This is a genomic window from Microbispora siamensis, from assembly GCF_016863095.1.
Lineage (GTDB): Bacteria > Actinomycetota > Actinomycetes > Streptosporangiales > Streptosporangiaceae > Microbispora > Microbispora siamensis.
Genome location: NZ_BOOF01000035.1, coordinates 54,662 through 111,378, shown reverse-complemented (window position 1 = coordinate 111,378; position 56,717 = coordinate 54,662). Strand labels below are relative to the sequence as shown.

The window sequence follows — 56,717 nt, the reverse complement described above, 5'->3', positions numbered from 1 at the left end:
TGTGACGAGTACGCACAGGGCGTCCCCAGCTCGTCCACGGGTATTCCCCAAGCCATCCCCAGCTTCTCCCCAAAGTTTTCCCCAAGTGGGGACGGCGCGTTGGCGGGCCGGAGAGGGTGGGGGTAACGCACGGAGTCGCCGCCGAGGGCGGCATTTTTGATCCACAGAGTTATCCACAGCTGTGTACTAAGCGTTGCGTGCGCGCTGCTTGATCCGTGTCGTCAGCTCGTTGACCTGGTTGTACATCGAGCGCCGCTCGGCCATGAGCGACCGGATCTTACGCTCCGCGTGCATCACCGTGGTGTGGTCGCGCCCGCCGAACTGCTGGCCGATCTTCGGCAGGGACAGGTCGGTCAGCTCGCGGGCCAGGTACATGGCGATCTGGCGGGCGGTGACCAGGGCGCGCGAGCGTGAGCTTCCACACAGGTCGTCGAGCGAGACGCCGAAGTACTCGGCGGTTGTGGACATGATGAGGGAGATGGTGATCTCCGGGCTCGCGTCCTCGCTGATGAGGTCCTTGAGGACGATCTCGGCGAGCTGGATGTCCACAGACTGCCGGTTGAGGCTGGCGAACGCGGTGACCCGGATCAGCGCGCCCTCGAGCTCGCGGATGTTGGTCGCGATGCGGCTGGCGATGTACTCCAGCACGTCGGGCGGCGCGGCCAGGCCCTCCTGGATCGCCTTCTTGCGCAGGATCGCGATGCGGGTCTCCAGCTCGGGCGGCTGGACGTCGGTGATCAGCCCCCACTCGAACCGGTTGCGCAGCCGGTCCTCCAGCGTCACGAGCTGCTTGGGCGCCCGGTCGCTGGAGATGACGATCTGCTTGCTGGCGTTGTGGAGGGTGTTGAAGGTGTGGAAGAACTCCTCCTGCGTCTGCTCCTTGCCCTCGAGGAACTGGATGTCGTCCACGAGGAGGATGTCCACAGCGCGGAAGCGGGAACGGAACCCGTCGGCCTTGTGGTCGCGGATGGAGTTGATGAAGTCGTTGGTGAACTCCTCGGAGCTCACGTACCGCACCCGGGCGCCGTCGTACAGGCTCTGCGCGTAGTGGCCGATCGCGTGCAGCAGGTGGGTCTTCCCCAGCCCCGAGTCGCCGTAGATGAACAGCGGGTTGTACGCCTTGGCGGGGGCCTCGGCGACCGCGACGGCGGCGGCGTGCGCGAAGCGGTTGCTCGCGCCGATGACGAACGTCTCGAACGTGTACTTGGCGTTCAGCCGGGCCGGCTCGCCCGAGGTGCGGCCGCCGCGGGCGTCCCAGCGGTTCTGCCCCGCGCCGGGCACGGGACCCGGCACAGGCGGGCCGGGCACAGGACCGGGCAACGGGCCCGCGACCGGCTCGGGCTTGGGCGCGGCGGGCGGCTCGGGGGAGTAGCCGCCGGGCCGCTGCGGGTGGTCCGGCGGGGACATGTGCTGCGGAGGCTGTGGATACTGCTGGCCCTGTGGATAGTGCGGCTCGGCGTCGCGCCGGATCGGGCCGTCCTCGCCTAAGGGGAAGCGCGGAGCCTGGGGACGGGCCTGTGGATAATCTGTGGACGGCACCTGTGGACGATGGTCGGCCGGCGGCGCCGCGGCGGGGTCGGAGGCGGCGGACAGGCCGGCGCCGGGATCCACCATCACGGCGATCCGCACGGGCCGGCCGAGCTCCTGCGACAACGCGTGCACGATCAGCGGGCGCAGCCGTACCTCGATGACCTCCTTGGCGAAGTCGTTGGGGGCCGCCAGGAGAATCGTGTCGTTGATCAGGCCGGAGGGCTGCGTCATCTGGAGGAACGCGCGCTGCTGCCCCGAGACGCCCTCGTCGAGCAGGGTCCTGAGCGCCCGAGCCCATACAGCGTTGAGATCGACGCCTTCCATGGCTCGGCCCCTCCTCTCGTTACGCGGCCCCGCTCGCCCGCCGCGATCCGTGTCGTTTTCTCAGTCCCGTACGCCTCGCCGCACCGGCCCTCGTCCGGCTGCCATCCACATATGATCCACATGATGTGCACAGCCCGTGCATCCTCCCCGGGCACATTCACGCTGATGGGGGGAAGGGCCGGACGGCCGACGGTAGCGGTGTGCGCAACCTGCGTTCAAGGCGTTGTCCACAGCCTAACGGGCCATGGTCGCTCGCCGTACTCGCTTGCCGTCACGGGTGCCGGTTTGACCTGACGTACCGTGGGCCCGTAACGTGTCCCGGTCGGCTAATCACGCGACGGCTTTTTCGCATGCCCGCGCATCTGACGAGCCGTGACCTTGGAATGTACCGCGCCCGCGGAACGCCGCGGACGTACCTGAAGCCTGGAGCCCACCCGTGAGCAAGCGTACTTACCAGCCGAACAACCGTCGCCGCGCGAAGACCCACGGCTTCCGGCTGCGCATGCGCACCCGGGCCGGCCGCGCCATCCTGGCCGCGCGCCGCCGCAAGGGCCGCGCCGAGCTGACGGTCTGACGATCAGACGCCGCCCGCCCGTGCCGAGCGGAGCGGGCGGCCGTACGTCGAGGAAGGCCCGGTGCTGCCGTCCGCGTCCCGCATGCGGCGGGGTGACGAGTTCGCCGACGCGATTCGCCGTGGGCGGCGCGCCGGGCGTCCCACCCTGGTCGCACACCTGAACCTGCGTGACGCCGACGAGCCACCGCTGGTCGGCTTCGTCGTGAGCAAGGCGGTCGGTGGCGCCGTGGTGCGGAACCAGGTCAGGCGCAGGTTGAGACACCTCGTGCGGAGCCGTCTGCCGCTGCTGCCGAGAGGTAGCCTTCTGGTGGTACGCGCCAATCCACCGGCCGCGTCCGCGCGCAGCGAGCACCTGGCCGCCGAACTCGACGTCGCGCTGAGTCGTTTACTCCGGCGGCGCGGGTCCGATTCCCGGACCCCGACGGATGGACGGTCATGACAGCGCAGCAACCGACCCCGGCCGTGGTGCCCGGGGAGGCCGATCGACCCGCGACCGGGCCGGTCGCCCGTGTGCTGCTCGCGATCATCCGGTTCTACCGCGCCTTCATCAGCCCGATGCTGGGGCCGAGGTGCCGGTTCGAACCGTCCTGCAGCGCCTATGGTCTGGAAGCCGTCGCCGTTCATGGAGCGGCGCGCGGGGTATGGCTGACCGTCAGGCGTATCGGACGGTGTCACCCGTTCCATCCTGGAGGTTTCGACCCGGTGCCCCCACGCCGAGTCCGGTCTCACGACGAAACGCAAGGGAGCTAGCTCGGTGGAGCTGCCATTCCTGAACTGGCTGTATACGGCGGTGGCCTGGGTGATCACCCAGATCCACGCCGGCTACAGCACTTTCATCCCCTCGAGCAGCGGTCTCAACTGGGCGCTGACCATCATCACGCTGACCGTGCTGATGCGTCTGCTGATCTTCCCGCTCTTCATGAAGCAGATGCGCTCGTCGCGCAAGATGCAGGAGCTGGCGCCCAAGGTCCAGGAGCTGCGCAAGAAGTACAAGAACGACAAGCAGCGCATGAACCAGGAGGTCATGCGGCTGTACCAGGAGGCCGGCGCCAACCCGCTCGGGGGCTGCCTCCCGATCGTCGCGCAGTTCCCGATCTTCATCTCGATGTTCACCGTGCTGCGGGCTATCGCCGAGGACCGAGCCGTTTTCGGTATGACCAAGGAGCTGGTGAACAGCGCGCGTGCCGCGCACGTCATCGGCGCACCGCTGGCGGCGAAGTTCTTCGACAGCGCCGAGGTCATCAGGAGTCTCGGCGCCCAGCCGGTGATGACGAAGATCGTTCTCGCCTGCTTCGTGGCCGTCAGCTCGTGCACCACGTTCCTCACCGTCCGGCAGAGCGTGAAGCGCTCGATGGCGCAGATGCCGGACAACCCCATGGCGCAGCAGCAGAAGATCCTCATGTACATCTCGCCGCTGTTCGCCGTCTTCAGCCTGAACTTCCAGCTCGGTCTGATCCTGTACTGGGTGACCACCAACCTGTGGACGCTCGGCCAGCAGCACTGGTTCTACAGCCGTCATCCCATGCCGGTCGTGGACGAGAAGGGCAACGTCACCACTCCCGAGCCGACGAACGGCATCTTCACCAAGCTGGTGGGAAAGCCCAAGGCGCCGGCGCAGCCTGAGCCGGAACCGGCCCCCAAGATCGTCCGTCAGCAGCCGACGCGCCAGCCTCGCAGCAAGCGCACCGGCAGCAAGAAGTCGTAGGAGAAGGAGAGTCCGGACGTGACCGAAGCTGAGGAGACCCTCAAGCCTGCTCCCGACATCGAAGCCCTGGAACAGGAGGGCGAGATCGCGGCGGACTACCTGGAGGGCCTGCTCGACATCGCCGACCTGGACGGCGACATCGACATGGACGTCGAGGGAGACCGCGCGGTGGTCTCGATCGTGGGCATCAAGGGCGACGAGCTCGTGGGTCCCGGCGGGGAGGTGCTGGAGGCGCTGCAGGAGCTGACGCGCCTGGCCGTGCACCGCCAGACGGGGGAACGTTCGCGGCTCATGCTCGACGTGGGCGGTTACCGGGAGCGGCGCCGCGCCGAGCTCACCAAGGTGGGCGCCGCGGCGGCCGACGACGTCAAGCGCACCGGTGAGCCGAAGGCGCTCAAGCCGATGACGCCGTTCGAGCGCAAGATCGTTCACGACGCGGTGGCCGCGGCGGGCTTGCGCAGTGAGTCCGAGGGCGAGGAGCCCCGCCGCTTCGTGGTGGTCCTGCCCGCCTGACCGCTTTTCACAGTTCCGACGCGGGGAAGCCGCCGGTCCCGACCTCCGGGACCGGCGGCTTTTCCGTCCTGTACGTCCCTTCCTCGCCCTGCTCCTCAGGCCGGGTCCGCACGGCCGGCCGTCGCCGAGGGGGAAGGACGGTTACCCTTGGCCGAGAGCGTTCCTGGATGAGTGAGTGATGACGGAGAGCAACGAGCTGCCCGAGGCGCCCCCGGTGGCGCGGGAAATCTTCACCGGTGAGGCGTTGGAGCGGGCCCGGGTGTTCGCCGAGTTGCTCGCCGGGCCGGGCGTGGTGCGGGGACTGCTGGGGCCACGCGAGGTGCCCCGCATCTGGGACCGGCACCTGCTGAACTGCGCGGTCGTGGAGGAGGCGGTCCCGCCGGACGCGACTTTGGTCGACATCGGTTCGGGCGCGGGCCTGCCCGGCCTCGTGCTCGCGATCGTCCGCCCCGATGTGACGGTGACGCTGCTGGAGCCGCTGCTGCGCCGCACCGTGTTCCTGTCCGAGTGCGTCGAGGCGCTCAAGCTCGACAACGTGGAGGTGCTGCGCGGGCGGGCCGAGGAGCTCGCCCACAAGCGCGTCTTCGACGTGGCGACGGCGCGGGCGGTCGCGCCGCTCGACCGTCTGCTGTCGTGGTCGATGCCGCTGCTGCACGAGGGCGGGGAGTTGCTCGCGATGAAGGGGGAGCGGGCACAGGAGGAACTGGACGCCGCCCGCCCCCAGTTGGAGTCGTTCGGCGTGAGGCACGTCGAACTGGTCACAGTGGGGCGCGGTAGGGTCGAGCCGCCCGCGACCCTCGTTCGCGTCGTCGCCGGACGGTCTCCGCGAACGGACGCGCGGAGGCGACGAAAGAGGTGAGCCGGTGGCGGACGCCGGATCAGGCGGTGTGACAGCGGGCCTGGGTTGGCCGGAGACTCGGCTCCCCCTACGCTGGGAGATCGCGACAGCAGGCCGGTCCTCCGGGGTGGGCTGGCCTCGTCCCCCTGTCTCGCCGGTCGAAAGGACGACGACCGTGTCCCAGACCCCCCTTAACTCTGGCGATTCGCCGCTGGTACGAGAGGCACTGAGTTCTGTGGTTTCACGTGAAACAGCCGCCGCGCCCCCGCAGGCGGCTGCGCCTTCCGTCGGTTACTCGACGCGCGACGAGGGGGCCTGGCCCCGGCCTTCCCGGTGTCGCGTGATGACGGTGGCCAACCAGAAGGGCGGCGTGGGGAAGACCACCACGGCCGTCAACCTCGCGGCGGCGCTGTCCATGCACGATCAGCGCGTTCTCGTGGTCGATCTCGACCCGCAGGGCAACGCGTCCACGGCGCTGGCGACGGAACACCGGTCGGGGATGCCGTCGGTGTACCAGGTCCTCGTCGACGACATGCCGCTGTCGCAGATCGTGAAGCCGGTCCCCGACATGCCGAACCTGTACTGCGCTCCCGCGACCCTCGACCTCGCGGGCGCGGAGATCGAGCTGGTTCCGATGGTCGGCCGGGAGACTCGTCTGCGGCGGGCGCTCGCCTCGTTCGACGCGATGGAGTTCGACTACATCCTCATCGACTGCCCGCCGTCGCTGGGCCTGCTGACCGTGAATGCCATGGCGGCGGCCCAGGAGGTGCTGATTCCCATCCAGTGCGAGTACTACGCCCTGGAGGGGCTCACCCAGCTTCTGCAGAACGTGGAACTGGTGCGGGCGCACCTCAACCAGACGCTGTCGGTCTCGACCATCCTGCTCACGATGTACGACGGCCGGACCCGCCTCGCCTCTCAGGTGGCCGAGGAGGTGCGCTCCCACTTCGGCGACACCGTGCTCGACGCCGTCATCCCCAGGAGCGTCCGCGTTTCCGAGGCGCCCAGCTACGGCCAGTCGGTCATGACGTACGACCCGGGATCGAGCGGCGCGCTGGCGTACATGGGCGCCGCTCGCGAGATCGCCTACCGCGCGGCGGCCCTCACCGGCGCCTGACCAGGTAACAGCGGCACCCCGGACGGTGCCGCACGGGAGACAGCGGGTGTGCGGCGAGACGTCGCACATGGCGCTGCCTGTGATGGCACCGGGACCGGTGGGAATGGCTTAGGGAGGCCATTGCGCCGGAGCGTGGCCGGCTTCCGCAGGTGCCGGCTTGTGGATGCCACGGCTTTGGGGCGTCACGGCATTCGGACGTCACTGCGCCGGGCAGAAGCTCCGGTCCTCGCGAAGCCCGCTCCGCTGGGCCTTCGCTGCGGTCCTCGCTCCCGCCCGCTCCGCTCCTTACGCCCGGCCCCGTGCCGGGGTCTGGGGGTGGGGCGTGCACGGCTGAAAGCGCGGAGACTCATGGCGGGGCTTCGCAGCGGTACTCTCTCCTGGTGTGCGTGCCGGTGCCCAGTGACCCCGAGTCGCTGGGCACCGCCTTCTGTGCGGGTGCGGGTATGAGGGAGCAGCGGTGAGCCAGCAGCGTCGGGGACTGGGCAAGGGTCTTGGGGCTCTGATCCCCACAGGACCGATCGTCGATCCGGCGTCCGTGGCGAGCGCTCCGCCCGCCGGTCCGCTGTCGTCCGCGCCGGGGACGGACGTGGCGGGCCTGCGTCCGGTCGAGGGCGCCTACTTCCAGGAGATCGAGGTCGACTCCATCTCCCCGAACCCACGGCAGCCGCGGGAGGTGTTCGACGAAGACCGGCTCGACGAGCTCGCAGCCTCCATCAAGGAGGTCGGCCTGCTGCAGCCGGTCGTCGTCCGCGCCGTGGAGGACGGCCGCTTCGAGCTCATCATGGGGGAGCGGAGGTGGCGCGCCTCGCAGATCGCCGGGCTTGAGCGCATCCCCGCGATCGTCCGGAGCACCCAGGACGACGAGATGCTCCGCGAGGCGCTGATCGAAAACCTTCAGCGGGAGCAGCTGAACGCGCTGGAGGAGGCGGCGGCCTACCAGCAGCTTCTGGACGACTTCGGCGCCACCCACGAGGTGCTCGCCAGGAAGGTCGGACGGTCGCGCTCGCACATCAGCAACACCCTGCGATTGCTGAACCTTCCTCCCGAGGTGCAGCGCCGGCTGGCGGCCGGGGTCATCAGCGCCGGGCACGCGCGGGCGCTGCTTACCCTGAACGACCCCGCCGCCCAGGAGCGGCTGGCGACCCGGATCGTGGCCGAGGGGCTGTCGGTCCGGACCGTCGAGGAGATCGTGGCTCTGGGCGAGGCGACCGCAGGGCCGGCTCCACGCAAGCCTCGGGCGAAGAAGCCGACCGCCCCGGCGCTTCGCGACCTGGCCGATCGACTCTCCGACCACTTCGAGACGAAGGTGAAGGTCGATCTCGGCAGCCGGAAGGGGCGCATCGTCGTGGAGTTCTCCACGATCGACGACCTGGAGCGCATCATCGACACGATGGCCCCCGACGCGGCCCACGCGATGCGCACCAGGGGCATCACGGCGGAGTAACCGCAGAGCCTGCGGTAGCACAGGCGGTCAGCCACCGGTTTCACGTGAAACATCGCGCGCCGACGGCCTACTTGCCGGCTATCACATCGCCGCGCGGCCCCCGCTCGCTGCATCCGAGTTCGGTATCTGTCCCTTCGGCGGCAGCCGCGTGAACGCCTCGTCTCGGCAGGCGGCGATCGGGAGGGGACCTTCTGGGGCGGCCGTGTCGTGGTGGCGGGGGCATGTCATGCCCGTCTGGCGTCCCCGGTGTGCTGTGACCAACGATCGCCGTGGAGGAGGGAGCGGAGCGGGCTTCGCGAGGACCGGAGGTTCCTTCCGGCGCAGTGACCGGACCCGGCCAAAGTCCTGGACACCCCACTGACAGCGCTCGCTGTAGGCCCCCAGGGGAGCGCGCGGTCGCCGACCAACTGGCGTCTGAGCGTCCTCGCCGCTCGGGTGCTTGCTGGTCGGAGCAACCCCTCCAGGCGAGCCTGGAGGGGAGTGTTTCACGTGAAACCGAGGGCGGGATCAGCCTCGGGTGGCGGCGAGCTCCAGGAGTCCCTTGCACAGCGTGCCGAGGTCCCGGCCCGCTGCCTCCGTCGCCATCGGCAGCAGAGAGGTCTCCGTCATGCCGGGCGCCACGTTCACCTCGAGGAAGTACGGCTTGCCGTCGGCGTCGACGATGAGGTCGGTGCGGGAGATGTCGCGCAGGCCGAGCGCGGTGTGGGCGGCGACCGCCATACCCGCACACGCCTCGGTGGCCTCGGGGGAGAGCCGGGCCGGCGCGAAGAACTCCGTCTGCCCGGCCGTGTACCGGGCCGCGTAGTCGTACACGCCTCGGTCGGGCACGATCTCCACCGGTGGCAGGGCGACCGGTCCGTCGCCGAGATCCACCACGGAGACGGCGACCTCCACGCCCTGGACGTACCGCTCGATGAGCGCGGTGTCGCCGTAGGCGAAGCAACCGACCATCGCGGCGGGCAACTCCTCCGCCGTGCGCACGATGGAGGCGCCCAGCGCGGAACCGCCGCGCGAGGGCTTGACGAAGAGCGGCAGGCCGAGCCGGTCGATGATGCGTGCGAGCACGGCCGTGGCGCCGAGATCGTGGAACGTCTCCTTGGGCAGCGCCACCGAGTCGGGCGTGTTCAGCCCCCAGGAGCGGACGACCGCCTTCGCCGTGGGCTTGTCGAAGGCGACCCGGCAGGCGTCCGGCGTCGCCCCGACGTAGGGCACGTCGAGGAGTTCGAGCACCGAGCGGATGGCGCCGTCCTCTCCAGCGCCGCCGTGCAGGGTGACGAAGACCGCGTCCGGCGGGTCCGCCAGTACGGCGGGCACGAGGGTGGCGTCGGCGTCGCGCGTCTCCACGTCCACACCGGCCGCGCGCAGGACCTCCGCGACGCGGCGTCCCGACCGGATGGAGACCTCACGCTCGTAGGAGAGCCCTCCCGCGAGGATGAGCACGTGGCCCAGATCGCTCATGGCGCCTCACCGCCGATGCGCTCCGCCGCGGCGCCGGTTCCGGGCCGGCGGTGATCTGTCTCGCCTGGCCCGGGTCGCGTCCCCCTCCACGGACGCGCGGGGGGCGATCCTTGGGTCATCGTTCGCTCGCTCACGAAGAGGGCCTTTCTCGCCTCGAGAAGTCAGTACGGCCAGCCTGAACAGGCTAGTGCCCCGCCCGCGCCGCCGCGTCGCCGCGTCACGTCTCAGACAAGGTCGTACTTGCGCCGGAGCCGCCCATGAGCGGTGCCATGGGCGGCTCCTCCGTCACGTGGGGGCAGCGGCCGTACGTGTCTAGGCGAGATCCGGGCCTGGGGTGTCGACGCCGGCGCGCCCCGGAGTGGAGCCCGTGCCGAACGTGTCCCGCAGCCTGAGCTCCTGCTCGATCACACCGGCCAGGCGACGCACGCCCTCCTTGATGCGCTCGGGCTCGGGGTAGCAGAACGACAGCCGCATGTTCCGCGAGCCGCCGCCGTCGGAGTAGAAGCCGGTGCCCGGCACGAACGCGACCCGCTCGGCGACCGCACGGGGGAGGATCGCCTTGGAGTTGAGCCCTTCGGGGAGCGTCACCCAGACGAAGAACCCGCCGGCGGGGCGGGTCCACGTGCAACCGGGCGGCATGAGCACGTCGAGCGCGCCCAGGAGCGCGTCACGCCGCTCGCGGTACAGCTCACGGAACGACTTGATCTGCTCGCGCCACGGCTGGGTGGCGAGATACTGGCCGACGGCGAGCTGGGTGAAGGACGAGTGCGACAGCACCGCCGACTCCATCGCCAGGACCAGCTTGTCGCGTACGGCGTGCGGGGCGAGGGCCCAGCCGACACGGAAGCCGGGGGCGAGGGTCTTGGAGAACGAGCCGAGGTAGACGACGCCCTCGGGGTCGTCGGCCCGCAGCGCCCGCATCGGCTCCCCGTCGAAGCCGAGCAGACCGTAGGGGTTGTCCTCCACCACGAGGACGCCAGCGCGGCGGCAGATCTCCAGCACCTGGCGGCGGCGCACCTCGTTCAGCGTCACGCCGGCCGGGTTCTGGAAGTTGGGGATCGTGTAGAGGAACTTGATCCGGTTGCCGGCCGCCTGGAGCGCGTAGATGGTCTGCGCGAGGGCCTCGGGGATGAGGCCCTGGTCGTCCATGGCGATGTGCACGACCTTGGCCTGGTAGGCGCTGAACGTTCCGAGCGCCCCGACGTACGAGGGTCCCTCGGCGAGCACGACGTCGCCGGGGTCGATGAAGATCCGGGTGATCAGGTCGAGCGCCTGCTGCGAGCCCACCGTGACGACCACGTCGTCGGCGTTCGCCTCGATGCCCTCCATGCGCATGACCTCGCAGATCTGCTCGCGCAGGGCGGGGTCGCCCTGCCCGGAGCCGTACTGCAGGGCCACCGAGCCGCGCGAGGTGACCAGGTCGGCGACGAGCTCGCTGACGAGGTCGAGGGGGAGCGCGTTGACGTACGGCATGCCGCCGGCGAGCGAGACCACCTCGGGCCTCGATGCGACGGCGAAGAGAGCTCGGATCTCGGAGGCGACCATCCCGGCGGCGCGGGCGGCGTACCTGTCGACGTAGGCGTCAATGCGCGACCCATGGGTCACGTTCGTCCGACCGTGATCAAGCTCTTGTGCCACGGTCCACCTCCGATCACGTAGCCGAGAAATCCAGGGTACGGTAACGCGCCACTCCGATCACAACAGGGTATTGACCATCAAGGGCCCCTTTTCTTGCATTCCCGCACCACTGGTTTCGGCCCGGCCAACCCCTTTAATGGTCGCTCGCGACCGTTGTGGCGCACCCGCTCCCGCCCTTCCGCTGAGTTACGATGCGAGCTGGAGACGCCGTATTCGCGCGCTTTTCTGGCAGGACTCCTGACGGGGATTGGGGCATCACGTGTCGCGTCGGCTGGTCAATGTCACCCTCGACAATCTCGATGACCTGCCGCGTCGGTGCCGGCGGTGCGTGTTCTGGGAGCTCGACCCCGTGAGCGGCGAGCGCGCCGTGGAGGCGGGCGACCCGGCTCTGGAGAAGGAGGCGTGGATCTCGGCGACCCTTCTCGAATGGGGCAGCTGCGGGAAGATCGCCTACGTCGACGGCGTGGCGGCCGGGTTCGTGCTCTACGCCCCGCCGCTGTACGTCCCGCGCTCGGTGGCGTTCCCCACGTCCCCGGTCAGCTCGGACGCCGTGCTGCTGATGACCGCGCACATCGTGCCGGAGTTCACCGGCGGCGGGCTGGGCCGGATGCTCGTGCAGGGCGTCGCCAAGGACCTGACCCGCCGCGGCGTACGGGCGATCGAGGCGTTCGGCGACCTGAAGTGGGAGCAGCCGGGCGGCTGCGTGCTGCCCGCGGACTACCTGCTGTCGGTCGGGTTCAAGACCGTGCGCCCGCATCTGCGCTTCCCCCGGCTCCGGCTGGAGCTCAAGACGGCCGTGTCGTGGCGTGAGGACGTCGAGGTGGCGCTGGAGCGCCTGCTGGGGTCCATGTCCCCGGAGCGGGCCCTGCGGCCCGTCTGAGGGGCTTCCAGGAGTCCCAGGAGCACCGGAGAACGCGGGAGCCCCCCGCGCCGCACGCACGGGGGGCTCTTCGGGTGGTGCCGGCGGAAACGGCGTCAGATGACGCCGTCGAGCTCGCGCAGCAGCATGGCCTTCGGCTTGGCGCCGATGATCTGCTTGACGACCTCGCCACCCTTGTAGACGTTCATCGTCGGAATCTGGAGCACACCGTAGTCCCGCGGCGTGACCGGGTTCTCGTCGATGTTCAGCTTGACGATGGTCAGCTTGTCGGCGTTCTCGGCGGCGATCTCCTCGAGGATCGGCCCGACCTGACGGCACGGACCGCACCACTCGGCCCAGAAGTCGACCAGAACCGGCTTGTCGCTCTTGAGGACCTCGGCCTCGAAGCTCGCGTCCGTCACGCTCTTGATCGCGCCCACGGTATCTCTCCCCTTGCGTGAGTGGTGTGGCGGTGCAGACAACCGCGGGGACGGTCCCCGCATTCCCGATGTCGGGACTCAGGCGTTCAGCGTCAGCCAGCGCTCGGCGTCCAGCGCCGCCGCACATCCGGTCCCGGCCGCCGTGATCGCCTGACGATAGATGTGGTCGACGACGTCCCCGGCCGCGAACACCCCGTCGATGTTCGTCCGCGTCGACGGCGAATCGACCACGATGTACCCCTGCTCGTCCAGATCGACCTGGCCCTTGAGCAGCTCGGTGCGCGGCTCGTGTCCGATCGCGACGAACACGCCGCCCACCGGCAGGTCGGACTCCTCGCCGGTCTTGACGTTGCGTACCCGCACCCCCGAGACCCGCTCCTCGCCGAGCACGTCGGCGACCTCGCTGTCCCAGATGAAGCGGATCTTCTCGTTCGCGAACGCCCGATCCTGCATGATCTTGCTGGCACGCAGCGAGTCGCGGCGGTGGATCACCGTCACCGACTTCGCGAACCGGGTCAGGAAGATCGCCTCCTCCATCGCCGTGTCGCCGCCGCCGACGACCACGATGTCCTGGTCGCGGAAGAAGAACCCGTCACAAGTGGCGCACCACGACACGCCCCGCCCCGACAGCCGCTTCTCGTTCTCCAGCCCGAGCTCGCGGTAGCGCGACCCGGTGGCCAGGATCACCGCCTTGGCGTAGTAGGTGTCGGTGTAGGTCTTGACGACCTTCGGGTTCGCCTCGAGGTCCACCTCGACCACGTCGTCGGCCACCAGCTCGGCGCCGAACCGTTCGGCCTGCTTGCGGAAGTTGTCCATCAGGTCCGGGCCCATGATGCCGTCGGGGAACCCGGGGAAGTTCTCCACATCGGTCGTGTTCATCAACGCCCCGCCGGCGGTGACCGACCCCTCGAAGACGAGCGGCTTGAGGTCCGCGCGCGCGGTGTAGACGGCCGCTGTGTAGCCGGCCGGCCCCGACCCGATGATGATCACGTTACGAACGTCGCTCAACGGACCCGCCTTCTTCGCTCCCGGTTGATGTGCAGTGCCGACAACAGATCCTAGGCCCCGGTCATTCCCGGGCCGGTCCCCGATACGGCGAAGCCCCCCGGAGGTCGCGGGGGGCTTCGTCACTGCTGATGGTACGGCTCGCGCCGCGTGGTCACTTCCAGGAGGCCAGGACCTCGGGCCGCAGCTTGTGGCACTGCGAGTCCACCACGACCACCCGGACGGCGTTGCTGCTCTTGTCCTCCCAGAACGCCATCACCGTGGCCTCGTTGCCGTTGTAGAGGGCCTTGTCGACGCCGATCGGCGTGCGGTCGAGCTCGGTCGAGAACCGCTTGACGCAGGTGTCGAGGTCCTCGTCGTCGTTGGTGCCCGAGCCGGGCGCCACGCCGAAGTAACCGAGCAGCGGCCCGCGCAGCTCGCGGCTGGTGTAGTTGTGGCCGCTCGCGTAGGTCGAGTAGGTCAGCGCCTGCGCCTTGGCCGGGCTCTGGCCGGGTTGGGCCTGGCTCACCACCGGCTGGGACGGCGAGTCGCCGAACGAGAGCAGGCCGGTGGCGAGACCGCCGCTCCCGATCACGACGGCCGCCGCCGCGGCGACCGCGGCCGGCAGCGCCCACGTGCGCCGCCTGGACGCCTTGCGGCCCGCCGTACGCGTTCCGGAGCGGCGCCTGGCCGGCACGATCGTCCCGTCGTCGGCGACGACACCCAGGGGAGCCGCGGTCGCGGCGACCGGCACCGGCTCGCGCTCCGGCTCCACGTGCGTCTCCACATCGGTTTCCGCGGTGGTTCCCACCGGGGTCGCGACCGGAGGCTCGACCGTCTCCCACGGGACGTTCTCCCATGGAGCGCTGTCCCATGGGGCGTCCCGCAGGACGCGGTCCCAGTCCGGAGCCTCGGCGGCCAGCGCCTGGTCGATGCGCCTGGCGACGCCCAGTGGCATCGCCGGCACCGGCAGCGCCGCCAGGACCTCGCGGACCGCGGCCAGGTCGGCGAGGCTCTCCCCGCAGGGGTCGCAGACCGCGAGATGCTCGCGGACCCGCCGGGCCGTGGTGTCGTCGAGGAGACCCTCCGCCAGTTCGGCGAGAACCTCCAGGTCGTAGTGCGTGTCACCCGTCACGAAGTTCTGCTCCCTTCCCGGATGAGACGCGAGTGAGGTCAGATCGGTTCCGCAGATGCGAAAGAATCGGGGCAAGTTTGGCGCGTCCCCGCGCGCAGCGGCTCTTCACGGTGCCCGGCGGGACACCCAGCACCGCCGCCGCGTCGTCCACCGCGTACCCCATCATGTCGACGAGCACGAGGGCCGCCCTCTGGTCGGCCGGCAGCAGCTTGAGCGCCGCCGTGACCTCCAGGGAGACCTCGCGCTCGCCCGCCTGGTCCGTGGCCGGGATCTCGCGCTCCGCGGCCTCGATGAGCTCGTCGTCGGCGACCGGGCGCACCGACTTGCGGCGCATGCGGTCGAGGCAGGCGTTGACCACGATGCGGTGGAGCCACGTCGTGACCGCCGCCTCGCCGCGGAAGCTGTCCGCCTTCCGGTACGCCGAGACGAACGCGTCCTGGACCGCGTCGGCGGCCTCGTCGGGATCGCCGAGCGTACGCAGGGCGACCGCCCACATCCGGTCGCGGTGCCGCCTGACGATCTCGCTGAACGCGTGAGGGTCGCCGCCGAGATGGCGGGCCAGCAGATCGGCATCGGGCATCGCGCGTCGCGCGTGCTCAGCCGTCGGGGGATTGTCTGGTGGGGAATTCACAAGTCCCTGCTATGCCGATCCTGGGGAATGCACCGTTACTTCGTAGATAGTGCCACGATACTGCCCGTTGTAGGAGGGAAGCCGGGTGAACCAGATCAAAACGTACTGACCCGTAGTGGCCTTTTCCGGAGTGAGCGTCACTGAACCCGATGCGCCCTTCTTCTCCGCCACGGTCTTCAACGAGGACAGCTCCGCCGCGTCGCCCACCTTGAGCTGCACCGTCGAGCCGCCCGCGTCGCCCAGGGAGACGACCACGTCGGCGACGGAGACCGGCTTGCCCATGTCGAGGATGAGCCCGACGCCGTCCTTGAGCCGTCCCAGGTCGGCGCTGCTGTAGCTGTCGGTGTGCCAGTCGGTGGACGGCTTGCCGTCGATGGCGAGCGGGGCGATCTCCGGCTTCTCGGCGCGGTCGGAGCCGAGGGGGTCGAACCCGGTCGCGCTCACCGGCTTGACGGTGACCGGCTTGCGGGAGGGGGAGGGAGAGGCGGCGGAGTCCGACTGCGCCACGCCCCTCGGGGTGTTGCCGAGGTTCTTGCCCACGGTCCAGGCGCCCACGCCGACGGCCGCCATCACGAGCAGGACGATGACCGTCAGCAGGATCTTGCTCGCGGTGCCGGTCTGCGGGCGCGGCGGAGGGACCATCGTCATCTGCGGCCCCATATGCGACGGCATGTGGGGCGGCATGGTGGACACGCCCAGCCCGTCCGGCGCCTCGCTGCGCAGGTTCAGCGCGGGCGGCGCGGTGGTGACGGGGGCCGGCGCGGGGCGGGGCACCTCGGCGAGCGCCTCGGCCACGTCGGCCGGAGTGGCCAGCGGCGGCTGCCCCCGTCGCGGCTCCTGGAGCAGAGCGCGGCAGGTGATGGCGTCCAGGTAGCCGGGGACCCCGGCGGTGACCTGCCGGGGCGTGCAGATCCTGCCGTCGTCCAGGGGCGCGGAGGGCAGCCCGCAGTCGAAGTCGCCGGGCCAGTGGCCGGTCAGCGCCGCGTAGAGCAGGCGGCCCAGCCCCTCGGCGTCCTCCCTGGCGGGCTCGTCGCTGCTGAGGTCGAGGATCGCGGCGTCGACGGCGAGCCCGAGGAGCTTGACCGTGCCGCCGCTCGTCCAGACCAGGCGGCCGGGAGTCAGGTGCAGGTGGGTGAGCCCGGCCGCGTGCGCGTGCGCCAGGGCCTCGGCGGCCTCGGCGACCAGGGCCGCGCCGCGCTCGGGCTCGATGGGCCCGCTCTCCAGCAGGTCGAGAAGCGAGTCTCCGCTGACCCACTCGCTCACGACGTACGCCGTGCCGTCCTCGTCGGCCGCGTCGAAGACCTGGGTGAGGCGGGGGTCGGTCAGGCGGCTCGCCAGGCGGGCGGCGGTGACCACCTCCTGCACCCGGGGGAAATCGGGCGCGAACGTGTGGACCGCGACCGGGCGGGCGAGGATCTCGTCCAGGGCCTTCCACAGGGTCGCGCCGCCGGACTCGTGGACCCTGTCCTCCAGGCGGAACCGATCCGCCAGCCGGGTCCCCGGTTCGACCGTGGACATGCTCATGCGGCCGCCCCGCTCCGCGGCCCGTCGGCATGCATCAGCCGATGCCGGGTGGTTCCGCCCACGCCTTCCCGCTTCCGCTCGCCGGTCCGAAACTCCAGATCGCGCCCCTAAGACCTCCTGCCTGCCGCGGTCGCCGAGCGGAGCACCGCCGGGTCGGCGAGACCCCGGAGACGAGCATTCGCGGGGCCGGAATCGGCCCGCGCGGCGCCGCCGCCCGGTCCTCCTCCGCCTCGCGTCGCCCGCCCGGCCGAATCCATCGGTAGGGCAAGATCTACGGGACGTTCCCTGGGTGTGTCTCAACACTCCCTGGCGCACCATGCTAGTGCCGTGCCGCTTGTGCCCGCCTTCCCGATCGAAGACGTCCGAATCGGACTTTCGGGTTACCTTCCAGTTGCCGGTCGTTCTTGAGGACTCTTACCGTCCTACCCGGCCTGCGACAAGTCCAATGATGGAACGGACCTCGGGCACCCGCAGCCGGTGCGCGGCCAGCATGTACAGCATCAGCCCCGCGCCGCCGCCCACCACGAGCACCACGGCCGAGGTGACCGGAGTGATCGAGGTGACCTCCCTGGCCAGCCACAGGACCGCCAGCGCCAGCGCGGCCGCGGGGATGGCCGCCGCGTACATCCGGCCCAGGCCGGCGGTGATCTCCCGGCCGCCGAGCCCGCCGATCTTCCGGCTCGCCAGCACCCACGCGACCCCGGTCAGCGCGACGTACGTGATCAGGTAGGCGAACGCCAGTCCGATGACGATGTACCGGTCGGGGAGCGTGAAGTAGGCGACGAGACTGAGCGACGCGTTGATGACCACGTTCACCGCCGCCATGATCGCGGGGGTGCGGGTGTCGCCGAAGCTGTAGAAGACCCGCAGCAGGAGCTGGAAGATCGAGAACGGCACGAGCGCGACGCCGAACACCTGCAGGACATGGCCGATGTAGATGGCGTTGGCCGTCGTCATGTGGCCCCACGAGAAGATCAGCGTGGTGACCGCCGGGCCGAGCACCATCAGCAGCAGGCCCGCCGGGACGATGACGGAGGAGACGAGCCGAACCCCGGAGGAGAACTCCTCGCGGGCCGTGGCGAAGTCCCCGTCCGCCACGAGCCTGCTCATCCTGGGCAGCATCGCCGTGATCACCGACACCGCGATGATCCCGTACGGGAGCTGGAAGAGCTGGAACGCGTACGCCCACGCGCTGTTGCCGGCGCCCGGCGCCCGGTCGCCCGCGCCGGTGGCGAGCTTGGTGGTGACCCAGAACCCGATCTGGTTGATGCCGACGAAGGCGAACGTCCACACGGCGGTCCTGGCCGCCTCCCCGAGCCCGGTGTTGCGCACCCCGAACCGCGGACGGAACCGGAACCCGGCCCGGTGCAGCGAGACGATCAGCACCAGCGCCTGGGCCACGATGCCCGCGGTGGTGCCGAGCCCGAGCAGCATGAGGTCGCGCTCGCTCACCTTCTCGATGTCGGACGTCCCGACGGCGTAGTAGGCGGCCAGGACTCCCATGACCACGATGTTGTTGAGCACCGGCGCCCACATGGGCGCGGCGAACCTGTCCCGCGTGTTCAGGATCGCACCGGCCAGCGACCCGATCCCGAAGAACGCGATCTGCGGGAGCAGGAACCTGGCCAGTGTGGTGGCCACCGCCACCTTTTCGTCGGACCAGTTCGAGGCGGTGTAGAGCTCCATGATCGGCCGGGCCAGCAGCACGCCGATCACCGCGACGGCCGTCAGCACCACCACGGCCAGCGTCATCAGCCGCTGCTCGAACGCCTGCCCTCCGTCGGGATCCCGCTTCTGCGCCCGTACGATCACCGGTACGACCACGGCGCTGAGGACGCCCTGGAGCAGCAGGTCGAGCAGGATGTAGGGGATCTGGTAGGCCGCGTTGTAGGCGTCGCCGAGGGCGACGGTGCCGATGGCCGCGGCGAGCATCGCCGTACGGACGAAGCCGGTGAGCCGCGAGACCATCGTCCCGGCCGCCATGATCGCGCTGGCCCGCAGCATCCTGCTCATGGTTGTCCTTCGGTTCACGGCGGCCGGAATCGGGTGGCCGCCTTCCTCCAGTGGTCCCAGACTTCAGGGTGGTCCAGAGTACGGCGACCCAGACTACGGCGACTGGGTGCGGTCGGCCGGGACGGCTCCCTGCCGGTCGCCGGGCGGGCTCTCCTCGTCGTTCGGCCCGTCGAACGGGAACGCCTTGCGCGACCTGCGGCGCAGGATGCGCATCACCACGGCGGCCAGCATGATGACCACGGCCGCCCCCACGATGACGAGGGCGATGCCGGTGTAGCCCGTCGCGCGCACGACGACGCGGACCGCGCTGCCGTACTTCTCGTCCCCGTCGGTCAGCAGCTGTACCGAGATGCTCGCATCGCCGCCCTCGTTGCGTACGATCACCGGCACGTTCACGAGCTGGCTGCGCCCCGAGAGGATCCTGGTGGTGGGGGTCACGTAGACCCCTCCGGGGGCGTCGATCGTGAGCCGCGACTTGCTGGCCGAGGTGACCCGGATCTTGATCTGGATGTCCTTGTCCAGGTTGTTGGCCACGCTGACCGGGACCTGGCCGTTGCTTCCCGCGACCGCGCGCGGGGTGTCGAGCACGGACACGTCGTCGATGCGCCCGTCGATCGCCTTCTGCACCTGTCCGGCGAAGGACAGCGCCCGCTTGCCGTCGTCCCGCCAGGAGGCCGAGGCCAGCCGGAGTATGGCCGTGTGGAAGACGTCCGTGTGCTCCTCGGTGACGGTGGCCACGGCGTCGGCCTTGCGCTCCAGCTTGCGTACGGTGGCGAGGTAGGAGCGGCTCAGTTCGGCCTGGCGGTCGTGCTCGGTGTACGTCAGGTCGCCGCGCGGCACCCCGGCCCGGCCGGGCTTGACCGATTCGAGCGAGGTCATGCGCAGCCAGGGGGCGCTGGAGGCGGCCTGCAGGAGGCTGGAGACGAACGCCGGGTCGGGAGTCCACAGATGTGACTCGGGAGCCGCGATCACCGTGCGCGTGGCCGTCTTCGCGGTCGTGCCCTGGCCGGTCTGGCCGGTCTGCCCGAACTGACCCGTCTGCTGGGTCTGCTGCTCGAAGGCGATCATCGCGGTCTCGGCGAGGAACCGCTGCCGCGCGAGCATCGCGGCGCCGGGGGCGGACACGTTCCCGCCGAGGACCTCGCTGAGCGTGGGGTCGGCCAGCAGCGCCGTCAGCGGGTTGTCCGCGACGGTGTCGAGCCTGGCCGCCGCGTCGGGAGTGGTCTGCGCGGGCGGGGGAGCAACGGGCTGTCCGTTCTGCGGCACGTCCTGCCCCGTGTCCTGCCCAGTGGCCCGCGGCGGCAGCGCGTCGCCCGACAGCAGCACGGACGTCACACCCGACATCGCCAGTTCGTCCACCGCGTCGCGGTCGATCTTGCCGCCGGCCGGCCACGCGGTGGTGCCGTGGATCTGCCGGCCGAGCAGTTCGCTCGCGAGCGACGCCCCGCGCTGGATGGACGCCGCGGCCTGCTTGTCGAGGCCGTGGTGGACCAGCGCGGCCACGTCCGGGTCGGCGTACGGCGTGGCGACGACGGTCTTGTCCGTCAGCGCGCTGCGCAGGCCGTTCAGCCACTGGCCCGCGGCCGGGTCGGCGTTCTTGCGCGTGCCGCGCACGCTCCTGGTGCCGGAGGACAGGACGCGGACGTCGTCGAGCAGGGCGGGGTCGACGAACCAGGTCACCCCGTCGCCGGTGTCCTGCGCGGTCTGGAGCAGCGACGCCAGGCGGCCGGAGGCGAGCGAGGCGGACAGGTCGTCGTCCATGAACGTCGCGTCGTCGGCGCGGTGGGGCCGGTCCACGATCGGCAGGGCGACGGCCAGCTTGACCTTGGGGATCTGCTCGCCCTTGGGGGCGTACGTCAGGAAGGTTCGCTCGATTCCGAGCCGCTGCCCGGTCGCCGCGTCGGTCACCTCGATCTCGAAGGGATAGACCCCGGGCCGGGGCATCCCCAGCTCCCCGGGGGTCACGGTGAACCGGAAGGGCAGCTTGCCCGACTGGTCGAGCGGCGTGGCCTGGACCCTGGTGCTCCAGTTGGTGGTGGCGTACCCCTGCTCCGACAGGTAGGCCGCCATCTCGGCGCGGGAGGCGAACGGCCGGCCGCGGGAGTAACGGACGGCGACCCGCACGGAGGACCCCGGCGTGCCCGAGAAGGACCCCGAGACCGTTATGGGGGCGGTGGCGACGCGCACGACCTCCGGCGTGATCTCGCTGACGAGGAGCGGATCGGCCGGAGCCGCGGCCGCGGCACGACCCGGAGGAGGAGCCGCGACAGCCGTACCGGCCATGCCCGCGGGGGAGGCGAGCAGGGCGGTCAGCAATGTCAGCAGCGCGGCCTTACGGATCATGTGCCGGCCGGCGGTGAGGTACGGCGCACGTCCAGAATGCTATTGGCTACGCGGTCCGCATAGGACTCACGAGGCTCGCGAGACCCCTCCGCTGGGTGGCGGTCAGGTCGACGGGCTTGGCCGCCACCAGGTCGAACAGGTGGATGGCGCGCACTCGCAACGCGGTGCGGCGCTCGCCGGTCGCGGTGTGGACGACCTCGTCGGGATCGACGCGCTCCATCAGGCGCTGGTCCACCAGGACGGTCAGATCGTCGGGCAGCAGCAGCGGGCAGACCAGGCCGTGCGCGTAGTCGGTGGCGGAGTTGACGGTGAAGGCGGACGCGGGGGTTACCCTGTGGGCGCGCAGGACGGCGCCCACCGCCGCCGGCCCGGGACAGGAGTTCACCGCGCTCACCACGGCCACCTCGTGTGTCCGCCCGCGCGCCGACACCTCGAACAGCGACACGCACAGGCACGTCTCGGGAGTGACCCCCAGCACCTCGGGAAGCTCGTCCGAGCATGTCAACGGGCGCGGAAGACGTACGATCTCATGGTGGATCTGGTGGGCGAGGAGCCAGCGGTGAATCGCGAGAGCGTCTTTCATCTCGTGTGCTCCTTGCGTCGTCCAGCGCCCCCGAACCGTCCGTGGCCTGGTGATCGCTAAGTGTGTCTCCCCTGGGTGACACCCGAACACCGGGGCCGTCGGGGGAGAGTTTCTGTTCCGTGACCGAAGGACCTACCCAGCCTTGTCCGTTTCAAATCTGAGCGACAGCCAGCAGCGCGCCGTGAACGAACTGTTCCGCCGGATCGCCCCGGTCGCCGATGAGCTCGGTGAGCTGTTCTCGGCCCGGGGGCACGAGCTGGCCCTGGTCGGCGGTTCCGTTCGCGACGTCCTCCTCGGCCGCGCGAGCAAGGACCTCGACCTGACCACGGACGCCCGCCCCGAGCGGGTGCTGGAGATCGTCAAGGACTGGGCGGACGCCGTCTGGACGATCGGGATCGACTTCGGCACCGTCGGCGTCCGCAAAGGCGGCTGGCTGCTGGAGATCACCACCTACCGCAGCGAGTCGTACGACCCCGCCTCGCGCAAGCCCGAGGTGATGTACGGCGACTCGCTCGAGGGCGACCTCGCCCGGCGCGACTTCGCGGTCAACGCCATGGCCGTCCGCCTGCCCGGTCACGAGTTCGTCGACCCGTACGGCGGGCTGCCGGACCTCGCGGCCAGGACGCTGCGGACGCCGGGCAGGCCCGAGCAGTCGTTCGACGACGACCCGCTGCGGATGCTGCGGGCGGCCAGGTTCGCGGGCCAGCTCGGGTTCACCGTGGCCCCCGAGGTCGTCGAGGCCATGACCGCGATGTCCGGCCGCATCGAGATCGTCTCGGCGGAGCGCATCCGCGACGAGCTCGACAAGCTGATCCTCGGCGCTTACCCGAGGGCCGGGCTGGCGCTGCTGGTGGAGACCGGGCTCGCCGCCCACGTCCTGCCTGAGCTGCCCAAGCTGCGGCTGGAGATCGACGAGCACCACCGGCACAAGGACGTCTACGAGCACACGCTGATCGTGCTGGAGCAGGCCATCGGGCTGGAGACGGCCGGCCCCGACCGGGTGCTGCGGTGGGCGGCCCTGCTGCACGACATCGGCAAGCCGAAGACCCGGCGCAACGAGCCCGGCGGCCGGGTGTCGTTCCACCACCACGAGGTGGTCGGCGCGCAGATGACCAAGAAGCGGCTCACCGAGCTCAAGTTCCCCAAGGACGTGGTGTCCGACGTGTCCAGACTCGTGGAGCTGCACCTGCGCTTCCACGGCTACGGGACGGGGGAGTGGACCGACAGCGCCGTCCGCCGCTACGTCCGCGACGCGGGACACCTCCTCGAACGCCTGCACAAGCTGACCAGGGCCGACTGCACCACCCGCAACAAGCGCAAGGCGCAGGCCCTGTCGCGCACCTACGACCAGCTGGAGGAGCGCATCGCCCGGCTGGCCGAGGAGGAGGAGCTGGCCAAGATCCGGCCCGAGCTGGACGGCAACGAGATCCAGGAGATCCTCGGCGTGCCGCCGGGACCGGTCGTCGGCAGGGCCTACAAGCACATGCTGGAGGTCCGCATGGACCAGGGCATGATCGGCAAGGACGCCGCGCGGGAGGCGCTGCTCGCCTGGGCCCGCGACAACGGGATCCTGGCGTAAGTGGACGCCGGGGAGGTCCTCCGGCTGGACCGGGAGCACGTCTGGCACCCGTACACGGCCGTGCCGTCGGGCGTGCCCGTGCACGTCGTCCGCCGGGCCGGCGGCGTGCGGATCACGCTCGGCGACGGCCGTGAGCTGATCGACGGCATGGCCTCCTGGTGGGCGGCCATCCACGGGTACAACCACCCCCGGCTCAACCGGGCCGCGCGCGACCAGATCGACGACATGGCGCACGTCATGTTCGGCGGACTGACCCACGAGCCCGCCGTACGGCTCGCGCACCGCCTGACCGGGATGACCGGGCTCGACCGCGTCTTCCTCGCCGACTCGGGTTCGGTGGCGGTCGAGGTCGCGATCAAGATGGCGGTCCAGTACAGCGGGCGCTCGACCCTGCTGACCGTGCGGGGCGGCTACCACGGCGACACGTTCGCCGCGATGTCGGTATGCGACCCGGTCAACGGCATGCACCACCTGTTCACCGGGATGCTCCCGCGGCACGTCTTCGCGCCGGCGCCGCCGCACGACTACGGCCGCCGTCCGGCCCCGGCCTCGGAGTCCGGCCCCGACGAGGCGTACCTGGCGGAGCTGACCGCGGCCGTCGAGGCCCACGCGGACCGGCTCGCCGCGATCATCGTGGAGCCCGTCGTGCAGGGCGCGGGCGGCATGCGGTTCTACCACCCGGCCTACCTGAGGCGGCTGCGCGACCTGGCCGACGAGCACGGCATCCTGCTGATCGCCGACGAGATCGCCACCGGCTTCGGCCGTACGGGGGAGATGTTCGGCTGCGACCACGCCGGGATCAGGCCGGACATCATGTGCGTGGGCAAGGCGCTCACCGGCGGATACATGACGCTCGCCGCCACGCTGTGCACCGCGCGGGTGGCCGACCGCATCGGCGTGCTGATGCACGGCCCGACCTACATGGGCAACCCGCTCGCCTGCGCCGTGGCCGGCGCCTCGCTCGACCTGCTCGCCGAGCGGCCCTGGCGGGAGGAGGTCGCGCGCATCGAGGCCGCCCTGCTCGACGGTCTCGCCCCGGCCGCGGACGCCCCCGGCGTACGGGACGTGCGGGTGCTGGGCGCGATCGGCGTGATCGAGACCGACCAGCCCGTCGATGTCGCGAAAATTCAGGACATCGTGATGGAGCACGGCGTGTGGCTGCGCCCCTTCGGCCGCCTGATCTACACGATGCCGCCGTACGCCTGCACACAAGAGGACGTCGCCCGCATCGCCGGCGCGATGGTCGCCGCCACGGCGGCGCTCTGAACCAGCAGGCGGCGTCAGTCGGCGCCGTCAGTCAGTGGCGGGGACCGGCGGCCTGCGTACGGCGGAGGGCAGGATCATCCGGTACACCACCGCGCCGAGCAGGTAGCCGACGCCGATCACGGCGAGCGCGAGATAGGACTTGCCGTCGGGCGGCAGCAGCGCCGCCGCGAGCACCGCGCCGAGGACCGTCATGACGTTGAACAGCATGTCGTACACGGAGAAGGCACGGCCGAGATAGGCGTCCTCCACGTCGCGCTGCACGACGGTGTCCGCGCAGATCTTCACGCTCTGTCCCGCGACGCCGATCACCAGCCCGGCGACGAGGAACGCCCACTCCTGGAACGTCGCGCACAGCGCGAACTCCAGGACTCCACAGGTCACGAGCATCATCGGGACCCAGGACTCGATGCGGACCCGCTCGGTGGCCCACGGGGTGACCACCACCGCGGCGAAGCTTCCCGCGCCGACGGCGCCCAGCACGAGCGCGATTCCCTTCAGCGCGTCATCGGGGTCGGTCGTGAAGTGGTAGCGGTAGAGCATCGCCACCGCCGCGGTGGAGATGCCGAACATGAGGCGGTGCGTCGCGATGCCGCCGAGGGCCGCCGCCGCGGAGCGCCGGTGCGCGATGTGCCGCGCGCCGTCCACCAGGCCGGCGAGCACGTGCCGTACGGCCTCGCGGGCCTGCGGGCGCTCCGGGTCGTACGCGGGGCCGAGCAGGGAGCGCTCCATCGTCCGCGCGATCAGCGCGCTCAGCCCGTAGACGAGGCCGGAGCAGACCAGCAGCACGGCCACGCCCCTGTCGTCCGACCCGGCGATCACGCGGAGCGCGATGCCGGCGCCCGCCCCGACGAACGTCGCCACCGTGCCCGAGGTGGGCGTGACCGCGTTGGCCATCATCAGGTGCTCGGACGGCACGACATGGGGCAGCGACGCGCTGAGAGCCGACAGGAAGAAGCGGTTGACCGCGAGGACGCCGAGCGCCGCCGCGTAGAAGACGGCGTCGGAGGCCCCCGCCGCGACGAGGCAGGCGGCCAGCACCAGCAGCGTCCCCCGCACGACCGGCGCGATGACGAGGATCTGCCGCCTCGACCAGCGGTCGATGAACACCCCGACGAAGGGCCCGAGGATGCTGTACGGCAGGAGCAGCACCGCGAGGCCCGCCGCGATTGCGGTCGCGCTGGCCTGCCGTTCCGGGCTGAAGACCGCGTAGCCGCCGACGGCGAGCTGGAAGATCCCGTCCGAGAACTGCGAGACGAGCCGTGTGGCGAAAAGCCGCCGGAAGTTGCGGCCCTGGAGGACCACCCGCAGATCGGAGACGTAGGACACGGCCACAGCCTACGCGGACGATCACGTCCGGGCATCAGGATCAACCCTGATAAAGCCCCCTACGTCTCACTCGCATCAAGGTGATCACGTACTCTCGCAGAGTGACCTCACAGGAACATGTCGTGCTGGTCGACGGCGAGGGCAACCCGATCGGCACCGCTCCCAAGTCCACCGTGCACGGCGCCGAGACGCCGCTGCACCTGGCGTTCTCCAGTTACGTCTTCGACCACAGGGGCCGCGTGCTGCTGTCGCGGCGGGCGGGCTCGAAGCTGACCTGGCCCGACGCGTGGACCAACAGCTGTTGCGGGCATCCGCTGCCGGGCGAGCCGCTGTCGTCGGCGGTGATCCGCCGCCTCGGGTTCGAGCTGGGCCTGGCGGTCGAGTCCGTCGACCTGATCCTGCCGGGCTTCTCCTATCGGGCCGTGATGGACAACGGCACGGTGGAGAACGAGCTGTGCCCGGTCTACCGAGCCGTCGTGACCGAAGAGGCCGCGCCCAACGCCGAGGAGGTGGGCGAGGTCCGGTGGGAGCCCTGGACGCGCTTCGCCGCCGAGGTGATGAGCGGGGAGCTGGACATCTCGCCCTGGGCCCGGGAGCAGGTGCCGCAGCTCGTCGCGCTCGGGCCGGACCCGCTGGCCTGGCCGGTGGCCGACGCGGCGGCCCTGCCGCCCGCCGCGCGCCCGCTCAGCAACCGCTGAGGCACGCAGGCACGCAACCGCCCCGGTCCGCATCGAGCGGAGCCGGGGCGGGACACGCGGTGGACGACGAGCGTCAGCGCTCGAGCTCGCCGCGGATGAACTTCTCGACGGCCTCGCGGGCGTCGTCGTCGGAGTACTGCTCCGGCGGCGACTTCATGAAGTAGGACGAGGGCGACAGCAGCGGGCCGCCGATGCCCCGGTCGAGGGCGATCTTGGCCGCGCGGACCGCGTCGATGATGATGCCGGCCGAGTTGGGCGAGTCCCAGACCTCGAGCTTGTACTCCAGGTTGAGCGGGGTGTCGCCGAACGACCTGCCCTCGAGGCGGACGTAGGCCCACTTGCGGTCGTCCAGCCACGGCACGTGGTCGGACGGGCCGATGTGGACGTCGGCCTTGGCCATCTCGTGCGGGATCTGCGACGTGACCGACTGGGTCTTGGAGATCTTCTTGGACTGGAGGCGGGTGCGCTCCAGCATGTTCATGAAGTCCATGTTGCCGCCGAAGTTGAGCTGGTAGGTGCGCAGCAGCTCGACCCCGCGGTCCTCGAACAGCTTGGCCAGCACACGGTGCGTGATCGTGGCGCCGACCTGCGACTTGATGTCGTCGCCCACGATCGGGACGCCGGCCTCGGTGAACTTCGCGGCCCACTCCGGGTCGGAGGCGATGAAGACCGGCAGCGCGTTGACGAAGGCCACCTTGGCGTCGATCGCGCACTGCGCGTAGAAGCGGTCGGCCTCCTCCGAGCCCACCGGGAGGTAGGACACCAGGACGTCGACCCGGGCGTCCTTGAGCGCCTGGACGACGTCGACCGGCTGCTCGTCCGACTCCTCGATGATCTCGCGGTAGTACGTGCCCAGCCCGTCGAAGGTCGGGCCGCGCTGCACGGTGACGCCGAGCGGCGGCACGTCGCAGATCTTGATCGTGTTGTTCTCGGAGGCGACGATGGCCTCCGACAGGTCGCGGCCGACCTTCTTGGCGTCCACGTCGAAGGCCGCGACGAACTCCACGTCACCGACGTGGTAGTCACCGAACCGCACGTGCATGAGGCCCGGCACACGGGTGCCCGGATCCGCGTCCTTGTAGTAGTGGACGCCCTGCACCAGTGATGAGGCGCAGTTGCCCACACCGACGATGGCTACGCGCACCGAACCCATAGCACTCGCTCCTTTACCTATCTGCCTCGGGCGTGTCCGCCCTCTGGGTCTCTTCCTGTACGGCTTGCGCGGGATCCGGGGGGTGATCCCCCTCGCCGGGAGCCGAACGGCTCCGCCGTTCCGAGTCGATCAGCTCGTTCAGCCAGCGGACCTCGCGCTCGACCGACTCCAGCCCATGGCGCTGGAGCTCAAGCGTGTAGCTGTCCAGTCGCTCTCTCGTACGGGCGAGAGCCTCACGGACGCGGTCGAGGCGTTCTTCCAGGCGGCTGCGGCGGCCCTCCAGGATCCGGAGCCGCACCTCCGCCTCCGTGTGACGGAAGAAGGCGAAGTGGATACCGAAGCTCTCGTCCTCCCAGGAGGACGGGCCCGACTGGCTGAGCAGCTCCTGCAACCGCTCCTTACCCTCCGCCGTGATCTTGTAGACGATCTTCGACCTGCGGCCGAGGACCGTGTCCTCAGGGGGCTCCTCCTCGGCGATGAGGCCCTCGTTGAGCAGACCCCTGAGGCAGGGATACAGCGAGCCGTAGGAGAACGCACGGAACATGCCGAGCAGCGTGTTGAGCCGTTTGCGCAGCTCGTATCCGTGCAAGGGCGTTTCGTGCAGCGATCCCAGGACGGCGAGCTCCAGCACACCTCCACGAGAGCCCGTCACTGGAACCACCCCCTGTGTCCGACCGATGTATCGACTCGATACATCCGCAGGATACGTCGGGGCGTCATAGATGGCAACGGGTCAACGGTTGGGCAAGATTTGGCAAAGGGCCGTAATCTGGCCACATGTGGTCACAGCGGTCGGTCGTGGACTACGGCCTCGCTAAGCGGGCGGCCGTGCAGTCCGTCCGCGCCGGCCGCATGCGGGCGCGGGACGTGTGCGACGCCCACCCATACCTGCTGCGCGCGGCTCGGTACCACGGAGAGCCGACGAGTCGCATGTGCCCCATATGCGAACGAAGGAACGTGACCAACGTCACATACGTATATGGGGATGAACTAGGACGAGTAGCCGGCCAGGCAAAAGGAACGGCCGAGCTCACCGCGATGGCCCGGGAATACCGCGAATTCCGGGTCTACGTCGTGGAGGTCTGCCAAGGTTGTTCCTGGAACCACCTGGCGGTCTCGTTCGTCCTCGGAACAGCCGATCCCCCGGGCCCTTCTCTGTAGGGCGACCTCCACCTCCAGGAGGACCGCCCGCCGGCCTGCCGGCCGACGTCGATCAATTCCCCGAACCATCTGACGAGGACGCGTGACTTACAGCAGCTACGGACCGGAGCCGACCGGCCGTCCCGAGGACGCCTCGGGCTCCGGTGGATCATCCCGCCCTGGGCGCCGTCGTCGCTCGCCCCGGGAATCCGACGAGTACGGCGAGCCCGCTCCGCCGCGACAGCCCGGCAGAGGACCCGCCCCACAGCCGCCCCCGGCCGCCCGGCCGGCCGGACCCGAGCAGCGCCGCCGGGAGGCCGCGGCCTTCGAGGACACGGCGGCCATGAACGCGGTGCCGCAGGGACCGGCACAGAGACCGGAACAGGGTCCGCCGCACAGACCGCAGCAGGGATCCCGGGGACCGGTGGGCGGCGGACGCCCGCCGGCCGGCCGTGACCCGCGCTACGCGGCAGGCCCCGGTGGCCCGGCCGGTCAGGGTGGTCCCGGTCGTCCCGGCGTTCCCGGCGGGGACGAGCGCACCCAGGCGATGGGCATGCCGGCGGGCGGTTTCCGCGGCGACGCCCGCGGGGATGCGGACGGGCAGCGCACCGAGGCGATCCAGACCGGCGGCCGCCGCCGCAGGCCCCCGGGCCGAGGTGGCCGCGGTCCCGGCGGCCCGGGTGGTCCCGGTGGTCCGGAAGGTCCCGGCGGGCGCGGTCCCCGGGATCCACGCGACTTCGACGAGGACGACGAGAAGCCGCGCCGCCGCCGTACGGGCTGGAAGCGCTTCCTGCCGAGCTGGAAGATCCTCGTGGCGGCCTTCACCGTGCTGGCCGCCGGCACCTTCGGCATGATCGCGGTGGCCTACGCCAACACCCCGACGCCCACCGCGACCCAGGCGGAAGCTGTGGCCCAGGGCAGCGCCATCTACTACAACGACGGCAAGACCCTGATCGCCAAGGTGGGCACTCCGCGCGTCATCCTGGACAACATCAACAAGGTGCCGCGGCACGTCCAGGACGCCGTCATCGCGATCGAGAACAACACCTTCCGCGAGGACAGCGGCATCTCGATCCCCGGCATGATCCGGTCGGTCTGGATGACGGCGACCGGCCAGCAGCTCCAGGGCGCCTCGACCATCACCCAGCAGATGGCCCGTAACTACTACGACGGCCTCAGCCAGGAAGTGTCGTTCAAGCGCAAGATCAAGGAGATCTTCGTCGCGGTCAAGCTCGACAAGGAGATGCCCAAGGACCAGATCCTCCTGCAGTACCTCAACACGGTGCCCTTCGGCCGTGCGTACGGCATCGAGGCCGCCGCGCAGGCGTACTTCAAGAAGCACGTCGAACAGCTCACCCCGGAGCAGGGCGCCTACCTCGCCGCGCGTATCCAGACGCCCGCCCTGGACGCCGACGCCCCGCGGTTGCAGGCCCGGTTCAAGGACGTCGTCAACGCCATGGCGAAGCTCGACCCGGCCAAGTACGGCAATCTGCCGAGCACGGCCAAGTTCCCGAAGACCGTCCCCGAGCGCAACAGCAACGAATTGGGCGGTCTGAAGGGCTACATGGTCGTCCAGGTGATGCAGGAGCTGAAGACCCGGATGAACCTGGCGCCCGACCAGGTCAGGAGCGGCGGCTACAAGATCATTTCGACCTTCGACAAGAAGCTCATGCAGGCCGCCAGAAAAGCGGTCATCAGCACCACCTCCAGTCTGCCGAAGGAGATCCACGCCGGTCTGGCCGCCGTGGACCCCAAGACGGGACGGGTGCTCGCCTTCTACGGCGGTGAGGACTATGTCAAGGACAACTGGAACGAACCGTTCGACTCCTACAAACAGGCCGCCTCGGCGTTCAAGCCGTACGTGCTGGCCGCGTGGCTGGACGCCGGCTACAGCTTGAACAGCTTCGTGCCCGGCAACAAGACGGTGCCGGAGGAGCTCCCGGGCACCAAGCCCATCGGCAACAGCCACAACGTCGGGTCGGCGATCAACGTCACCACGGCGACCGCCGACTCGGTCAACACGGCCTTCGCCTCGATGGCGTACAAGCTGGACGAGGACAACGGCACGATCGGGCAACTCAGCGCGGTGAAGCAGATCGCGGAGGAGGCCGGGCTCGGCAAGCAGCGCATGGAGGACGACGTCAAGGCGCACAAGTACGCCTTCTCGATCGGCAGCGCCCTGGTCACCCCGGTCGAGCAGGCCGCCGGCTACTCGATCTTCGCCAACGAGGGCAAGCACGTCGACTACCACGTGGTCAAGGAGGTCCGCAAGGACAAGGAGGTCGTCTTCCCCGAGCGGCGGGACGAGAAGCAGGTGATCACGCCCGAGGCGGCGGCCGACTCCGTGGCGGCCATGGAGGAGGTCCTCAAGTCCGGTACGGCGCGGGGCAGGGGCATCGGCCGCCCGGCCGCCGGCAAGACCGGTACGAACAACGACAACAAGGAAGCGTGGTTCGTCGGCTTCACGCCGCAGATCTCCACCGCCGTCGGCATGTACCGCGAGCAGTGCGTCACCAAGAAGGGCAAGATCGTCCAGCCCATCAACGCGAACTGTCCGGAAACCCCCGGAGGGAAGCCGAGCAAGAAGTACGGCCCGAACAACCGCTACTCCGAACCCCGTGAGATATCGCTCGGCACCGGCATCGAGGGCGCGACCTACCCGACCACGATCTGGCGGAACTTCATGATGGAGGCGCTCGCGGGCAAGCCGGTCGAGCAGTTCCCGCCGAAGGCGGGGCTGGGCAGTCCGGAGAACATCGTCCCGAGCCCGACGCCGACGCCCAGTCCGGAACCGGACGACGCCGGGTTCCCCACCGACTTCCCGACCGACTTCCCCGACGACGGCGGCTGCTACGACGGCGGCCCGGGATGCGACAACGGCGGCGGTGACGGCAGGGGCTTCGGCGACGACCAGGGCCATGGCGGTGGTCAGGACGGCGGCCCGGGAGGCGACGACGTCCCGTTGAACATCCCCAACGGAGGCCCGGCCGCCCTGCCGACCGGGTCCGGCAACGGCAAGAGCGGCAGCGGCGCCTGATCCGCGATCCGGTGTCCCGAAGGGGCCCGCGGCGACTCCCGCCGCGGGCCCTTTCTGCGCCAGGAGTCGCCAATCGGAGGCGTTGAATGGTGCAATACCGAGCATGACGACCCGGACCACGAACGACTCCGCCCCGCTGCCCGGGGTCGCCGCGCGGGCGGTGCCGTACCTGCCTCTCGGGCTTCTCGCGGGGCTCGGCGCCGTTCTCGCATACCTGTGGAAGTATCCCTGCCGGTTCGGCGGGGCCTGGAACGGCGGTGTCGGGCAGTTCACGAACTTCTGCTACACCGACATCTATCCGCTGTTCTGGGCGGAGAAGCTCAACGAGGGCAAGGTCCCGTACGTCGACTACCCGGTCGAATACCCGGTGGGCATCGGCGGGATCATGGAGTTCGCCCGCAGGCTCGCGCATGGCGACGGGGTCGTGTTCTACGACGTCACCGTGGTCCTGATGGGAATCGCGCTGGTCGTGGGCGTGCTGCTGACGGCCGCGCTCGCCGGCCCGGCCCGCCGCTGGGACGCCCTCTGGTACGCCGTCGGCCCGGCCGTCATCCTCTGCGCGTACATCAACTGGGACCTAGCCGCGGGGGCCCTCGCGCTCGGCGGCCTGCTGGCCTGGGCCCGCCACCGGCCGTGGCTCGCGGGCGTGCTGCTGGCCCTCGCCGTGGCCACGAAGTTCTACCCGCTGATGTTCTTCGGCGCGTTGTTCCTGCTCACGGTGCGTACGGCGAAGTGGGTGCCGTTCTTCAAGACCGTCGCCGCGGCCGCGGCCGCGTGGCTGCTGGTGAACGTGCCGATCATGCTGGTCAACTTCGAGGGCTGGAAGAGGTTCTACGCGTTCAGCAGCGAGCGTGGCGCCGACTGGGGCGGGCTGTGGTTCTTCTTCCAGAAGACCCAGTGGTTCGGCATGGAAAGGCCCGGTTTCCTGGCGTTTCTCGGCGACGCCGAGAAGCTGAACACCATGGCCATGGCCGCGCTGGCGGTGCTGCTGCTGGGCGTCGCCGTGCTGGCGCTCGCCGCGCCGCGCCGGCCGCGCCTGATGCAGCTGTGCTTCCTCGCCCTGGCCGCCTTCATGATCACGAACAAGGTCTGGTCGCCGCAGTACGTCCTGTGGCTGGTGCCGTTCGCGGTGCTGGCCCGGCCGAGGTGGGGCGCGCTGGCCGCCTGGCAGGTCGCCGAGTGCTGGTACTTCTTCTCGATCTGGCTCTACCTGGTCAGCCAGTATCCCGACCAGGCATCCCTCGGCATCGGCGACAACCCGTACTTCCTGTCGGTCTGGGCCCGGGCGCTGACGATCGTCATCCTCATGGCGCTCGTCGTCCGCGACATCCTGCGGCCCGAGCACGACGTCGTACGCCAGGGGGAGGCCGACGACCCGTCGGGCGGGGTGTTCGACCACGCCGAGGACCGTCTCGTGCTGCGCCGTTCGCTCCTCGTCCGGGGCGCGCGGCAGCAGCCGGAGGCGGCCTGAGCCCCTGAAACTTACATCGGATTTCGCCCCGGTCGCGGCGCGGCGGGGAGCGGCCCTCCGGCGAATCGGATTGTGCGCCGCTTCCCGGAGCCGAAGCCGCGAGAGCGGCTTCAGCCGAGCGCAGGCGACGGACCTGCCCTACTCGGTGAAGCCGCTCGGCTTCCTGCCTTCGGCGCCTCGGCGAGGTGCTCAGCTCTCCGGCCGAGCCGGCTCGGCCTGCTCACCGCCGAACACCTCGTTGACGAGCCTCTGGGTCGCCTTCTGGAACGCCGCTGCCATGGACAGGTCGGCGTCGTCGACATAGTTCAGCGCGGCGGTCAGGGTCGTGCCGCCGTCGGGCGTGCTGTACATCAGCGCCGCGTGACCGGCGATGCCGCCGTTGTGGGTGATGACGGTGCCGCCGCAGTCGGTGTTCTGGACGAACACGCCCAGGCCGTAGCCGGCCTTGGACTCCGGTGTGCACATCTCGGCCAGCAGTTCGGCCGGCAGCAGCCTGCCGCCCAGCAGCGCGGCGATGAAGGTGTGCAGGTCGCGGGTGGTGGAGATCATGTCGCCGCCGCTGGAGATCCAGGAGGGGTTGTGGCGGGTGACGTCGACCGTCCGGGTCTGGCCGTCCTCCTCGTAGCGGTAGTAGGCGTGGGCGTGCGGTTCGGGGATGTCGGTCTCGCTGGTCGGCTGGACGGTGCCCGACAGGCCGAGCGGCCCCAGGATCCGCCGCTGCATCTCCTCGGCGACCGAGCGGCCGGTGACCTTCTCGATCAGCAGCCGGGCCAGCACGTAGTTGGTGTTGGAGTAGCTCCAGTCGGTGCCCGGCTCGAACCGCGCGGGCTTGGACAGCGCCAGCCGGACCAGTTCCTCGGGCCGGTAGGTGGTGAACCGGTTGTCCACCCACTCCTTGCCCGCGGTGGTGGCGGGGATCCCCGGCGCGAACGTCCCGTCGTCGTAGTACTCGCCGGTGAAGTTGAACACCCCGCTGGTGTGCTGCAGCAGCATCCGCACCGTGATCCGCCCGTCCAGGTCGAACTCGGGCAGATAGGCGGCCACCGGGGTGTCCAACGCGATCCTGCCCTCGGCCACCAGTTGCAGCACCAGGGTCGCGGTGAAGGTCTTGGTGTTGCTGCCGATCCGCACGTGTCCGTCGATGGGCGGCTTCTCGGCGTGGCCCAGCTCGGCCGCCCCGGCGCTGCCGGCCCACTCGCCCCGCTCGTCGTTCACCCGCAGCGTCACCCCGACGAAACCGGCATCGACGATCTCCTGGAGGAGCTGCCGCAGCTCCGGGCGATCCTGCCCCGCAGCGGCCTTCGGCACGGCCCCGCCGTCCGCGTCGAGGGCTTCGGTGATCTTGCGAGCCATCTCCACCATGGTGGGGCTGGGCTCGCTGCCGTGGGAGCGGGCGGCTGCTTCGACGGCGACGAGGACCGTGCGGCGGAAGTTGCCGGCCTCGGCCGGATCCTGATGCTTGAGCAGGCTCATGGCCGCGGTCAGGGCGGGCAGCACCTGGTCGGCGAGCTCGGCCACGGTCTTGCCGTACTTCACGCCCTTGGGCGCCTTGGTGAGCACGTGCCCGACCAGGCCGGTCGCGGAGGTCAGGGCGACGGAGCCTTCGGCGCCGGCCCTGTGGGCCGAGCCGGCGGCACCGGCGGCGGACATCAGCGAGACGGCGCCCCACGCCGCGACGCGCAGGGTGAGCTTGTCCTGGTCGGTGAGGGTGACGGACATGGTTACGTGCTCCTTGGATTCGTGACGAAGGTTCGACGGAACGGATGGATCGCTCAGGTCGTCCGAGAGAGTTCTCACTCAGCCGGCCGCGATCGCCGGGCCGTTCCATGTCGTTCACCTTCGCCGACGGCTCTGATACCGGGCCGTCGCCGTGCTGACGCCGCCGCTGACACGACACCGCATGTTCTCCCCGCATGCCGGAGCCGTCGGAGCGGAGGTATCGCGTAGCGTCGCGGGAGAGTGTGCGCGACGAACGGGGGAGAGCGATGCGCCGGAGGCCACCATGGCTCCTGCTGCTGGTGTGGGCCGTGACCAGGGGGATGCTCCTCCTCGTCGCGACCCAGACCATCCCCACCGGGCACGGCGAGTCGTTCAGGAACGACGTCACCCTCTACCGCCACTGGTCCGACGTCCTCATGGAGGGGGAGTTCCCTGCGGGTGACGAGAAGTGGCAGTATCCGCCGTTCGCGGCGCTGCCGCTGCTCGCCCCCCGCCTGCTGCCGCTGGACTACCACGTCGCGTTCTACCTGCTTGCGGTGCTGTGCGACCTCGTGATCCTGCTCCTGCTGTGGCGGTTCTCGACCTCCCGCCGAGGCGGGGGCCGTACGGGCCCGTGGGCGTGGACCGTGGGCGCGGCCCTGCTCGGCCCGGTGCTCGTCTCCAGGTATGACCTCATGGTCACGCTCGTGGCGGTGCTCGCGCTGACGACGTCGGCCAACCCGGCGGTGCGCGGGTCGCTCATCGGCGTCGGGCTCCTCGTGAAGGTGTGGCCGGTCGCGCTGCTCGCCGGACTGCGGCGGTGGCGCGAACTGCTGACCGCGTCGGGGCTCACGCTCGTCGTCGCGGTGGCGGGATGCGGCGTGGCCGCCCTCGTCCTGCCGCACGCGCTGGACTTCCTGGCCGCGCAGGAGGAGCGGGGGCTGCAGATCGAGTCGCTGGCCGCCACGCCGTTCGCACTCGCCCGGGCCCTCGGCTGGTGGGACGGCTACACCACCTACCAGCACGGCGCGATGGAGGCCGTGGGCGGCGGCGTGGGCGTCGCGACGTTGCTCAGCCTGGCCGCCACGCCCGTGGCGCTGGCACTGGTCGGCCTGTGGTGGCTGCGCGCGGCCCCGAGCCCGCGGTCGTACTACGACGCCGCGCTCACCACCGTGCTCTTCCTGGTCGCCACCAGCCGGGTGCTGTCGCCGCAGTATCTCGTGTGGGTGATCGGCATCGCCGCCGTCATCCTGTCGGTGCGGCGCGACCGGCCAGGTCCGACGCAGCGGCCGGCTGCCCTGCTCGTCATGGTCGCCGCCCTGCTCACGGGGATCATGTATCCCTGGGTGGAGCAGGACTACAGCTGGACGGGCGCCCTGCCGGGGACGCTCGTGCTGGTGCTGCGCAACCTCGTCTTCCTGGCCGCGGCCGTCACGTCGTACGTGCAGTTGTGGCGCGCCACGCGCAGGCCCGATCGGGTGAGGGAAGAGCGGGGCCTTCGAACAGCCCTACCCGCTTCCTGAGGGTTTCAATCCGCAGAGTTATCCACAGGGTGTGGACGACTGTCTACAGGTGCTTGCGCAGGAACGCGATGTCGTCGGCCTGGCCCTCGAACGGCGTCTCGACCACGATGGGCGCCCCCGCCGTCCGGCAGACCTCCAGGATCGACTCGGGGTCGATCTGCCCGCTGCCGAGGTTGGCGTGGCGGTCGGCACCGGAGTCGAACGCGTCCCGCGAGTCGTTACAGTGCACCAGGTCGATGCGGCCGGTGATCGCCTTCACCCGCTCCACGAGCCCGGCGAGCTCCTCGCCGCCCGCGTGGAAGTGACAGGTGTCCAGGCAGAAGCCGACGACAGAGGGGTCCGGCGCCCCCGCCGTCACCGCGTCCCACAGCCGGGCGATGCGCTCCAGCTTGCGCGCCATCGCGTTGCCGCCGCCCGCGGTGTTCTCGATCAGCACGGGGATCGGGCACTCGGTGCGCTCGAAGACCTTGCGCCAGTTGTCGAAGCCGGTCTGCGGGTCGTCGCCCGCGTTGACGTGCCCACCGTGGACGATCAGGCCCTTGGCGCCGATGGCCGCCGCCGCCTTGAGATGCGCCTCGAGCAGCTTGCGGCTCGGGATGCGGATGCGGTTGTTCGCGGTGGCCACGTTGATGACGTACGGCGCGTGCACGTAGACGTCCACGTCCGAGGCGCGCAGGGCGTCGGCGGTGGCGGGTGTCACCGGGCCCTTCCACCCCTGGGGGTCGCCGAGGAAGAACTGCACCACGTCGGCGTCGCGGGCCGCCGCGTGCGCCAGCGGGTCGTCCTGGTCGACGTGGGCCCCGATCCGCGGGCGGGAGCCGTTGTGGCTTTCCATGCCGTTCCTCCACCGTTGCGTGCGTGTCAAGGGGCTGCCGGACGCGGAGGGCGAACCCTATGCGCTCTCCAAGAGCGTTTCAAGAGGACACGCTGTTTCAAAAGTGCGAACCAGGGCAGTCGCGTGTCGCGCGCCCCGAAACCCGCGCGCGATACTACTTCGTCGTCAAGGAGACGAGCATGAGATATCGCTTAGGCAGCTTCATCCTTCTCATCTACATCCTCGTCGGCCTTTACGTGGCCTGGCTCCACAACTACATCACCCCCACGCTCCTCAAGCAGGTCGCCCAGGCCCTGATCGCGGTCTTCCTGTGGTTCCTCGTGCTGCTCGGCGTGGACCTGCACATCGGCGGCTGAGCCGGCACTTCTCAGCTGCGCAGCGTGAATCCGCGGGGGAGGAAGCCCCCGTGCGCGATGCCCAGCGCGGCGCCCACGAACGACCCCACGATCCCCACGATGATCAGCGACCGCTGTCTGGAGGTCGACGAGACGAACTGGGCGTACAGGCCGCCCCAGAATCCGATCGCGCCCACCCATGACGCGATCATGTGGGCTGTCACGATGAAGCCCGTGACGAACGCCACCAGGCCGCACACCAGCGTCGCGATCGTCATCGCGTTCTCCCGCGGGTGCGGCCTGCCGTCCGTGTTCAGCGTGAGATGAACGGGGTGCCTTCTCTTACGGCCGATGGCGTGTCGCATCGCGCCTACCCCCTCTCCGACCTCCAGTTTCACTCTCCGGGACGGGTACGGCCAAGTGGCTGGTAGCCTTATTCGACTGCGTCTGATAAGGGCCGGGGGCATTGCCACCCGGACGAGGCGCAGGGTCCTCCTGTCACGGCAAGGCGTCGTGACCGCAAGAGTCCAGAGGAGGTTGGATCACACATGCGTCGCTACGAGATGATGGTCATTCTCGACCCGTCCCTCGACGAGCGCACCGTGCAGCCGTCGCTCGACCAGTTCCTCACCGTCGTCCGCAACGACGGCGGCACCGTGGAGAAGGTCGACGTCTGGGGCCGTCGCCGCCTGTCCTACGACATCGCCAAGAAGTCCGAGGGCATCTACGCCGTGGTCGACCTGACCGCCGAGCCCGCCACCGTGAAGGAGCTGGACCGCCAGCTCAACCTGAACGAGGGCATCCTCCGCACCAAGGTCATCCGCCCCGAGCTCCACTGAGCTCCAATGGCAGAACCCCGAAGCCCGGCGATTTGTCGGGCCAGGGCCGTACTCTGAGCCCTTGACGGCTCAGCTGACGGGATAGGAAGGCGAAAGCGACCGATGGCAGCAGGCGACACCCAGATCACGATCGTCGGCAATCTTGTCGACGACCCGGAGCTGCGCTTCACCCCGACGGGGCAGGCCGTGGCCCGGTTCCGCATCGCGTCCACTCCGCGGTTCCTCGACAAGCAGACCAACGAGTGGAAGGACGGCGAGGGCCTGTTCCTCACCTGCAACGTCTGGCGGCAGGCGGCGGAGAACGTCGCCGAGAGCCTCCAGCGCGGCATGCGGGTGATCGTGCAGGGACGGCTGCGCCAACGGTCGTACGAGACCAAGGAAGGCGAGAAGCGCACGGTCTACGAGGTCGAGGTCGACGAGGTCGGCCCCTCGCTGCGCAACGCCACGGCGAAGGTCAACAAGACCTCCCGCCAGGGCGGTGGCGGCGGCTTCGGAGGCGGCCCGGCCAACGACCCGTGGGCGACCGCGGCGCCCGCTCCGCAGGGAGGCTACGGCTCCGGCGGTGGCGGCGGCTTCGGCGGCCCGCAGGGCGGTGGCGGCTTCGGCGGCGACTTCAGCGACGAACCGCCCTTCTAGGTCACGGGGGCCTTCCGGTCCCACCACCGTAAACACAACCGAGCGACCATTCCCGCGACATGCGGGGCTCTGAGAGGAGCACCACGATGGCGAAGCCGGCAGTCCGCAAGCCCAAGAAGAAGGTTTGCCTTTTCTGCCACGACAAGATCTCCTACGTCGACTACAAGGACACGGGGCTGCTACGGAAGTTCATCTCCGACCGCGGCAAGATCCGTGCCCGCCGGGTGACGGGCAACTGCACCCAGCACCAGCGCGACGTGGCGACCGCTATCAAGAACGCCCGTGAGATGGCCCTGCTGCCGTACACGAGCACCGCGCGCTGAGAAAGGAGACTCAGGACAAATGAAGCTCATCCTCACGACTGAGGTCTCCGGCCTCGGCGCTCCCGGCGACATCGTCGAGGTCAAGGACGGCTACGGCCGCAACTACCTCATTCCCCGTGGCTTCGCCATCCGGTGGACCCGCGGCGCCGAGTCGCAGGTCGCCTCGCTGAAGAAGGCGCGTGCCGCCCGCGAGATCCGCGACCTGGGCTCCGCCAAGGAGGTCGCCGGCCAGCTCGGCGCCCTCAAGGTGCGGCTCAAGACCCGTGCGGGCGAGTCGGGCCGGCTGTTCGGCTCGGTCACGACCGGCGACATCGCCGAGGCCGTCAAGGCCGCCGGCGGTCCGCAGCTCGACCGCCGTCGCATCGAGATCGGCAACGCGATCAAGAGCGTCGGCACCCACAAGGTGAGCGTCCGGCTGCACCCGGAGGTCGCCGCCACCCTCGATGTCGAGGTGGTCGCGGGCTGACACCCGTCGCAGTCCGTCGAGGGCCCTTCTCCGTACGCCGGGGAGGGGCCCTTCGCGCTTCTCCGAGCCGCCCGGGCGACGAGGCGATTCCCCTCAGGTAAACGCGGGTTATACGGAACGCTAGTATCTTGCCGTCCGATTTAGCGGATTTCGTGGAAAGACCCCCTGATGGAGGCTGTGATGCGCCGTCCCTCACTCCTGCTGGCGTCCGGCGCCCTCGTGCTGGCGGCCGCCGCCTGCGCTCCGGCGGACGACACCTCCACCACCGCGAGCGCCGCCGCGAGCCCGGCCGGTTCCGCCGCCGCGAACGCCTGCGCCAAGGAGAGCCTGAAGCTCACCACCCCCGGCAAGCTCACGATCGGCACCGACAAGCCGGCGTACGAGCCGTGGTTCAAGGACGACAACCCCTCCAACGGGCAGGGCTTCGAGAGCGCGGTCACCTACGCGGTGGCCGAGAAGATGGGCTTCACCAAGGACGAGGTCACCTGGACGGTCGTGCCGTTCGACTCGTCGTTCGCTCCGGGGCCCAAGCAATTCGACTTCGACGTCAACCAGATCTCGATCACCCCCGCGCGGGCCAAGGCCGTCGACTTCAGCCAGGGCTACTACACGGTCAAGCAGGGCGTCGTGGCCCTCGACGGCACGAAGTTCGCCTCCGCCACGAGCCTCGCCGAGCTCAAGGACGCCAAGATCGGAGTCCAGGCCGGCACGACCGCACTGGAGGCGGTGCGCTCGGTCATCCAGCCCGCCAAGGACCCGAGCGTGTTCAACCAGCAGGTCGACGCGGTCAACGCGCTGAAGAACAAGCAGATCGACGCGATCGTCGTCGACCTGCCGACGGCCTTCTACGTCACCGCCGCCCAGGTGAAGGGCTCGAAGATCGTCGGGCAGTTCGCCGCGAACGGCGGTCAGCCGGAGGAGTTCGGCCTGCTGTTCCAGAAGGGCAGCCCTCTGGTGAGCTGCGTCGACAAGGCGCTCGGCGAGCTCAAGTCGTCCGGTGAGCTGGCGCAGATCGAGAGCCAGTGGCTGACCGCCGCCGCGGGCGCGCCGGAGCTGAAGTGACCGACGGGGAGGCCGCGGCCTCGCCCGCGTCGGCGGAGGACGTGGAGCCTGTCTGGACGAAGAGTGAGCGGCAGCTCCGCCGGGAGGCGGAGCTGCGCGGCCGGGCGCGGCGGTCCATTTCGGTCGCCACTGCGTCCACGATCGTCGTGGCGGTCATCCTGGTCGTCGGGATCACCTCGTCGCCAGGGTGGCCGCGGGTGCGGGAGACCTTCTTCAGCCCCGAGGCGTTCGTCCAGGCGGTGCCCGACGTGCTGCGCGGGATCCTGCTCAATATCAAGATTTTCCTCATCGCCGAGGTGTTCATCCTGGTGCTGGGGCTCCTCGTCGCGCTGGTGCGTGGCCTGCGCTCGCCGGTGTTCTTCCCGCTGCGCGTGCTGGCCGTGCTCTACACCGACATCTTCCGCGGCATCCCGACCATCCTGCTCATCTATCTGGTCGGGTTCGGCATTCCCGCGCTCCAGTTGCAGGGCGCGCCGAGCGACCCGGTCACGCTCGGCATCATCGCACTCGTGCTGTCCTACAGCGCGTACGTCGCGGAGGTGTTCCGGGCGGGGATCGAGTCGGTGCACCCCAGTCAGCGGGCGGCGGCGCGGTCGCTGGCGCTCACACACGGGCAGACCATGCGTTACGTGGTGCTGCCGCAGGCCGTCCGCCGGGTGGTCCCGCCCCTGCTCAACGATTTCGTCGCCCTGCAGAAGGAGAGCGCGCTGGTCTCCGTGCTCGGCCCGCTGGAGGCGGTGCGGCAGGCGCAGATCCACGTCGCTTCCTCCTTCAACTACACGCCCTACCTGGTAGCCGCGCTGCTGTTCATCGCGCTGACGGTGCCGATGGCGCGGTTCACCGACCACCTCGCGGCGCGGGTCGAGCGGCGCCAGACGGGAGGCGGCACGGCATGAGCCTGCTCACCATCGAGGGCGTCTGGAAGCACTACCACGGGCAGAGCGTGCTGCGCGGGATCGACCTGGAGGTCGCCCCGCACGAGGTGGTCTGCCTGATCGGCGCGTCCGGCTCGGGCAAGTCGACGCTGCTGCGCTGCGTCAACCTGCTGGAGACGATCGACGACGGCGCCATCTACCTCGACGACACCGAGATCACCGACGTCCGGGCCGACGCGGACGACGTGCGCCGCCGTATCGGCATGGTGTTCCAGGCGTACAACCTGTTCCCGCACATGACCGTGCTCGACAACATCACGCTCGCGCCGCGCAAGGTGCACGGCGTGCGGCCAGAGGAGGCCGAGGCACGGGCACGGGAGCTGCTCGACCGCTTCGGGCTGGCCGACAAGGCGGGGGAGTATCCCGACCGGCTGTCCGGCGGCCAGCAGCAGCGGGTCGCCGTGATCCGCGCGGTCGCGACCAACCCCCGCCTGCTCCTGCTCGACGAGGTCACCTCCGCGCTCGACCCCACGCTGGTCACCGAGGTGCTCGGGGTGATCCGCGAGCTCAAGGAGACCGGGATGACGATGATCCTGGCCACCCACGAGATGGGGTTCGCCCGCGACATCGCCGACGCCGTGTGTTTCCTGGAGGGCGGCGTGCTGCTGGAGAGCGGCCCGCCCGAGCAGATCTTCAGCGCGCCGGAGCATCCACGCACCCAGGCGTTCCTCCAGCGCGTGCTGGAGGCCCGCCGCATGTGAGTCAGGCGGCCGTCCCGCCGGTGACCATCCAGGTGGTGCCGTACGCGCGGAGGGCGAGCGTGACGAGCCGGGCGGCCATCCAGACGCCGAGCGCGATCCACAGGGCGACCAGGGTGCCCGCGACGGCGGCGAACGGCAGGTAGGCCAGCGTCGTCCACAACCCCGCCCAGGCGAGGTAGCGCTGGTCGCCGGCCCCGATGAGCACCCCGTCGAGCACGAACACGACGCCCGCGATCGGCTGCAGGAGCGCGACCGGCCACAGCACGGCGAGCAGCTCGGTGGCCGCCTCGCCTTGCGCGTCGAACAGGGCCGGGACCAGCGGGCGCGCCAGCAGGACGGCCGCGCAGAACACGACGCCGCACCCGACGCCCCACATCACCATGCGCCTGGTGGCCGCCCGGGTGCCCGACGTGTCGCCCGCGCCCAGCGCGCGGCCCGTGATGGCCTGCCCCGCGATCGCGATGGCGTCGAGGGCGAAGGCGAGGAATGTCCAGATCCGGGCGGCGATCGTGTGCGCGCCGATCTGGTCGTCGCCCATCCGGGTGGCGATCGAGGTGGCGACGAGCAGCACGGCCTGCAGGCATGCCGTACGGACGACCAGTGCGAACCCGGCGGCGCCGGCGGCCCGCACTCCGGCGAGGTCGGGCAGCAGCGAGGCGCCGTGCGCCCGGGCGGTCCGCACGACCAGCGCGAGGTAGGTCGCGGCGGCCAGGGACTGCGCGACGACCGTGCCCCAGGCCGACCCGGCGATCCCCCAGCCGAGGCCGAGCACGAACCAGACGTTGAGCAGCCCGTTCAGTACGAACGACGCGACGGACACGGCCAGCGGCGTGCGGGTGTCCTGCAGCCCGCGCAGCACGCCGGTGCCGGCGAGGACCAGCAGCATCGCGGGGGTGCCCAGGAGACTGATGCGCAGATAGGTGACGGCCTGCGTGGCGAGCTGGCCCGTCGCTCCGAACAGGTGTACGATAAACGGAGCAAGAGGCCAGCACGCCACACTGACGGCCAGGCCGATGATCGCGGCCAGCCACAGGCCGTCCATCCCCTGGCGCATCGCCTGCCTGACGTCCCCCGCCCCCAGCCTCCGCGCGACCGCGGCCGTGGTGGCGTACGCGAGGAACACGCACAGCCCGACGAGAGCTGACAGGGCCGCGCTGGCCACGCCGAGAGCGCCGAGCGCAGGATCGGGGAGGTGGCCGACGATGACGGAGTCGGTGAGCAGGAAGAGCGGCTCGGCCACCAGTGCCCCGAACGCCGGGATCGCGAGCCTGAGGATCTCCCTGTCGTGGGCACGGCCGTGTCCCGTTCCGGAGGTAAGTGGCATAAGCCTATTTTGCGGCTTACGGAGCCATGCTCGATCGGTATCGCGAATCTCCGGTGACTTTCTTTCTTCCACAGGCCGTGGATATCGAAATCCCAGGTGGGAGCGGATCTCCCCGACGCGGTCACATCGCTGTCCACAGGGTCGTCCCCAGGGTTTTCACATGTCCGGGGAGCGGACTGCACACGTTGTCCACAGGGTTGTCCACTGGTCAAGTTGCCGCCCGGCCCTGGGGTTGGGGAGACTTGCGCACCGGGCTGGGGTTGCCGTGACCGGTGGGCAGGGGGTGTGAGGGTGAGCGTGCTCGACTTCCCGGGGGGATCGGGAGGCTCCGATTCGATGTTCGAGCGGACGCCGCCACACAACATCGAGGCCGAGCAGTCGGTGCTGGGCGGCATGCTGCTGTCCAAGGATGCCATCGCCGACGTCATCGAGGTGCTGCGCGCCGACGACTTCTACCGGCCGGCCCACCAGATCGTCTTCGAGGTGATCACCGACCTGTACGGCCGGGGCGAGCCTGCCGACTCGGTGACCGTCTTCGACGAGTTGCAGAAGCGTGGCGAGGTCGCCCGGGTCGGCGGCGGTGCGTACCTGCACACGCTGACCGCGATCGTGCCCACCGCCGCCAACGCCGGCTACTACGCCAAGATCGTCCGGGAGCAGGCCGTCCTGCGCCGCCTCATCGAGGCCGGCACCCGCATCGTCTCCTACGGGTACGGCGGCCAGGGCGAGGAGGTCGACGACCTGGTCGACCGCGCGCAGGCCGAGATCTACAAGGTCACCGAGCGCCGCACGTCCGAGGACTACCTTCCGCTGTCGGAGATCATGCCGTCGGCGCTCGACGAGATCGAGGCCATCGGCAGCCGCGGCGGCCAGATGGTCGGCGTCCCTACCGGCTTCCAGGACCTCGACGCCCTGACCAACGGCCTCCACCCCGGTCAGATGATCGTCGTGGCCGCCCGCCCCGCGATCGGAAAAAGCACCCTAGGTCTGGATTTCGCCCGATCTGCGGCGATCAAGCATGGGATGACCACGGTCATCTTCTCGCTGGAGATGTCGCGCAACGAGATCACCATGCGTCTGCTGTCCGCCGAGGCGCGGGTGGCGCTGCACACGATGCGCTCGGGCATGATGAGCGACGACGACTGGACGCGGATGGCCCGCCGCATGGGCGAGGTCGCCGAGGCGCCGCTGTTCATCGACGACTCCCCGAACATGTCGATGATGGAGATCCGGGCCAAGTGCCGCCGCCTCAAGCAGCGTCACGACCTGCGCTTCGTGATCGTCGACTATCTCCAGCTCATGAGCTCGCCCAAGAAGACCGAGAGCCGTCAGCAGGAGGTCTCGGAGCTGTCCCGGGCCCTGAAGCTGCTGGCCAAGGAGCTTGAGGTGCCGGTCATCGCGATCTCCCAGCTCAACCGTGGTCCCGAGCAGCGTACGGACAAGCGCCCGCAAGTGTCGGACCTACGTGAATCGGGCTCCATCGAGCAGGACGCCGACATGGTCATCCTGCTGCACCGGGAGGACGCGTACGAGCGGGAGTCGCCACGCGCGGGCGAGGCCGACCTGATCGTGGCCAAGCACCGAAACGGCCCCACGGCCACGGTCACGGTGGCCTTCCAGGGCCACTACAGCCGCTTCGTGGACATGGCCACTCACTGACGTCGTCATCATGCGCCGACCGGGCGGCGGGCACGCGTTCGACCGCGAGGCCGCCGGGGCGGGAACCTGAGGCCTTCGGGGCCGAAGGCGTCACCGGTCAGTCGATCTCGGGCCAGTCCCAGCCGAGCTGGAAGAACATGCCCAGGCGGTCGCTCACGGCGCGCATCTCGGAGATCTTCCCGTCCCGCAGGGTGAGGATGAAGATCGCCTCGACGGTGAACGAGCGGTGGGTGGGCTCCGGCATGCGCGGGTGGGAGCCGGAGTTCACCCCCGACATCGTCAGCCGCACGGCCACCCGGTCGCCCTCGCCGATCATCTCCTCGACCTTCAGGTGGAACGGGTCGAACGCGTCGAGCTGCTGGGCGATGGCGTCGAACGCCGCGCCCGGCTCGTCGGGCTCCCCGTGGATCACCTTGTTGTGGTCGATCACGTCGTCGGTCATGTAGCGGCGCAGGTCGCCCAGCCTCCGGTCGTTGATCGCGTCGAACAGCCCCTGGGCGACGGTCTTCGCGGCGGTGCTCATGGGTGCTCCCTTCGTTTTCTTACGGTGTAAGAGGACGATATTCTTACGACGTAAGAGACGTCAAGGGGAGGCCCGATGCCGCGAGTGGGACTGTCCCGGGAGAAGGTGCTCGCCGCCGCGCTGGCCCTGGTCGACAGGGAGGGCATCGCGGCGCTGTCGATGCGCAAGCTCGGCGCCGAGCTGGGCGTGGAGGCGATGACGCTCTACTACTACGTGCCGAACAAGGACGCCGTCCTGGACGGACTCATCGACATGGCGGTCTCGCGGGTCACGGTCGAGCCGGTGGGCCCGTGGCGGGAGTGGCTTCGCGCCTTCGCGGTCGCGATCCGGCGGGAGCTGCTCGCGCACCCCGCCCTGCTGCCGCTGGTCGCCACCCGGCCGGTGCTCGCACCCGGCGGCCTCGCGACCGTGGAACGGATCGCGGCCGCGCTGCGGGCCGAGGGGTTCGGCGCACTGGAGGGGCTCCAACTCGTCAACGCGGTGGCGACGTTCGTCGTGGGGCACACGCTGGCCGAGGCCGGACGTACGCCGGGGCACGACGAGCCGGACGTCGCCGGCGTGATGGAGAGCCTCGACCCGGGGGAGTATCCCGTGCTGGCCGAGGCGCTGCGCGCCGGGCTCGGCACTCCCGAGGACCATCAGGAGCGCTTCGACCGCGCGCTCGACGCCCTGCTCCGGGGCCTGGCTCCCCGCGCCACCCTCTAGATCACGCCGACTGCGCGCGTACGCACGGCGGCTGTGGTTTTCCCCACCCCTGAACGGCCACGCGCCTCATGGTGGCTCTGCCCTGATCGTTCCTAGTCTCGGGCGCATGACGGAATGGCTGATTCACCTGATGGAGCTGCTCGGCGCGCCGGGGGCCGCGATCGCGATCGCGCTGGAGAACCTCTTCCCGCCCCTCCCCAGTGAGGTGATCCTGCCGCTGGCCGGTTTCACCGCCTCCCGGGGTGAGATGAACCTGCTCGCCGTCCTGCTGTGGACCACGGCCGGCTCGGTGGCCGGGGGGCTGGCGCTGTACTGGGTGGGCGCGCTGCTCGGTCGTGAGCGCACGCTGGCCCTGGCCGCGCGGATCCCGCTGCTGAAGGTCTCCGACATCACCAAGACCGAGGCCTGGTTCCTCAAGCACGGGCGCAAGACGGTGTTCTTCGGCCGGATGATCCCGATCTTCCGCAGCCTGATCTCCGTTCCCGCCGGGGTGGAACGCATGCCGCTGGGCGTCTTCACGCTCCTGACCACGGCAGGGAGCCTGCTCTGGAACACCCTCTTCGTACTGGCAGGCTGGACGCTCGGCGAGAACTGGTCTCTGGTGGAGAAGTACGTGAGCGTGGGCACCAACGCGGTCGTCGCCACGGTGCTGCTGGCCGTGCTGGTCTTCGTGGGCGTACGGCTGAGTGAGCGGCGCAAGGGGCGGCATGCGCTGGACGGTTAGAGCGCTGAGGCTCGTCGGGGCGGTGGCCGCAGGCGCGGTCACCGCCCTTCCGGGGTTGGTCTTCGTCCTGGTGGCGGTGCCGTTCGCCGGCCGTCCCGCGGTGCGCGCGACGGCCGCACGGCTGACCGGCCTGGAGTTGCGGCGGCTGCGCCTGGACCTTCCGGGCCGCACCGAGGAGGGTGAGCTGCGCTTCCTGGCTGCCCGGGCGCCCGTGGGCCTCCTGGGCGGCCTGGTGGTGCTGCTGCTGGTGGTCGGCGTCGGTACGGCGGTCAGGCTGGCATGGTCTTGGGGGCGCGGGGAGGCGTTCGACGGCATGCTGCCCACCCCGCCGTTGCTGGCCTACTTCCTCCTCGCGGGCGTCGTCCTGCTTTTCCTGGACGTGTCCGGCCTGGTGGGGGTGGACGCACTGGAGCGGCGGCTCGCCGTACGCCTGCTCGCTCCCGACCCCGCCGAGGCGCTCCGGCGGCGGATCGCCGAACTGACCGAGAGCCGCGCCGGGGTGGTCGCGGCGGTCGACGCCGAGCGGCGGCGGATCGAGCGCGATCTCCACGACGGGGTGCAGCAGCGGCTGGTGGCGCTGTCCATGCTCGCGGGACGCGCCCGCCGGGGCCGCCCCGAGCTGCTGGAGCAGGTCCACGAGCAGGCTCAGCAGGCGCTGGTCGAGCTGCGCGAGGTGGCCTGGCGGGTGTACCCGTCGGGGCTGGACGCGCACGGGCTGGAGGAGGCGCTCGCCGGCGTGGCCGAGCGGGCGCCGGTCAAGGTCACGGTGACCTGCGCGCTGCCGGAGCGGCCCCCGTCGGTGGTGGAGGCCGCCGCCTACTTCGTGGCCAGCGAGGCGGTGACGAACGCGGCCAAGCACTCCCGGGCCACCCTGGTCACCATCGACGTACGTCAGGAAGGCACGATGGTCGTCGTGCGAGCGGAGGACGACGGCGTGGGCGGAGCCGACGCCACCGGCGGCGGGCTGACCGGGCTGGCGCGGCGGGTGGCCGCGCTTGACGGCCGGTTCACCGTGACCAGTCCGCCCGGCGGGCCCACTGTGATCGAAGCGGAGTTGCCGTGCGGGTGATGCTGGCCGAGGACTCGGCGCTGTTGCGCGAGGGCCTGGTGCGGCTGCTGAAGGAGGAAGGCCACGACGTCCTGGCCGCGGTGGGCGACGCCGACGCGCTCCTGGAGGCGGTGGACGGCGACAGGCCCGACGCGGTGGTGGTCGACGTACGCATGCCGCCCACCCACACCGACGAGGGCCTGCGCGCCGCGCTGGAGATCCGGCGGCGCCGGCCGGAGGTCAAGGTGCTGGTGCTGTCGCAGTACGTCGAGAAGAAGTACGCCACCGAGCTGATGAGCGGCAGCATCGACGGCGTCGGCTACCTGCTCAAGGACCGCGTGGCCCAGGTCGGCGACTTCCTGGACGCGCTCGAGCGGGTGGGCGCGGGCGGGACGGCGTTCGACCCGGAGGTGGTGCGCCAGTTGCTCGCGCGCACCAGCCACGCCGACCCGCTGGCCCAGCTCACCGCCCGCGAGCGCCAGGTGCTCGAGCTCATGGCCCAGGGCCTGACCAACGCCTCGATCGCCGGATCCCTGCACGTGTCGCAGAGCGCGGTGGAAAAGCACGTCAACGCGCTGTTCGACAAGCTCGCGCTGTCGCACACGACCGGCTACAGCCGCCGGGTCCTGGCCGTGCTGCGCTACCTCGGCTCCTGAACCCTGCGGTTTTCCGCAGGTCGAGTGGGCGGCGCACCGCATTCCTCCGCGACGCCGATCTCCATAGCGTCGATCACATGATGCAGACGATGACGAACGTGCTGGTGGCGATGAGCGTCGCGGCGGGCGGCCAGGCCGTGGACGTACGCCCCGACCTGGAGAAGATCGTGGCGGGCGGCGGGGCGACGGCCGCCCTGGCGCGGGTCTCCGACGGCGGCCGCACCTGGTCGGGCACCGCGGGCGTGCGCGACATCGAGCGCGGTGGTCGGCCCTCGCCCAACGGCTACTTCCGGATCGGCAGCGTCACCAAGACCTTCGTCGCGACGGTGGTGCTCCAGCTCGTGGACGAGGGCAAGGTGCGGCTCGACGACCCCATTGACGAGTACCTCCCCGGTCTTGTGCCGGGCGGCGAGCAGATCACCGTCCGGCGGCTCCTCAACCACACCAGCCACCTGTACGACTACATGAGCGAGCCCGGATACTCGACCAACCGCTGGCGCGGCGACGCCCGGTTCCGCTCCTACGAGCCGCGCGAACTGCTCAGGGTGGCCTTCGCCAAGAAGCTCCCCGACGACGGGAAGTGGCACTACTCCAACACCAACTACGTCGTGCTCGGGCTGCTGGTGGAGAAGCTGACCGGCCACCCGTACGGCGAGGAGGTCACGCGCCGGATCCTGCGCCCGCTGGGGCTGCGCCACACGGTGGTGCCGGGCGACCGGGCAGGGCTGCCGTCACCGCACGCCAAGGGGTACGAGCCGCTGCCCGGCCTGGTGGACGCGACGCGGATGAATCCCTCGCTGGACTGGGCCGCCGGGGAGATGATCTCGACCGCCGCGGACCTGGAGCGGTTCATGTCGGCGCTGCTCGGCGGCGAGCTGATCAGCGACGCGTCCTTGCAGGCGATGCGCACGACGGTGGAGACGGGAGCCGGATTCGGCTACGGGCTCGGGCTGCAGGCCTACCGGCTCCCGTGCGGCACGGTGTGGGGGCACAGCGGGGAGCTGATCGGTTATCTGACGTTCGCGTTCCGGTCGGACTCGGGCACGTCGCTGACCCTGTCGATCAACCCCTCTACCCGCAACCCGACGACCCCGGAGGTCATGGGGATCGCCGTCAAGGTGTTCTGCGGGTCGGCGGGCTAGTACCCGGCGCACACGTCCCGGTACGCCGGGGCCCCGGAAGTTGTCACTCGGCTCCGGCCTGCCCGGCCTTCTCGTGTTCGAGTGCCCCCACCCGCCCGGCCGCCCACTCGGCCCAGTCGCGCTGCGCGGCGGTCAGGCGCAGGCCCCACTCCAGCGCGATGTCGCCGTAGAGCCGCAGCGCGTCGTCGCCCTGGCTGATCACGAACTCGCGGATGCCGCGGAGCTGGTCGTGCTCGTGGACGGCCCGCTCGGCCAGCCGCTCCAGGTAGCCGCGGGCGGCGTCGGCGCCGACCTGGTCGAGGAAGAAGACGCGCAGCAGCATGTCGCTGCGCCGGGTCAGGGTGGGCGGCACCTCGACCAGCCAGTGGCGCAGCTCGGCCCGGCCCTCCTCGGTGATCTCGTATTCCTTGCGCCCCCGCGGGCCCTCCGCCGCGACCCGCACCAGCCCTTCCTTGGCCAGCCGGCCGAGCTCGGCGTAGAGCTGGCTCTGGGTCGCGGGCCAGACGTTCTCCAGGGACAGCTCGAAGGTCTTCAGCAGGTCGTACCCGCTGGCGGGCCCGGCCGACAGGAGGCCGAGCATGGCATGACGAAGGCTCATGGGTCCGATCGTACATTCCTGTGTTGACATGTCGCTAGCGGAGGTTCTACTTTCGACATGTCACTCTTGGAACGTCGAACCTAAGGAACTCCCCGTGCTCCGTTACGTCCTGACCTTCCTCCCCTGGATCGCCTTCGCCGTTCTCAGCACGAACGGCGAGGCCCGTTTCGGAGCCGCGGCCGCGCTCCTCGTCTCGATCGTGCTGCTCGCCATCGACCGCAGGGCGGGGCGCGGCTGGGACGAGATGGTCATCGAACTCAGCTCTGGGGTGTTCTTCGCCGGTCTGACGCTCGCCGCGTTCACGGTCACGCCGGCGCCCTTCGGCGAGTACGGCCCGGCCGTCTCGGTGGCCTGGCTGGCCCTCACCGCCTGGGGGTCGCTGGCCATCCGCAAGCCGTTCACGCTGGGCATCGCCCGCCGGACGACCCCGGCCGAGGTGCAGGCGACCCCGCTGTTCTACCGGGTCAACGCCGTCATCACCGCCGTGTGGGCGGTCGGCTTCACCCTCAACGCCGTCGGCCTCGCCCTGCTGCTCGCCTTCGCCCCGCACGCCACCGCCGCGATCATCGCGGTGAAGGTCTGCGGCTTCGCGCTCCCCGCCCTGTTCACCATCCGCTACCCCCAGATCGTCCGCGCCCGCTACGCCGCCTGAAGGGAATCACCGACATGACCGCCTCCTACCTGACCGGCCGCCTCGCCCCCGTGCCCGACGAGATCGACGCGATCGACCTGCCGGTCGAGGGCACGCTGCCGCCCGAGCTCACCGGCCGCTACTTCCGCAACGGCCCCAACCCCCGCCCCGGCGAGGACGGCGGGCACTGGTTCGTCGGCCACGGCATGATCCACGGCATCCGGCTGCGCGACGGGCGGGCCGAGTGGTACCGCAACCGCTGGGTCCGCACCACCCGCTTCGCCGGCGCGCCGTACGTGCACGAGCGCGGCGTCGACCTCGCGGCCGTCCCCGCCAACACCCATGTGATCCGGCACGCCGACAAGATCCTCGCGCTCGTGGAGAACGGCCTGCCGTACGAGATGACGCCGGAGCTCGACACGGTCGGCCCCTGCGACTTCGGCGGGCGGCTGGCCACGGCGATGACCGCCCACCCGAAGGAGGACCCGATCACCGGGGAGCTGCACTTCTTCGGATACGGCTGGGCCGCGCCCTATCTCACCTATCACCGGCTGTCCGCCGACGGCGAGCTGGTGGAGAGCCGGCCGGTGGACGTGCCGGGGCCCACCATGGCCCACGACTTCGCGATCACCGAGCACCACGTGGTGTGGCTCGACCTGCCGGTCGTCTTCGACTTCGACCTGGTGGGCCGCGGCATGCCCTACCGGTGGGACGACGCGTACGGCGCGCGGCTGGGCGTGATGAGCCGCAGGACCGGCGACGTGCGGTGGTTCGAGATCGACCCCTGCTACGTCTTCCACGTGGGCAACGCGAGCGAGGACGAGCACGGGCGCGTCGTCGTCGACGCGGTGCGCTACTCGCCGGGGGCGTTCTGCGGCTTCTGGCCCACCATCGGCGGCGCGGCCAACCCGGCCGCCCACACCGGGGGCGCGGCTCTGCACCGCTGGACGCTCGACCCCGCCACCGGCGTCGCGAAGGACGAGCCGCTCGACGACCTGGACGTGGAGTTCCCCACGATCAACGAGACCCGCACCGGCCTGACCAGCCGTTACATCTACGCGGTCGGCAAGGGCGCGATCGTGAAGTACGACACCGCGAACGGCACGAGCCGGGCCCACCAGACGGGCGAACGCTCGCCCGGAGAGGCCGTGTTCGTCCCCGCCTCGGGCGCCAGGGCCGAGGACGAGGGCTGGCTGCTGTCGATCGCGGGCACCGAGCACGGCGCAGAACTGCTCGTGCTCGACGCGTCGGACCTGGCCCAGGTGGCGTCCGTACGGCTGCCGCGCCGGGTGCCCGCCGGTTTCCACGGCTCGTGGATCCCCGACGACGTTCCCGGAGCGTGAGCCGTACGGACGCTCATCGGGGGATCAGACCCGGGTGACGCGGACGGCGTCGGCCACGACGTAGCCCGTGCCCGAGGTCCAGCGACTGACGCCGACGGCGTTGTAGGTGCCGGCGTTGAGCGAGAACGTGCCCAGGCTGCGCCAGGTGCCGCCGCCGGAGCGCTGGTCGACGTAGACCGTCTGGTTGCCGCTCGACGTCGCCACGATGTACGGCGCGGAGGAGTTGTAGCCGGGGTCGGACGGATACCAGACCTCGACCCGGTAGGTGCCCGCGCTGGGGACGGCGACCTGATACCAGGCAGGATCGCTCGCGGCCACGGGGTTCGCGAAGCGGTAGTCGGCGCCGTAGCGCTGGCCGGAGTAGGACGAGGTGCCCCAGTTGGCGCTGGCCGTGAACTGGCCGCTCGAGTTGTCCACCGTGGCCGACCACGACGGGGTGCCGCCGCCGGTCACGTAGTTCATGTAGGTCGTCCAGTTCCAGTAGGAGCCGGGGTCGGTGTGGGTGGCGCCGGGCACCTCGTTGTGGCCGATGATGTGCGCGCGGTCCTTCGGGATGCCGTACTTGTCGCAGATGGCGCGGGTCAGCGCCGCGGAGGCGCGATACATGGCGTCGGTGAACCACGAGGCGTCGCTGATGTAGCCCTCGTGCTCGATCCCGATGGAGCGGGTGTTGTAGGACCAGTTGCCCGCGTGCCAGGCGATGTCCTTCTCCCGCACCGTCTGCGTGATCTCGCCGTTCGACGACTTGACCACGTAGTGCGCCGAGACCTGGGCGGCGGAGTTCTGGAACCAGGAGATCGTGCCGGCGTACGAGCCCTGGGTCACGTGGATGACCACCCGGTCGATGGCGTAGCTCGACGGGCGGCTCGAGGCGGTGTAGTTGGCGGAGCTGGCCGGCACCCACGCGGCGGGGCCGTAGTCGGTGCTGAGCGTCTCCACCGGGGAGTTCAGGTCGCGGACCCGGGCGTACGCGCCGCGGTCCGCGGTGATCTCCCGCGGCGCGACCGTGACGCCACGGGCCTTGATCCCGAGGCCGAGCTGCTCGTAGACGGAGTCGGCGTAGAGGCGGGCGACCTCGGGTGAGGCGGCGTTGGAGTATCGGGCCACGGCCTGATACCAGCGGCCGGCGTCCTTCCTCGCGGTCTCGTCGAGGCCGAGCTCGTCGGCGTGGGCGCGCAGCAGGGCCGCGCCGCCCATGACGTTGGCCGCGGTGTCGGAGCGCAGCGTCTCGACCGGCAGCCCGGTCAGCTCGGCGGCCTTCTCCAGGGCGTGGACCGTGGGGTTGCTGACCAGGTGCATGACGCCGTAGCCGCCGCTGGCGCTCGGCTTGCCGCCGTGGTCGTCCAGGTGGGTCTCGGCGTAGGCCACGGCGACCAGCAGGTCGCGCGGCACGTCGTGCGCGGCGGCGGCGCGGTCGAACGCCGCGGGAAGCGGGGTGGGCCCGGCCGCCATGGCGGGCCGTCCGGTGAGGCCACAGAGGACGAGGAGGGCGGCGAGGGCGGCTAATCGGGCGAGGGGGAGACTCATGCGGGGCTCCTGGTGAGGGGGGTGACGGCTGCACCGTATGCCACTTCTGACACGATGTCGATAATTGACATCACAGCCGTGTAAGAAGAAACTTTCCGCCTTCGCCGTCGTGCTGTGACCGGATTTGGGCCCCCTCCGATCGGCTGAAAACTATTGCATGGTCAAGGGAAGGCGTTGAAACTTCCCTTCGTGACCACGCTTCCGCGTACCCTCCTGGCCACGTTCATCGTCCTGGTCGTCACTCTCGTCACTCCCCGGTCCGAAGCCGCGGCGGCCTGCGCCACGGACCCCGCGACGCCCAAGCGGCAGCTGCGCGCCATGTGGATCTCCACGGTCGCCAACATCGACTGGCCAAGCCGCACCGGCCTGAGCGTCTCCGCACAGCAGGCCGAGCTGCGCTCCTGGCTCGACCTCGCCGTCAGCAAGCGCATGAACGCCGTGATGGTGCAGGTGAGGCCCACCGCCGACGCCTTCTGGCCCTCGCCGTACGAGCCGTGGTCGCAGTGGCTGACCGGTGCCCAGGGCCGCGACCCCGGCTACGATCCCCTGGCGTTCCTGGTGGCCGAGGCCCACGCCCGCGACCTCGAGCTGCACGCCTGGTTCAACCCGTACCGCGTCGCCAACGACGACGACCCGGCCACGCTGGTCTCCACCCACCCGGCCCGCGTGCATCCCGACTGGCGCTTCGCGTACGGCGGCAAGCTCTACTACAACCCCGGCATCCCCGAGGTCAGGGCCTTCATCGAGGACGCCATCATGGACGCCGTCACCCGATACGACATCGACGGCGTCCACCTCGACGACTACTTCTACCCCTATCCGGTGAGCGGCCAGGCCCTCCCCGACTCCGCCACCTTCAGCCGGTACGGCGGAGGCTTCTCCGACATCGGCGACTGGCGCCGCGACAACGTCGACCGGCTCGTACGGGAGCTGGACCAGCGCGTCCACGCGGCCAAGCCGTGGGTGTCCTTCGGCGTCAGCCCGTTCGGCATCTGGCGTAACTCCACCACCGACCCGCTCGGCTCCCGGACCTCCGGGCTGCAGTCGTACGACGCGATCTACGCCGACACCAGGCTGTGGGTGAAGCAGGGCTGGGTGGACTACGTCGCGCCGCAGATCTACTGGAACATCGGCTACGGCCCCGCCGCGTACGAGGTGCTCACAGCCTGGTGGTCCGACGTCGTCAGGGGGACCGGCGTCGGCCTGGTCGTCGGCCAGGCCGCCTACCGGGTCGGCGCGAGCGGCCAGGACGCCGCCTGGCAGGACCCGGCCGAGCTCAGCGACCACCTCTACGACAACAGGAAGCACCCCGAGGTGACCGGCGACGTCTACTTCAGCGCCAAGGACGTCAGGGCGGACCGGATCGGGGGCTTCTCGGCCCTCGTGGCGGCCCACTACTCCCGGCCGGCGCTCCCGCCCGCGCGGGGCACCGGCAACCCGCCCCCCGCTCCGTCGAGCACCTCCGCCGTCCGCACCTCGACCGGCGTCACCCTCTCCTGGCAGGGCAGCGGCTCCTCGTACGCGGTCTACCGGGTCGACGGCGCGGTCCCGACGGCCGATCCGTGCTCCATCGCCGACGCCCGCAACCTGCTGACCACGACCAGGCAGACGAGCTACACCGACACCACCGCGACGGGCACCGTCACCTACTACGTCACCGCGCTCGACCGATGGCGGCAGGAGAGCGCGCCCAGCGGTGGTGCGACCGCCACCGGGGCGTCCGCGATCGTGGTCGACAACGCCGGGACGTCCTTCACCGCGGGCTCGGCCTGGGGCACCTCGGCCTACTCCGCCCAGCGGTACGGCGCCGACTACCGCTTCGCCACCCCCGTGGCCGCCAGCGACCCGGCCTGGTTCACCGCCACGATCCCCAGCGCCGGGAGCTACCGGGTCGAGGTCTGGTATCCGTCCGACCCCGGCTACAACAGCGCGACGCCGTACATCGTGGCGACGTCGAGCGGCAACCGTACGGTCGCGGTGGATCAGCGGACGGGCGGCGGCCAGTGGCGCTCGCTCGGCACGTTCACGCTGTCCGCCGGGACTTCGAAGGTGGTCGGCGTGAGCCGGTGGACCTCCGCCACCGGCTACGTCGTCGCCGACGCCGTCCGCATCACGAAGGTCTAACTAGGGGACGGGCCGGTAGTGCGTGGTGATCCGGCCG

General features: G+C 70.3%; 55 protein-coding genes (1 of these 55 cut by a window edge). 33 read left to right on the top strand and 22 right to left on the bottom strand.

Annotated features, from left to right (window positions below):
- Positions 1-186: 186 nt before the first annotated feature.
- The gene (gene dnaA / locus Msi02_RS28715; protein WP_204051131.1) at positions 187-1,854 is read right to left on the bottom strand and encodes a chromosomal replication initiator protein DnaA; all 1,668 of its coding nucleotides are present in this window, start codon (positions 1,852-1,854) and stop codon (positions 187-189) included.
- Positions 1,855-2,290: 436 nt separating this feature from the next.
- Here dnaA and rpmH point away from each other — a divergent pair, with 436 nt between their 5' ends.
- The 8 genes from rpmH (at position 2,291) to Msi02_RS28675 (ending at position 8,045) form a co-directional block, all read left to right on the top strand.
- Positions 2,291-2,428 carry a 50S ribosomal protein L34 gene (rpmH, locus tag Msi02_RS28710; protein ID WP_015772801.1) on the top strand — a complete coding sequence of 46 codons (138 nt, stop codon included), beginning with the start codon at positions 2,291-2,293 and terminating at the stop codon, positions 2,426-2,428.
- Between the two features lie 61 nt (positions 2,429-2,489).
- Positions 2,490-2,867 carry a ribonuclease P protein component gene (rnpA, locus tag Msi02_RS28705; RefSeq protein WP_079314209.1) on the top strand — a complete coding sequence of 126 codons (378 nt, stop codon included), beginning with the start codon at positions 2,490-2,492 and terminating at the stop codon, positions 2,865-2,867.
- A complete protein-coding gene (yidD, locus tag Msi02_RS28700) occupies positions 2,864-3,178 on the top strand; it encodes a membrane protein insertion efficiency factor YidD (protein ID WP_079314210.1) in 315 nt (104 codons plus the stop codon). The genes rnpA and yidD overlap by 4 nt, the downstream gene beginning before the upstream one ends.
- Positions 3,179-3,182: 4 nt before the next feature.
- The gene (yidC, locus tag Msi02_RS28695; protein ID WP_079314211.1) at positions 3,183-4,133 is read left to right on the top strand and encodes a membrane protein insertase YidC; all 951 of its coding nucleotides are present in this window, start codon (positions 3,183-3,185) and stop codon (positions 4,131-4,133) included.
- 18 nt (positions 4,134-4,151) lie between these two features.
- On the top strand, positions 4,152-4,646 hold the full coding sequence (locus Msi02_RS28690; protein WP_030508592.1) for a Jag family protein: 495 nt from the start codon (positions 4,152-4,154) through the stop codon (positions 4,644-4,646).
- A 178-nt stretch (positions 4,647-4,824) separates the two neighbouring features.
- Positions 4,825-5,505, top strand: coding sequence for a 16S rRNA (guanine(527)-N(7))-methyltransferase RsmG (rsmG, locus tag Msi02_RS28685; RefSeq protein WP_079314212.1), 681 nt, complete (start codon positions 4,825-4,827; stop codon positions 5,503-5,505).
- 322 nt (positions 5,506-5,827) lie between these two features.
- Complete coding sequence (locus Msi02_RS28680; protein ID WP_204051130.1) at positions 5,828-6,601, top strand: ParA family protein; 774 nt, start codon at positions 5,828-5,830, stop codon at positions 6,599-6,601.
- 457 nt (positions 6,602-7,058) lie between these two features.
- A complete protein-coding gene (locus Msi02_RS28675; RefSeq protein ID WP_204051129.1) occupies positions 7,059-8,045 on the top strand; it encodes a ParB/RepB/Spo0J family partition protein in 987 nt (328 codons plus the stop codon).
- A gap of 507 nt (positions 8,046-8,552) precedes the next feature.
- Here the strand turns inward: Msi02_RS28675 and Msi02_RS28670 are convergent.
- A complete protein-coding gene (locus tag Msi02_RS28670; protein ID WP_204051128.1) occupies positions 8,553-9,503 on the bottom strand; it encodes a D-alanine--D-alanine ligase family protein in 951 nt (316 codons plus the stop codon).
- A gap of 312 nt (positions 9,504-9,815) precedes the next feature.
- Positions 9,816-11,048, bottom strand: coding sequence for an aminotransferase-like domain-containing protein (locus Msi02_RS28665; RefSeq protein ID WP_204051145.1), 1,233 nt, complete (start codon positions 11,046-11,048; stop codon positions 9,816-9,818).
- Between the two features lie 442 nt (positions 11,049-11,490).
- Here Msi02_RS28665 and Msi02_RS28660 point away from each other — a divergent pair, with 442 nt between their 5' ends.
- A complete protein-coding gene (locus Msi02_RS28660) occupies positions 11,491-12,021 on the top strand; it encodes a GNAT family N-acetyltransferase (RefSeq protein WP_229806152.1) in 531 nt (176 codons plus the stop codon).
- Positions 12,022-12,116: 95 nt separating this feature from the next.
- Here the strand turns inward: Msi02_RS28660 and trxA are convergent, their stop codons facing one another.
- The 8 genes from trxA to Msi02_RS28620 all read right to left on the bottom strand — a co-directional run bounded on the left by trxA (position 12,117) and on the right by Msi02_RS28620 (position 21,653).
- On the bottom strand, positions 12,117-12,440 hold the full coding sequence (trxA, locus tag Msi02_RS28655; RefSeq protein ID WP_030508599.1) for a thioredoxin: 324 nt from the start codon (positions 12,438-12,440) through the stop codon (positions 12,117-12,119).
- 78 nt (positions 12,441-12,518) lie between these two features.
- On the bottom strand, positions 12,519-13,448 hold the full coding sequence (gene trxB / locus Msi02_RS28650) for a thioredoxin-disulfide reductase (protein ID WP_204051127.1): 930 nt from the start codon (positions 13,446-13,448) through the stop codon (positions 12,519-12,521).
- 151 nt (positions 13,449-13,599) lie between these two features.
- Positions 13,600-14,559 (bottom strand): anti-sigma factor family protein, encoded by a 960-nt coding sequence (locus tag Msi02_RS28645; RefSeq protein WP_204051126.1) that lies wholly within the window; start codon positions 14,557-14,559, stop codon positions 13,600-13,602.
- Entirely contained in the window at positions 14,549-15,139 is a 591-nt protein-coding gene (gene sigM, locus Msi02_RS28640; protein ID WP_204051125.1) for an RNA polymerase sigma factor SigM, read from the bottom strand. Before sigM ends, Msi02_RS28645 begins: the two co-directional genes overlap by 11 nt.
- Before the next feature lie 60 nt (positions 15,140-15,199).
- Positions 15,200-16,714 carry a protein kinase family protein gene (locus tag Msi02_RS28635; protein ID WP_204051124.1) on the bottom strand — a complete coding sequence of 505 codons (1,515 nt, stop codon included), beginning with the start codon at positions 16,712-16,714 and terminating at the stop codon, positions 15,200-15,202.
- A 414-nt stretch (positions 16,715-17,128) separates the two neighbouring features.
- Positions 17,129-18,727, bottom strand: coding sequence for a murein biosynthesis integral membrane protein MurJ (murJ, locus tag Msi02_RS28630; protein WP_204051123.1), 1,599 nt, complete (start codon positions 18,725-18,727; stop codon positions 17,129-17,131).
- A gap of 93 nt (positions 18,728-18,820) precedes the next feature.
- Positions 18,821-21,070, bottom strand: coding sequence for a hypothetical protein (locus Msi02_RS28625; protein WP_204051122.1), 2,250 nt, complete (start codon positions 21,068-21,070; stop codon positions 18,821-18,823).
- A gap of 46 nt (positions 21,071-21,116) precedes the next feature.
- Positions 21,117-21,653: an aminoacyl-tRNA deacylase gene (locus Msi02_RS28620; protein WP_079314220.1), complete on the bottom strand. Its 537-nt coding sequence runs from the start codon at positions 21,651-21,653 to the stop codon at positions 21,117-21,119.
- Between the two features lie 142 nt (positions 21,654-21,795).
- On the opposite strand from Msi02_RS28620, the gene Msi02_RS28615 reads away from it, so the two are divergent.
- Both Msi02_RS28615 and Msi02_RS28610 read left to right on the top strand, forming a co-directional pair.
- The gene (locus tag Msi02_RS28615; protein WP_204051121.1) at positions 21,796-23,232 is read left to right on the top strand and encodes a CCA tRNA nucleotidyltransferase; all 1,437 of its coding nucleotides are present in this window, start codon (positions 21,796-21,798) and stop codon (positions 23,230-23,232) included.
- Positions 23,233-24,498 carry an adenosylmethionine--8-amino-7-oxononanoate transaminase gene (locus Msi02_RS28610; protein WP_204051120.1) on the top strand — a complete coding sequence of 422 codons (1,266 nt, stop codon included), beginning with the start codon at positions 23,233-23,235 and terminating at the stop codon, positions 24,496-24,498. It begins immediately after the preceding gene.
- Between the two features lie 27 nt (positions 24,499-24,525).
- Here the strand turns inward: Msi02_RS28610 and Msi02_RS28605 are convergent, their stop codons facing one another.
- Positions 24,526-25,824 carry an MFS transporter gene (locus Msi02_RS28605; protein ID WP_204051119.1) on the bottom strand — a complete coding sequence of 433 codons (1,299 nt, stop codon included), beginning with the start codon at positions 25,822-25,824 and terminating at the stop codon, positions 24,526-24,528.
- 101 nt (positions 25,825-25,925) lie between these two features.
- Here Msi02_RS28605 and idi point away from each other — a divergent pair, with 101 nt between their 5' ends.
- On the top strand, positions 25,926-26,522 hold the full coding sequence (gene idi, locus Msi02_RS28600) for an isopentenyl-diphosphate Delta-isomerase (RefSeq protein ID WP_079314223.1): 597 nt from the start codon (positions 25,926-25,928) through the stop codon (positions 26,520-26,522).
- Between the two features lie 73 nt (positions 26,523-26,595).
- Here the strand turns inward: idi and Msi02_RS28595 are convergent, their stop codons facing one another.
- Positions 26,596-27,675, bottom strand: coding sequence for an inositol-3-phosphate synthase (locus Msi02_RS28595; protein ID WP_079314224.1), 1,080 nt, complete (start codon positions 27,673-27,675; stop codon positions 26,596-26,598).
- Positions 27,676-27,688: 13 nt separating this feature from the next.
- Positions 27,689-28,327: a PadR family transcriptional regulator gene (locus tag Msi02_RS28590; RefSeq protein ID WP_030508612.1), complete on the bottom strand. Its 639-nt coding sequence runs from the start codon at positions 28,325-28,327 to the stop codon at positions 27,689-27,691.
- Positions 28,328-28,452: 125 nt separating this feature from the next.
- On the opposite strand from Msi02_RS28590, the gene Msi02_RS28585 reads away from it, so the two are divergent.
- From Msi02_RS28585 to Msi02_RS28575, 3 genes are all read left to right on the top strand, one after another.
- Positions 28,453-28,836 carry a DUF5318 family protein gene (locus Msi02_RS28585; RefSeq protein ID WP_204051118.1) on the top strand — a complete coding sequence of 128 codons (384 nt, stop codon included), beginning with the start codon at positions 28,453-28,455 and terminating at the stop codon, positions 28,834-28,836.
- 403 nt (positions 28,837-29,239) lie between these two features.
- Positions 29,240-31,852 carry a transglycosylase domain-containing protein gene (locus Msi02_RS28580; protein ID WP_204051117.1) on the top strand — a complete coding sequence of 871 codons (2,613 nt, stop codon included), beginning with the start codon at positions 29,240-29,242 and terminating at the stop codon, positions 31,850-31,852.
- Positions 31,853-31,955: 103 nt separating this feature from the next.
- Positions 31,956-33,323 (top strand): glycosyltransferase family 87 protein, encoded by a 1,368-nt coding sequence (locus tag Msi02_RS28575; RefSeq protein ID WP_204051116.1) that lies wholly within the window; start codon positions 31,956-31,958, stop codon positions 33,321-33,323.
- Between the two features lie 189 nt (positions 33,324-33,512).
- Here the strand turns inward: Msi02_RS28575 and Msi02_RS28570 are convergent, their stop codons facing one another.
- On the bottom strand, positions 33,513-35,042 hold the full coding sequence (locus tag Msi02_RS28570; protein ID WP_239108783.1) for a serine hydrolase domain-containing protein: 1,530 nt from the start codon (positions 35,040-35,042) through the stop codon (positions 33,513-33,515).
- 266 nt (positions 35,043-35,308) lie between these two features.
- On the opposite strand from Msi02_RS28570, the gene Msi02_RS28565 reads away from it, so the two are divergent.
- Positions 35,309-36,544 (top strand): glycosyltransferase 87 family protein, encoded by a 1,236-nt coding sequence (locus tag Msi02_RS28565; protein ID WP_204051115.1) that lies wholly within the window; start codon positions 35,309-35,311, stop codon positions 36,542-36,544.
- Between the two features lie 43 nt (positions 36,545-36,587).
- Here Msi02_RS28565 and Msi02_RS28560 read toward each other — a convergent pair whose 3' ends face one another.
- Positions 36,588-37,379, bottom strand: a complete 792-nt coding sequence (locus tag Msi02_RS28560) for a deoxyribonuclease IV (protein ID WP_204051114.1) — start codon at positions 37,377-37,379, stop codon at positions 36,588-36,590.
- A 179-nt stretch (positions 37,380-37,558) separates the two neighbouring features.
- Here Msi02_RS28560 and Msi02_RS28555 point away from each other — a divergent pair, with 179 nt between their 5' ends.
- Entirely contained in the window at positions 37,559-37,735 is a 177-nt protein-coding gene (locus Msi02_RS28555) for a hypothetical protein (RefSeq protein WP_179155065.1), read from the top strand.
- An 11-nt stretch (positions 37,736-37,746) separates the two neighbouring features.
- Here Msi02_RS28555 and Msi02_RS28550 read toward each other — a convergent pair whose 3' ends face one another.
- Complete coding sequence (locus Msi02_RS28550) at positions 37,747-37,992, bottom strand: hypothetical protein (RefSeq protein WP_239108782.1); 246 nt, start codon at positions 37,990-37,992, stop codon at positions 37,747-37,749.
- Positions 37,993-38,262: 270 nt separating this feature from the next.
- Between Msi02_RS28550 and rpsF the strand changes: the two genes are divergently transcribed.
- The 7 genes from rpsF (at position 38,263) to Msi02_RS28515 (ending at position 42,676) form a co-directional block, all read left to right on the top strand.
- The gene (gene rpsF, locus Msi02_RS28545) at positions 38,263-38,553 is read left to right on the top strand and encodes a 30S ribosomal protein S6 (protein ID WP_030508619.1); all 291 of its coding nucleotides are present in this window, start codon (positions 38,263-38,265) and stop codon (positions 38,551-38,553) included.
- A gap of 102 nt (positions 38,554-38,655) precedes the next feature.
- Positions 38,656-39,189, top strand: coding sequence for a single-stranded DNA-binding protein (locus Msi02_RS28540; RefSeq protein WP_079314232.1), 534 nt, complete (start codon positions 38,656-38,658; stop codon positions 39,187-39,189).
- An 86-nt stretch (positions 39,190-39,275) separates the two neighbouring features.
- Entirely contained in the window at positions 39,276-39,512 is a 237-nt protein-coding gene (gene rpsR, locus Msi02_RS28535; protein ID WP_076439843.1) for a 30S ribosomal protein S18, read from the top strand.
- Positions 39,513-39,531: 19 nt separating this feature from the next.
- Positions 39,532-39,978: a 50S ribosomal protein L9 gene (gene rplI / locus Msi02_RS28530; protein WP_079314233.1), complete on the top strand. Its 447-nt coding sequence runs from the start codon at positions 39,532-39,534 to the stop codon at positions 39,976-39,978.
- Between the two features lie 180 nt (positions 39,979-40,158).
- Positions 40,159-41,040 (top strand): ABC transporter substrate-binding protein, encoded by an 882-nt coding sequence (locus tag Msi02_RS28525; protein ID WP_204051113.1) that lies wholly within the window; start codon positions 40,159-40,161, stop codon positions 41,038-41,040.
- The gene (locus tag Msi02_RS28520) at positions 41,037-41,936 is read left to right on the top strand and encodes an amino acid ABC transporter permease (RefSeq protein WP_239108781.1); all 900 of its coding nucleotides are present in this window, start codon (positions 41,037-41,039) and stop codon (positions 41,934-41,936) included. Before Msi02_RS28525 ends, Msi02_RS28520 begins: the two co-directional genes overlap by 4 nt.
- Entirely contained in the window at positions 41,933-42,676 is a 744-nt protein-coding gene (locus tag Msi02_RS28515) for an amino acid ABC transporter ATP-binding protein (RefSeq protein WP_204051112.1), read from the top strand. Before Msi02_RS28520 ends, Msi02_RS28515 begins: the two co-directional genes overlap by 4 nt.
- 1 nt (position 42,677) lies before the next feature.
- Here Msi02_RS28515 and Msi02_RS28510 read toward each other — a convergent pair whose 3' ends face one another.
- Positions 42,678-44,000, bottom strand: coding sequence for an MATE family efflux transporter (locus tag Msi02_RS28510; RefSeq protein WP_204051111.1), 1,323 nt, complete (start codon positions 43,998-44,000; stop codon positions 42,678-42,680).
- 336 nt (positions 44,001-44,336) lie between these two features.
- Between Msi02_RS28510 and dnaB the strand changes: the two genes are divergently transcribed.
- Complete coding sequence (gene dnaB / locus Msi02_RS28505; protein ID WP_143737165.1) at positions 44,337-45,659, top strand: replicative DNA helicase; 1,323 nt, start codon at positions 44,337-44,339, stop codon at positions 45,657-45,659.
- A 97-nt stretch (positions 45,660-45,756) separates the two neighbouring features.
- Here dnaB and Msi02_RS28500 read toward each other — a convergent pair whose 3' ends face one another.
- Positions 45,757-46,182, bottom strand: coding sequence for an ester cyclase (locus Msi02_RS28500; protein WP_204051110.1), 426 nt, complete (start codon positions 46,180-46,182; stop codon positions 45,757-45,759).
- A gap of 75 nt (positions 46,183-46,257) precedes the next feature.
- On the opposite strand from Msi02_RS28500, the gene Msi02_RS28495 reads away from it, so the two are divergent.
- From Msi02_RS28495 to Msi02_RS28475, 5 genes are all read left to right on the top strand, one after another.
- The gene (locus Msi02_RS28495; protein WP_204051109.1) at positions 46,258-46,887 is read left to right on the top strand and encodes a TetR/AcrR family transcriptional regulator C-terminal domain-containing protein; all 630 of its coding nucleotides are present in this window, start codon (positions 46,258-46,260) and stop codon (positions 46,885-46,887) included.
- Between the two features lie 106 nt (positions 46,888-46,993).
- Positions 46,994-47,611 (top strand): DedA family protein, encoded by a 618-nt coding sequence (locus Msi02_RS28490; protein ID WP_204051108.1) that lies wholly within the window; start codon positions 46,994-46,996, stop codon positions 47,609-47,611.
- Positions 47,595-48,680 (top strand): sensor histidine kinase, encoded by a 1,086-nt coding sequence (locus Msi02_RS28485; protein ID WP_204051107.1) that lies wholly within the window; start codon positions 47,595-47,597, stop codon positions 48,678-48,680. The genes Msi02_RS28490 and Msi02_RS28485 overlap by 17 nt, the downstream gene beginning before the upstream one ends.
- Positions 48,671-49,315, top strand: a complete 645-nt coding sequence (locus Msi02_RS28480; RefSeq protein ID WP_204051106.1) for a response regulator transcription factor — start codon at positions 48,671-48,673, stop codon at positions 49,313-49,315. Before Msi02_RS28485 ends, Msi02_RS28480 begins: the two co-directional genes overlap by 10 nt.
- A 77-nt stretch (positions 49,316-49,392) precedes the next feature.
- On the top strand, positions 49,393-50,457 hold the full coding sequence (locus tag Msi02_RS28475; RefSeq protein ID WP_239108780.1) for a serine hydrolase domain-containing protein: 1,065 nt from the start codon (positions 49,393-49,395) through the stop codon (positions 50,455-50,457).
- A 43-nt stretch (positions 50,458-50,500) separates the two neighbouring features.
- Here Msi02_RS28475 and Msi02_RS28470 read toward each other — a convergent pair whose 3' ends face one another.
- The gene (locus Msi02_RS28470) at positions 50,501-51,055 is read right to left on the bottom strand and encodes a PadR family transcriptional regulator (protein WP_204051105.1); all 555 of its coding nucleotides are present in this window, start codon (positions 51,053-51,055) and stop codon (positions 50,501-50,503) included.
- A gap of 94 nt (positions 51,056-51,149) precedes the next feature.
- Between Msi02_RS28470 and Msi02_RS28465 the strand changes: the two genes are divergently transcribed.
- Entirely contained in the window at positions 51,150-51,707 is a 558-nt protein-coding gene (locus Msi02_RS28465; protein WP_204051104.1) for a hypothetical protein, read from the top strand.
- 14 nt (positions 51,708-51,721) lie between these two features.
- Complete coding sequence (locus Msi02_RS28460) at positions 51,722-53,029, top strand: carotenoid oxygenase family protein (protein WP_204051103.1); 1,308 nt, start codon at positions 51,722-51,724, stop codon at positions 53,027-53,029.
- Positions 53,030-53,053: 24 nt separating this feature from the next.
- On the opposite strand, the gene Msi02_RS28455 is transcribed toward Msi02_RS28460, so the two are convergent.
- Complete coding sequence (locus tag Msi02_RS28455) at positions 53,054-54,556, bottom strand: golvesin C-terminal-like domain-containing protein (protein ID WP_204051102.1); 1,503 nt, start codon at positions 54,554-54,556, stop codon at positions 53,054-53,056.
- A gap of 189 nt (positions 54,557-54,745) precedes the next feature.
- Between Msi02_RS28455 and Msi02_RS28450 the strand changes: the two genes are divergently transcribed.
- On the top strand, positions 54,746-56,680 hold the full coding sequence (locus tag Msi02_RS28450; RefSeq protein WP_239108779.1) for a family 10 glycosylhydrolase: 1,935 nt from the start codon (positions 54,746-54,748) through the stop codon (positions 56,678-56,680).
- On the opposite strand, the gene Msi02_RS28445 is transcribed toward Msi02_RS28450, so the two are convergent.
- Positions 56,681-56,717, bottom strand: partial view of a metallophosphoesterase gene (locus Msi02_RS28445; protein WP_204051101.1) — the end only. Its footprint extends 698 nt past the window's final position; only the last 37 of its 735 coding nucleotides appear in the window; the start codon falls outside the window, past its right edge; its stop codon occupies positions 56,681-56,683. It abuts the gene before it with no gap.

Bases quoted from the DNA above. Each gene is read 5' to 3' on its own strand.
- Msi02_RS28625 (WP_204051122.1), bottom strand. From the start codon at position 21,070: ATGATCCGTAAGGCCGCGCTGCTGACATTGCTGACCGCCCTGCTCGCC.
- Msi02_RS28665 (WP_204051145.1), bottom strand. From the start codon at position 11,048: ATGGTCGCCTCCGAGATCCGAGCTCTCTTCGCCGTCGCATCGAGGCCC.
- Msi02_RS28620 (WP_079314220.1), bottom strand. From the start codon at position 21,653: ATGAAAGACGCTCTCGCGATTCACCGCTGGCTCCTCGCCCACCAGATC.
- Msi02_RS28560 (WP_204051114.1), bottom strand. From the start codon at position 37,379: ATGGAAAGCCACAACGGCTCCCGCCCGCGGATCGGGGCCCACGTCGAC.
- Msi02_RS28550 (WP_239108782.1), bottom strand. From the start codon at position 37,992: ATGACGATCGCGACGCTGGTGTGCGGCCTGGTGGCGTTCGTCACGGGC.
- Msi02_RS28595 (WP_079314224.1), bottom strand. From the start codon at position 27,675: ATGGGTTCGGTGCGCGTAGCCATCGTCGGTGTGGGCAACTGCGCCTCA.
- Msi02_RS28680 (WP_204051130.1), top strand. From the start codon at position 5,828: ATGACGGTGGCCAACCAGAAGGGCGGCGTGGGGAAGACCACCACGGCC.
- Msi02_RS28455 (WP_204051102.1), bottom strand. From the start codon at position 54,556: ATGAGTCTCCCCCTCGCCCGATTAGCCGCCCTCGCCGCCCTCCTCGTC.
- Msi02_RS28555 (WP_179155065.1), top strand. From the start codon at position 37,559: ATGAGATATCGCTTAGGCAGCTTCATCCTTCTCATCTACATCCTCGTC.
- Msi02_RS28485 (WP_204051107.1), top strand. From the start codon at position 47,595: ATGCGCTGGACGGTTAGAGCGCTGAGGCTCGTCGGGGCGGTGGCCGCA.
- Msi02_RS28500 (WP_204051110.1), bottom strand. From the start codon at position 46,182: ATGAGCACCGCCGCGAAGACCGTCGCCCAGGGGCTGTTCGACGCGATC.
- Msi02_RS28525 (WP_204051113.1), top strand. From the start codon at position 40,159: ATGCGCCGTCCCTCACTCCTGCTGGCGTCCGGCGCCCTCGTGCTGGCG.
- dnaB (WP_143737165.1), top strand. From the start codon at position 44,337: ATGTTCGAGCGGACGCCGCCACACAACATCGAGGCCGAGCAGTCGGTG.
- rpsR (WP_076439843.1), top strand. From the start codon at position 39,276: ATGGCGAAGCCGGCAGTCCGCAAGCCCAAGAAGAAGGTTTGCCTTTTC.
- Msi02_RS28565 (WP_204051115.1), top strand. From the start codon at position 35,309: ATGCGCCGGAGGCCACCATGGCTCCTGCTGCTGGTGTGGGCCGTGACC.
- yidD (WP_079314210.1), top strand. From the start codon at position 2,864: ATGACAGCGCAGCAACCGACCCCGGCCGTGGTGCCCGGGGAGGCCGAT.
- Msi02_RS28515 (WP_204051112.1), top strand. From the start codon at position 41,933: ATGAGCCTGCTCACCATCGAGGGCGTCTGGAAGCACTACCACGGGCAG.
- Msi02_RS28510 (WP_204051111.1), bottom strand. From the start codon at position 44,000: ATGCCACTTACCTCCGGAACGGGACACGGCCGTGCCCACGACAGGGAG.
- Msi02_RS28575 (WP_204051116.1), top strand. From the start codon at position 31,956: ATGACGACCCGGACCACGAACGACTCCGCCCCGCTGCCCGGGGTCGCC.
- rsmG (WP_079314212.1), top strand. From the start codon at position 4,825: ATGACGGAGAGCAACGAGCTGCCCGAGGCGCCCCCGGTGGCGCGGGAA.
- Msi02_RS28475 (WP_239108780.1), top strand. From the start codon at position 49,393: ATGATGCAGACGATGACGAACGTGCTGGTGGCGATGAGCGTCGCGGCG.
- Msi02_RS28670 (WP_204051128.1), bottom strand. From the start codon at position 9,503: ATGAGCGATCTGGGCCACGTGCTCATCCTCGCGGGAGGGCTCTCCTAC.
- Msi02_RS28570 (WP_239108783.1), bottom strand. From the start codon at position 35,042: ATGTCCGTCACCCTCACCGACCAGGACAAGCTCACCCTGCGCGTCGCG.
- rpsF (WP_030508619.1), top strand. From the start codon at position 38,263: ATGCGTCGCTACGAGATGATGGTCATTCTCGACCCGTCCCTCGACGAG.
- Msi02_RS28490 (WP_204051108.1), top strand. From the start codon at position 46,994: ATGACGGAATGGCTGATTCACCTGATGGAGCTGCTCGGCGCGCCGGGG.
- Msi02_RS28495 (WP_204051109.1), top strand. From the start codon at position 46,258: ATGCCGCGAGTGGGACTGTCCCGGGAGAAGGTGCTCGCCGCCGCGCTG.
- Msi02_RS28470 (WP_204051105.1), bottom strand. From the start codon at position 51,055: ATGAGCCTTCGTCATGCCATGCTCGGCCTCCTGTCGGCCGGGCCCGCC.
- Msi02_RS28540 (WP_079314232.1), top strand. From the start codon at position 38,656: ATGGCAGCAGGCGACACCCAGATCACGATCGTCGGCAATCTTGTCGAC.
- sigM (WP_204051125.1), bottom strand. From the start codon at position 15,139: ATGCCCGATGCCGATCTGCTGGCCCGCCATCTCGGCGGCGACCCTCAC.
- Msi02_RS28460 (WP_204051103.1), top strand. From the start codon at position 51,722: ATGACCGCCTCCTACCTGACCGGCCGCCTCGCCCCCGTGCCCGACGAG.
- murJ (WP_204051123.1), bottom strand. From the start codon at position 18,727: ATGAGCAGGATGCTGCGGGCCAGCGCGATCATGGCGGCCGGGACGATG.
- dnaA (WP_204051131.1), bottom strand. From the start codon at position 1,854: ATGGAAGGCGTCGATCTCAACGCTGTATGGGCTCGGGCGCTCAGGACC.
- Msi02_RS28585 (WP_204051118.1), top strand. From the start codon at position 28,453: ATGTGGTCACAGCGGTCGGTCGTGGACTACGGCCTCGCTAAGCGGGCG.
- rplI (WP_079314233.1), top strand. From the start codon at position 39,532: ATGAAGCTCATCCTCACGACTGAGGTCTCCGGCCTCGGCGCTCCCGGC.
- Msi02_RS28635 (WP_204051124.1), bottom strand. From the start codon at position 16,714: ATGAGCATGTCCACGGTCGAACCGGGGACCCGGCTGGCGGATCGGTTC.